45 protein-coding genes and 2 tRNA genes (1 of these 47 running past the window's edge) are annotated in these 57,671 nt (G+C 73.5%); 22 read left to right on the forward strand and 25 right to left on the reverse strand.

The window, feature by feature from the left end; genetic code table 11:
* Positions 1-97: 97 nt before the first annotated feature.
* On the reverse strand, positions 98-1,288 hold the full coding sequence (locus tag ACWDD9_RS24200; RefSeq protein WP_375874705.1) for an MFS transporter: 1,191 nt from the start codon (positions 1,286-1,288) through the stop codon (positions 98-100).
* Between the two features lie 94 nt (positions 1,289-1,382).
* Positions 1,383-3,074, reverse strand: a complete 1,692-nt coding sequence (locus ACWDD9_RS24205; RefSeq protein ID WP_117487880.1) for a chitinase — start codon at positions 3,072-3,074, stop codon at positions 1,383-1,385.
* 244 nt (positions 3,075-3,318) lie between these two features.
* On the opposite strand from ACWDD9_RS24205, the gene ACWDD9_RS24210 reads away from it, so the two are divergent.
* Complete coding sequence (locus ACWDD9_RS24210) at positions 3,319-6,537, forward strand: S41 family peptidase (RefSeq protein WP_449812628.1); 3,219 nt, start codon at positions 3,319-3,321, stop codon at positions 6,535-6,537.
* A 9-nt stretch (positions 6,538-6,546) separates the two neighbouring features.
* Here the strand turns inward: ACWDD9_RS24210 and ACWDD9_RS24215 are convergent, their stop codons facing one another.
* Positions 6,547-6,759 (reverse strand): hypothetical protein, encoded by a 213-nt coding sequence (locus tag ACWDD9_RS24215; RefSeq protein WP_049651940.1) that lies wholly within the window; start codon positions 6,757-6,759, stop codon positions 6,547-6,549.
* A gap of 184 nt (positions 6,760-6,943) precedes the next feature.
* Here ACWDD9_RS24215 and ACWDD9_RS24220 point away from each other — a divergent pair, with 184 nt between their 5' ends.
* Both ACWDD9_RS24220 and ACWDD9_RS24225 read left to right on the forward strand, forming a co-directional pair.
* On the forward strand, positions 6,944-7,750 hold the full coding sequence (locus tag ACWDD9_RS24220; protein ID WP_117487882.1) for a phosphoribosyl-dephospho-CoA transferase MdcG domain-containing protein: 807 nt from the start codon (positions 6,944-6,946) through the stop codon (positions 7,748-7,750).
* Positions 7,751-7,876: 126 nt separating this feature from the next.
* Complete coding sequence (locus ACWDD9_RS24225) at positions 7,877-8,521, forward strand: dihydrofolate reductase family protein (protein WP_449812629.1); 645 nt, start codon at positions 7,877-7,879, stop codon at positions 8,519-8,521.
* Between the two features lie 61 nt (positions 8,522-8,582).
* Here the strand turns inward: ACWDD9_RS24225 and ACWDD9_RS24230 are convergent, their stop codons facing one another.
* From ACWDD9_RS24230 to snpA (ACWDD9_RS24245), 4 genes are all read right to left on the reverse strand, one after another.
* Positions 8,583-10,670 carry a phosphocholine-specific phospholipase C gene (locus ACWDD9_RS24230; protein ID WP_380741402.1) on the reverse strand — a complete coding sequence of 696 codons (2,088 nt, stop codon included), beginning with the start codon at positions 10,668-10,670 and terminating at the stop codon, positions 8,583-8,585.
* Between the two features lie 177 nt (positions 10,671-10,847).
* Positions 10,848-11,507: a pentapeptide repeat-containing protein gene (locus ACWDD9_RS24235; RefSeq protein WP_049652227.1), complete on the reverse strand. Its 660-nt coding sequence runs from the start codon at positions 11,505-11,507 to the stop codon at positions 10,848-10,850.
* A 194-nt stretch (positions 11,508-11,701) separates the two neighbouring features.
* Positions 11,702-12,328, reverse strand: coding sequence for a snapalysin (gene snpA, locus ACWDD9_RS24240; protein ID WP_449812630.1), 627 nt, complete (start codon positions 12,326-12,328; stop codon positions 11,702-11,704).
* Between the two features lie 312 nt (positions 12,329-12,640).
* The gene (gene snpA, locus ACWDD9_RS24245) at positions 12,641-13,291 is read right to left on the reverse strand and encodes a snapalysin (protein WP_449812631.1); all 651 of its coding nucleotides are present in this window, start codon (positions 13,289-13,291) and stop codon (positions 12,641-12,643) included.
* 318 nt (positions 13,292-13,609) lie between these two features.
* Here snpA (ACWDD9_RS24245) and ACWDD9_RS24250 point away from each other — a divergent pair, with 318 nt between their 5' ends.
* Complete coding sequence (locus ACWDD9_RS24250; protein WP_241853111.1) at positions 13,610-14,587, forward strand: LysR family transcriptional regulator; 978 nt, start codon at positions 13,610-13,612, stop codon at positions 14,585-14,587.
* A 76-nt stretch (positions 14,588-14,663) separates the two neighbouring features.
* Here the strand turns inward: ACWDD9_RS24250 and ACWDD9_RS24255 are convergent, their stop codons facing one another.
* Complete coding sequence (locus tag ACWDD9_RS24255) at positions 14,664-15,887, reverse strand: low temperature requirement protein A (RefSeq protein WP_449812632.1); 1,224 nt, start codon at positions 15,885-15,887, stop codon at positions 14,664-14,666.
* A gap of 494 nt (positions 15,888-16,381) precedes the next feature.
* Positions 16,382-18,085 (reverse strand): ABC transporter family substrate-binding protein, encoded by a 1,704-nt coding sequence (locus ACWDD9_RS24260; protein ID WP_449812633.1) that lies wholly within the window; start codon positions 18,083-18,085, stop codon positions 16,382-16,384.
* A 357-nt stretch (positions 18,086-18,442) separates the two neighbouring features.
* Between ACWDD9_RS24260 and ACWDD9_RS24265 the strand changes: the two genes are divergently transcribed.
* The 5 genes from ACWDD9_RS24265 (at position 18,443) to ACWDD9_RS24285 (ending at position 23,419) form a co-directional block, all read left to right on the forward strand.
* The gene (locus ACWDD9_RS24265) at positions 18,443-19,423 is read left to right on the forward strand and encodes an ABC transporter permease (RefSeq protein ID WP_117487891.1); all 981 of its coding nucleotides are present in this window, start codon (positions 18,443-18,445) and stop codon (positions 19,421-19,423) included.
* Positions 19,424-19,438: 15 nt separating this feature from the next.
* Positions 19,439-20,413 carry an ABC transporter permease gene (locus ACWDD9_RS24270; RefSeq protein ID WP_449812634.1) on the forward strand — a complete coding sequence of 325 codons (975 nt, stop codon included), beginning with the start codon at positions 19,439-19,441 and terminating at the stop codon, positions 20,411-20,413.
* Positions 20,410-22,485: an ABC transporter ATP-binding protein gene (locus tag ACWDD9_RS24275; RefSeq protein WP_449812635.1), complete on the forward strand. Its 2,076-nt coding sequence runs from the start codon at positions 20,410-20,412 to the stop codon at positions 22,483-22,485. Before ACWDD9_RS24270 ends, ACWDD9_RS24275 begins: the two co-directional genes overlap by 4 nt.
* Positions 22,486-22,555: 70 nt before the next feature.
* Positions 22,556-22,629: transfer RNA gene (locus tag ACWDD9_RS24280), tRNA-Lys, on the forward strand.
* A gap of 73 nt (positions 22,630-22,702) precedes the next feature.
* Complete coding sequence (locus ACWDD9_RS24285) at positions 22,703-23,419, forward strand: GOLPH3/VPS74 family protein (protein WP_449812636.1); 717 nt, start codon at positions 22,703-22,705, stop codon at positions 23,417-23,419.
* Positions 23,420-23,469: 50 nt separating this feature from the next.
* Here ACWDD9_RS24285 and ACWDD9_RS24290 read toward each other — a convergent pair whose 3' ends face one another.
* Both ACWDD9_RS24290 and ACWDD9_RS24295 read right to left on the reverse strand, forming a co-directional pair.
* A complete protein-coding gene (locus tag ACWDD9_RS24290) occupies positions 23,470-24,354 on the reverse strand; it encodes an alpha/beta fold hydrolase (protein ID WP_449812637.1) in 885 nt (294 codons plus the stop codon).
* A complete protein-coding gene (locus ACWDD9_RS24295; protein ID WP_449812638.1) occupies positions 24,351-25,142 on the reverse strand; it encodes a DUF998 domain-containing protein in 792 nt (263 codons plus the stop codon). The genes ACWDD9_RS24290 and ACWDD9_RS24295 overlap by 4 nt, the downstream gene beginning before the upstream one ends.
* Positions 25,143-25,341: 199 nt before the next feature.
* Here ACWDD9_RS24295 and ACWDD9_RS24300 point away from each other — a divergent pair.
* The 3 genes from ACWDD9_RS24300 (at position 25,342) to ACWDD9_RS24310 (ending at position 29,326) form a co-directional block, all read left to right on the forward strand.
* A tRNA-Lys gene (locus ACWDD9_RS24300) sits at positions 25,342-25,415 on the forward strand.
* Positions 25,416-25,808: 393 nt separating this feature from the next.
* Entirely contained in the window at positions 25,809-28,064 is a 2,256-nt protein-coding gene (locus ACWDD9_RS24305) for a transglycosylase domain-containing protein (RefSeq protein WP_449812639.1), read from the forward strand.
* A 167-nt stretch (positions 28,065-28,231) separates the two neighbouring features.
* Positions 28,232-29,326, forward strand: a complete 1,095-nt coding sequence (locus ACWDD9_RS24310) for an EamA family transporter (RefSeq protein WP_449812640.1) — start codon at positions 28,232-28,234, stop codon at positions 29,324-29,326.
* Here the strand turns inward: ACWDD9_RS24310 and lepB are convergent.
* Together lepB and ACWDD9_RS24320 are read right to left on the reverse strand one after the other, a co-directional pair.
* On the reverse strand, positions 29,289-30,077 hold the full coding sequence (lepB, locus tag ACWDD9_RS24315) for a signal peptidase I (RefSeq protein WP_449812641.1): 789 nt from the start codon (positions 30,075-30,077) through the stop codon (positions 29,289-29,291). The genes ACWDD9_RS24310 and lepB overlap by 38 nt on opposite strands.
* Positions 30,078-30,356: 279 nt before the next feature.
* The gene (locus tag ACWDD9_RS24320) at positions 30,357-30,692 is read right to left on the reverse strand and encodes a chorismate mutase (protein ID WP_049649676.1); all 336 of its coding nucleotides are present in this window, start codon (positions 30,690-30,692) and stop codon (positions 30,357-30,359) included.
* A 276-nt stretch (positions 30,693-30,968) separates the two neighbouring features.
* Here ACWDD9_RS24320 and ACWDD9_RS24325 point away from each other — a divergent pair, with 276 nt between their 5' ends.
* Both ACWDD9_RS24325 and ACWDD9_RS24330 read left to right on the forward strand, forming a co-directional pair.
* Positions 30,969-31,394 carry an OsmC family protein gene (locus tag ACWDD9_RS24325; RefSeq protein WP_049649677.1) on the forward strand — a complete coding sequence of 142 codons (426 nt, stop codon included), beginning with the start codon at positions 30,969-30,971 and terminating at the stop codon, positions 31,392-31,394.
* 423 nt (positions 31,395-31,817) lie between these two features.
* Positions 31,818-33,986 (forward strand): putative bifunctional diguanylate cyclase/phosphodiesterase, encoded by a 2,169-nt coding sequence (locus ACWDD9_RS24330; protein WP_449812642.1) that lies wholly within the window; start codon positions 31,818-31,820, stop codon positions 33,984-33,986.
* A gap of 300 nt (positions 33,987-34,286) precedes the next feature.
* Here the strand turns inward: ACWDD9_RS24330 and ACWDD9_RS24335 are convergent, their stop codons facing one another.
* A complete protein-coding gene (locus ACWDD9_RS24335) occupies positions 34,287-35,378 on the reverse strand; it encodes an LLM class flavin-dependent oxidoreductase (RefSeq protein ID WP_449812643.1) in 1,092 nt (363 codons plus the stop codon).
* 643 nt (positions 35,379-36,021) lie between these two features.
* Between ACWDD9_RS24335 and ACWDD9_RS24340 the strand changes: the two genes are divergently transcribed.
* On the forward strand, positions 36,022-36,609 hold the full coding sequence (locus ACWDD9_RS24340) for a DedA family protein (protein ID WP_234348218.1): 588 nt from the start codon (positions 36,022-36,024) through the stop codon (positions 36,607-36,609).
* Positions 36,610-37,021: 412 nt separating this feature from the next.
* Positions 37,022-38,299: a hypothetical protein gene (locus ACWDD9_RS24345; protein ID WP_449812644.1), complete on the forward strand. Its 1,278-nt coding sequence runs from the start codon at positions 37,022-37,024 to the stop codon at positions 38,297-38,299.
* Positions 38,300-38,422: 123 nt separating this feature from the next.
* Here ACWDD9_RS24345 and ACWDD9_RS24350 read toward each other — a convergent pair whose 3' ends face one another.
* The 6 genes from ACWDD9_RS24350 to ACWDD9_RS24375 all read right to left on the reverse strand — a co-directional run bounded on the left by ACWDD9_RS24350 (position 38,423) and on the right by ACWDD9_RS24375 (position 44,549).
* On the reverse strand, positions 38,423-39,328 hold the full coding sequence (locus ACWDD9_RS24350; RefSeq protein WP_380743834.1) for an alpha/beta fold hydrolase: 906 nt from the start codon (positions 39,326-39,328) through the stop codon (positions 38,423-38,425).
* Positions 39,325-40,563, reverse strand: a complete 1,239-nt coding sequence (locus tag ACWDD9_RS24355) for a branched-chain amino acid ABC transporter permease (protein ID WP_079272676.1) — start codon at positions 40,561-40,563, stop codon at positions 39,325-39,327. The genes ACWDD9_RS24350 and ACWDD9_RS24355 overlap by 4 nt, the downstream gene beginning before the upstream one ends.
* Before the next feature lie 98 nt (positions 40,564-40,661).
* A complete protein-coding gene (locus ACWDD9_RS24360; protein WP_074005092.1) occupies positions 40,662-41,528 on the reverse strand; it encodes a branched-chain amino acid ABC transporter permease in 867 nt (288 codons plus the stop codon).
* Positions 41,528-42,325, reverse strand: a complete 798-nt coding sequence (locus ACWDD9_RS24365; RefSeq protein WP_449812692.1) for an ABC transporter ATP-binding protein — start codon at positions 42,323-42,325, stop codon at positions 41,528-41,530. The genes ACWDD9_RS24360 and ACWDD9_RS24365 overlap by 1 nt, the downstream gene beginning before the upstream one ends.
* 113 nt (positions 42,326-42,438) lie before the next feature.
* Entirely contained in the window at positions 42,439-43,179 is a 741-nt protein-coding gene (locus tag ACWDD9_RS24370) for an ABC transporter ATP-binding protein (RefSeq protein WP_074005091.1), read from the reverse strand.
* A 98-nt stretch (positions 43,180-43,277) separates the two neighbouring features.
* Positions 43,278-44,549 carry a substrate-binding domain-containing protein gene (locus ACWDD9_RS24375; RefSeq protein ID WP_449812645.1) on the reverse strand — a complete coding sequence of 424 codons (1,272 nt, stop codon included), beginning with the start codon at positions 44,547-44,549 and terminating at the stop codon, positions 43,278-43,280.
* Between the two features lie 479 nt (positions 44,550-45,028).
* Here ACWDD9_RS24375 and ACWDD9_RS24380 point away from each other — a divergent pair, with 479 nt between their 5' ends.
* The 4 genes from ACWDD9_RS24380 to ACWDD9_RS24395 all read left to right on the forward strand — a co-directional run bounded on the left by ACWDD9_RS24380 (position 45,029) and on the right by ACWDD9_RS24395 (position 51,342).
* The gene (locus ACWDD9_RS24380; protein WP_449812646.1) at positions 45,029-45,790 is read left to right on the forward strand and encodes a CoA transferase subunit A; all 762 of its coding nucleotides are present in this window, start codon (positions 45,029-45,031) and stop codon (positions 45,788-45,790) included.
* Positions 45,791-45,794: 4 nt separating this feature from the next.
* Positions 45,795-46,511: a 3-oxoacid CoA-transferase subunit B gene (locus ACWDD9_RS24385; RefSeq protein ID WP_449812647.1), complete on the forward strand. Its 717-nt coding sequence runs from the start codon at positions 45,795-45,797 to the stop codon at positions 46,509-46,511.
* A 630-nt stretch (positions 46,512-47,141) separates the two neighbouring features.
* The gene (locus ACWDD9_RS24390; protein ID WP_449812648.1) at positions 47,142-49,268 is read left to right on the forward strand and encodes a glycosyltransferase family 2 protein; all 2,127 of its coding nucleotides are present in this window, start codon (positions 47,142-47,144) and stop codon (positions 49,266-49,268) included.
* 142 nt (positions 49,269-49,410) lie between these two features.
* A complete protein-coding gene (locus ACWDD9_RS24395) occupies positions 49,411-51,342 on the forward strand; it encodes a galactose oxidase-like domain-containing protein (protein ID WP_449812649.1) in 1,932 nt (643 codons plus the stop codon).
* Between the two features lie 57 nt (positions 51,343-51,399).
* Here ACWDD9_RS24395 and ACWDD9_RS24400 read toward each other — a convergent pair whose 3' ends face one another.
* The 4 genes from ACWDD9_RS24400 to ACWDD9_RS24415 all read right to left on the reverse strand — a co-directional run bounded on the left by ACWDD9_RS24400 (position 51,400) and on the right by ACWDD9_RS24415 (position 55,712).
* Positions 51,400-52,500: a glycoside hydrolase family 6 protein gene (locus tag ACWDD9_RS24400; protein ID WP_387827468.1), complete on the reverse strand. Its 1,101-nt coding sequence runs from the start codon at positions 52,498-52,500 to the stop codon at positions 51,400-51,402.
* 160 nt (positions 52,501-52,660) lie between these two features.
* On the reverse strand, positions 52,661-53,389 hold the full coding sequence (locus tag ACWDD9_RS24405; protein WP_234348220.1) for a uracil-DNA glycosylase: 729 nt from the start codon (positions 53,387-53,389) through the stop codon (positions 52,661-52,663).
* A 192-nt stretch (positions 53,390-53,581) separates the two neighbouring features.
* Positions 53,582-54,361, reverse strand: coding sequence for an HAD-IIA family hydrolase (locus ACWDD9_RS24410; protein ID WP_049649696.1), 780 nt, complete (start codon positions 54,359-54,361; stop codon positions 53,582-53,584).
* A 235-nt stretch (positions 54,362-54,596) separates the two neighbouring features.
* The gene (locus tag ACWDD9_RS24415) at positions 54,597-55,712 is read right to left on the reverse strand and encodes an oxygenase MpaB family protein (protein WP_449812650.1); all 1,116 of its coding nucleotides are present in this window, start codon (positions 55,710-55,712) and stop codon (positions 54,597-54,599) included.
* A 172-nt stretch (positions 55,713-55,884) separates the two neighbouring features.
* Here ACWDD9_RS24415 and ACWDD9_RS24420 point away from each other — a divergent pair, with 172 nt between their 5' ends.
* Both ACWDD9_RS24420 and ACWDD9_RS24425 read left to right on the forward strand, forming a co-directional pair.
* Positions 55,885-56,961, forward strand: a complete 1,077-nt coding sequence (locus tag ACWDD9_RS24420) for a Gfo/Idh/MocA family oxidoreductase (protein WP_049649698.1) — start codon at positions 55,885-55,887, stop codon at positions 56,959-56,961.
* A gap of 54 nt (positions 56,962-57,015) precedes the next feature.
* Entirely contained in the window at positions 57,016-57,615 is a 600-nt protein-coding gene (locus ACWDD9_RS24425; RefSeq protein ID WP_117487924.1) for a hypothetical protein, read from the forward strand.
* A 54-nt stretch (positions 57,616-57,669) separates the two neighbouring features.
* On the opposite strand, the gene ACWDD9_RS24430 is transcribed toward ACWDD9_RS24425, so the two are convergent.
* Positions 57,670-57,671: a 2-nt sliver of a PIN domain-containing protein gene (locus ACWDD9_RS24430; RefSeq protein ID WP_449812651.1), read on the reverse strand. Its footprint extends 421 nt past the window's final position; a 2-nt sliver of its 423-nt coding sequence is all that appears in the window; its start codon lies off the right edge, out of view; its stop codon straddles the right edge of the window (only 2 of its three bases are visible, at positions 57,670-57,671).

Consider the following 57,671-nt stretch of genomic DNA (forward strand, 5'->3'; position numbering starts at 1 on the left):
CCCCTCAAACGCGTCCAACACCGCAACTGGCCACCACCAGTCCCCGCAGTCATCGCGATCACCAGAGCAGCCACAACCTAAGTCACTGGCATTGGGCCTAGGGCCGCACCGACGGGAAGGCGTGCCGGCGGGCGGCGGTGGCCACGGCGAGGACGGGGAGCATCAGCGCGAGCACCGTCCAGGGCAGGGCGCCGGTGCCCAGGCCGCTCAGGACCAGGCCGCCGAGCACGCCGCCGCCCGCCATCGCGGCGTTCCACAGGGTCACCAGGACGGCCTGGGCGGCGTCCGCCCGCTCCCCGCCCGCGTCGCCGAGGGCGGTCTGGAGCAGGGTCGGGGCGCCGCCCCAGCCGAGCCCCCAGAACAGCGCCGCGGCGTACACCAGCGGCGTGCTGCCGGACGCCACCGCGAGGACGGCCGCGGTCACGGCGACCAGCAGCGCGCCGCCGATCGTCAGCTGCCGCAGCCGGCGGTGGATGTGGGCGCCGACCAGCCAGACGCTCGCCAGCGAGGCCAGCCCGAAGACCAGCAGCACGGTGCCGGTGGCGCCGCCGAGGCCGGCCCGGTCCAGGAAGGGCGCGATGTAGGTGAACAGGATGGTGTGCGCGAGCACCCAGAGCACCGTCACGGTGAGCACCGGCCGGACGCCGGGCACGGTGAGCGCGTCCCGGACCGGAACGCGCTCACCGGCCGGCTGCCCGGGCTGGTCCGGCAGCAGCGCCGCGATCCAGCCGATCACGGCGACCGCCAGTGCCGTCATGGCCAGGAAGGGCACCCACCAGGCGAGCACCTGCCCGAGGAAGGTGCCGACCGGCACTCCCAGCGACAGCGCGACCGGCACGCCCGCCATCGCCACCGCCATGGCCCGGCCCTGCTGGTCGACCGGCACCAGCCGGCGCGCGTACCCCGCCAGCAGGGCCCAGGCGAGGCCGGCCGCGACGCCCGCGAGGAAGCGGGCGGCGAGCGTGAGCGGGTAGTTGGTGGAGACCGCGGTGACGGTGTTGGCCACCGCGAAGCCCGCCATCGCGGTGAGCAGCAGCCGCTTGCGGCCCCAGCCGGCGGTGGCCGCGCTGAGCGGGATCGCGGTGACGGCGGAGCCGATCGCGTAGACAGTGACGGTCTGCCCGGCCGCGGACTCGCTGACCCCGAGCGCCTCGCTCATCCCGGGCAGCACCCCGGCGGGCAGGTTCTCGGTGAGGCCGGTGACGAAGACGGCGGTGGCCAGGGCGAGCAGGGCGGGGAGCGGGAAGGGCTTGGGGGGTACCGGGGTGGTGAGCTGTGTGGTCGCCATGGGGACCATGCTTGGACCTCACACCGGTGTCAGGTTCAAGCACGGTCCCACGGGCGGCCGGGTCAGCTGATCAGCCGGCCCGGAACTCGGCTGCTCAGCGGCCGAAGTAGCCGTTGAAGTTCTTGGAGAACTCCTGGCCGCCGAACCGGTCCCAGTTGATCGACCAGGTCATCAGCCCGCGCAGGTTCGGCTGCGCGCCCGAACGCGGCACGTAGGTCCCGCAGTTGGCCAGCTTGGTGAGGCAGTCGAGCGCCTTGTTCACCTCGGCCGGGGCGACGTAGCCGTTGCCCGCGTTGGTGGTGGCCGGCATGCCGATGGCGACCTTGGAGGCGGGCAGCGCCGGGAACACGTTGTTCGCGTTGCCCGCCACCGGGAAGCCCTTGAGCAGCATGTCGGTCATCGCGACGTGGAAGTCGGCGCCGCCCATCGAGTGGTACTGGTTGTCCAGGCCCATGATGGAGCCGGAGTTGTAGTCCTGGACGTGCAGCAGGGTGAGGTCGTCGCGCAGCGCGTGGATGACCGGCAGGTACGCCCCGGCGCGCGGGTCCTGGCCGCCCCAGGGGCCGGATCCGTAGTACTGGTAGCCGAGTTGGACGAAGAAGGTCTCCGGCGCCATGGTCAGCACGAAGCCCGGGCCGTACTTGGCCTTGAGGGTCTTCACCGCGGAGATCAGGTTGACGATGACCGGGCTGGTCGGGTTCCTGAAGTCGGTGTCACCGGTGTTGAGGGAGAGCGAGTGGCCCTCGAAGTCGATGTCCAGGCCGTCCAGGCCCCACTTGTCGATGATCGCCGAGACCGAGCTGACGAAGGTGTCCCGGGCGGCGGTGCTGGTCAGCTGGACCTGGCCGTTCTGGCCGCCGATCGAGATCAGCACCTTCTTGCCCTGGGCCCGCTTGGCGGCGATGGCGGCCTTGAACTCGTCGTCCGACTCGACGGTCGGGCACTCGGTGGCCGGGCAGCGGTTGAAGCGGATGTCGCCGGAGGTGACGGAGGTGGGCTCGCCGAAGGACAGGTTGATGAAGTCCCAGGAGTTCGGGACGTCGGCCATCCGGGTGTAGCCGGCGCCGTTGGCGAAGCTCGCGTGCAGGTAGCCGACCAGGGCGTGGCTGCCGGCGGGCGGGCTGGTGGGCGTCCCCGTGGGGGTGCCCGTGGGCGTGCCGGTCGGGGTGCCGGTGGGCGTACCGGTCGGGGTGCCCGTCGGGGTCGCGGTCGGCGAGGCGGTCGGCGAGGCCGTCCCGGTGGGCGTCGGCGTGGGCGTCGGGCTGGGCGCGCCCGGCCCGTCCAGCGAGATGTCGTCCGCGTAGTAGGTGCCCTGGCCGTACCAGCCGTGGGTGTAGACGGTGGCGCTGGTCTGGGTGGCGCCGGTGGTGAAGCTGAGGCTGAGCTTCTGGTACGAGCCGCCGGTGCCCGGGGTCCAGGTGCTCGGGCCGCCGCCGTCCACGCCCAGGTAGACGTACGAGCCGTTGACGTAGGCGCTGAGCGTGTAGGTGGTGTTCGGGGCGACGGTGACGGTCTGGCCGCACTGGGCGGTGTCGCCGGCCGTGGCGGCCGCGGCGAGCGCGCGACTGCCGCCGTGCACCGGGCTGGTGACGACGCTGCCGGAGTTGCCGGAGCAGCTCCAGGGGCCGAGTGAGCCGGACTCGAAGCCGCCGTTGACCAGGAACTCGCCGGCCGAGGCGGTGGGCGCCAGGCCGAGTGTGACGCCGACCAGCGTGGCCGCGGCGACGGCGGAGGCGGTGCCGGCCGCGATGGTGGCGCGGCGTTGTCCGGGAAGGGTTCTGCGCATGCGGGTGCTCCTGCGATGGCGCGGTCGTGGGGGACGTCCGAGGGCACGCCGGAGCACGGGCCAGTGGGGGGAACGGCCCGGCCTGGCACCCAAGTTGGACTAGACCACTGAAGTGGATCCGGCCGGGAGGTGTCAATGGTCCAGACCGGTTCGGACGGCCCCGGCCCACCGGCCCCCGGCCGCCCCCGGCCACCCCCGGTTGCCTCCGGTTGCCGGAGGTGACACCCCGTCGAAGGATGGAGGCGTGACCCCGCCCGGCTACCTCCGCCACCCCCACCTGCACGGCGGCCTGCTCACCTTCACCGCCGAGGACGACGTCTGGATCGCCCCGCTGGACGCCGACGGCGGCGGCACCGGCCGGGCCTGGCGGGTCGGCTGCGACCGCACCCGGGTCAGCCACCCCCGCTTCTCCCCCGACGGCACCACCCTCGCCTGGACCAGCTGGCTCGCCCTGACCCCCGAGGTGTGGACCGCCCCGGTCGAGGGCGGCCCGGCGGACCGGCTCAGCTTCTGGGGCAGCCAGGACACCCGGGTGCGCGGCTGGCTGCCGGACGGCGAGGTGCTGGCCGTCACCTCCTACCACGAGCCCTTCGGCCACTACACCTGGGCACACGCCCTGCCGCCGGACGGCTCCCCCGGCCGCCGGATGCCCTGGGGGCCGGTCGGCGACGCCCAGATGAGCCGCGAGCGGACCGTGCTGCTCACCGGCGCCGCCCCGCACGGGCCGGCCGCCTGGAAGCGCTACCGGGGCGGCGCCACCGGTCGGCTCTGGGTGGACGGCGACCGGATCCTGCCCGGGCACACCGGGCACCTCGCCGCGCCGATGCCGGTCGGCGGCCCGCTCGGCGACCGGATCGCCTTCCTCTCCGACCACGAGGGCATCGGCAACGTCTACTCCTGCCGCCCGGACGGCACCGACCTGCGCCGGCACACCGACCACGCCTCCTACTACGCCCGCGAGGCCGCCACCGACGGCACCCGGATCGTCTACCAGCACGCCGGCGACCTCTGGCTGCTGGACGACCTGGCCGCCCCCGCCCCGCGCCGGCTGCACGTCCCGCTCGGCGGCGCCCGGGCCGGCCGCCGCCCGTACCAGGTCAGCGCCGCCGGCCAGGTCAAGGACCTCGCCTGCGACCAGACCGGCCGGGCCGGGGTGGTCACCGTGCGCGGCAGCCAGTACTGGCTCACCCACAAGGACGGCCCGGCCCGGGCGCTCGCCGACACCCCCGGGGTGCGCACCCGGCTGCCGGTGGTGCTCGGGCACACCGGCGAGGCGGCCTGGGTCACCGACGCCGAGGGCGCCGACGCGATCGAGGTGGTGCCGCTGCCGGGGCACCCCCGCTCGGAGCAGCACCGCCACCGGGTGCTCGCCGCCGGGCGGATCGGCCGCGTCCTGGAGCTCACCGCCTCCCCCGACGGCAGCCGGCTCGCCGCCACCACCTCGGACGGGCGGCTGCTGCTGGTCTCCGCCGCCGACGGCGGGGTGCGCGAACTGGCCGCCTCCGGCTACGGGCCGGTCACCGGCGCCCGCTTCTCCCCCGACTCGCACTGGACCGCCTGGTCCGAGCCGGTCGCCGGGCGCTCGCTGCGCCGCATCCGGCTCACCCGCGCCGACGCCTCCGCGGCGACCACCGACGTCACCGACGGCCGGTTCGAGGACGAGCAGCCGGTGTTCACCCGGGACGGCCGCTACCTGGCCTTCCTGTCCTGGCGCGGCTTCGACCCGGTCCACGACGTGCACACCGGCGACCTCTCCTTCCCGGTCGGCTGCCGCCCGTACCTCGTCCCGCTCGCCGCCGACACCCCCTCACCGTTCACCGCCCCGCCCGAGGACGGCGCCGCACACGGCGACGGCGGCGACGGCACCGTCCGGGTCGACCCGGAGGGCATCGGCGAGCGGCTGCTCCAGTTCCCGGTGATCGCCTCCAAGTACTCGGCCACCGACGCGGTGCGCGGCGGGCTGGTCTGGCTGCGCTGGCCGATCTCCGGCACCCTCGGGCAGACCTTCGCCAGCCCGGAGGACACCTCGGGGCGCCCCTCGCTGGAGCACTTCGACCTGGCCCGGGGCATCCGCAGCACGCTGGTCGAGAAGCTGGACGGCTACGCGGTCTCCGGGGACGGCGGCTCGATCGCGGTGTACTCGGCCGGGACGCTGCGGGTGGTCCCGGTCGCCGCCCCCGCCGCCGGCACCACCGTCGACCTGCGCCGGATCACCCACACCGTGCACCCGGCCGCCGAGTGGCGCCAGGCCTACCACGAGGCGGCCCGGATCGTCCGGGACCAGTTCTGGGACGAGCGGATGTCCGGCCTAGACTGGCCCGCGCTGGTCGCCCAGTACGAGCCGCTGCTGGACCGGGTCTGCTCCCCCGACGACTTCGCCGACCTGCTGCGCGAACTCCTCGGCGAACTCGGCACCTCGCACGCCTACGTCACCCCCTCCCGGCGCGCCGAGGGCCCGGTGCTCGCCCAGCAGCCGCTCGGCCTGCTCGGCGCCAACGCCCACCGCTCCCCCGACGGCCGCTGGCTGGTCGACCGGGTGCTGCCCGGCGAGACCTCCGACCCGCGCGCCCGCGCCCCGCTCGCCGCCCAGGGCGTGCGGGACGGCGACGAGTTCCTGGAGGTCGGCGGCCGCCCGGTGGACCCGCTGCGCGGACCGCTGCCGCTGCTGGCCGGCACCGGCGGCACGACGCTCGAACTGGCCCTGCGCGGCGCCCCGGACGGCCCGGTGCGGCGGATCGTGATCACCCCGCTGGTCGACGAACGGCCCATCCGCTACCAGGACTGGGTGGCCAAACGGCGTTCCCTCGTCCGCGAGTTCAGCGACGGGCGGTGCGGCTACCTGCACATCCCGGACCTCGGCGGCTCCGGCTGGGCGCAGTTCAACCGGGACCTGCGGCGCGAACTGGACAAGCCCGCGCTGGTCCTGGACGTCCGCGGCAACGCCGGCGGCAACGTCTCCGAACTCGTCCTGGAGAAGCTCTCCCGGCACGTCCTGGCCTGGGACTTCACCCGGGACCGCCGCCCGGTCCGCTGGCCCCGGCACGCACCGCGCGGACCGCTGGTGGCGCTGGCCGACGAGGCCACCAGCTCCGACGGCGACGTGATCATCGCGGCGATCAAGCTGCTCGGGCTCGGCCCGGTGATCGGCGCCCGCACCTGGGGCGGGGTGGTCGGGATGAGCGGACGGCACACCCTCGGCGACGGCACCCAGATCTCGGTGCCGAAGAACGCCTCCTGGTTCGGCGGCGGGCTCGGCTGGACGGTGGAGAACCGGGGTGTCGAACCGGACGTGCACGTGCTGCGCACCCCGCGCGACTGGGCCCGGGGACGCCACCCGGAGCTGGTCGCCGCCGTCCAGCTGGCCCTGGAGCTGCTGGAGGACGCCCCCGCCGCCGAGCCGCCGTCCGCCGACACCCCCCGGCCTGACCTGCGCCGCCCGCCGCTGCCGCCGCGTACGGCCTGAGCTCCGGGCTCAGCCCCAGGGGTCGCCCTCGGCGGTCATGTTCTCGGCGGCGCGCCGGTCGGCCTCCTCCTGGGCGAGCCGTTCCTGCTGCTCCCGGGTGCGCTCGATGTCGTCGCCGTACGCGTCGGCGGCCTCGTCGTGGGCGAGGGCGGCCCGCTGGGCGGACTCCTGCCCGACGGACTCGTGCTGCGGCCGGTGGAACAACCTGTCGAAGATGCCCATGGCTCCTCCTCCGGGGGGAACGACGGAATGCCGGGCTGTCCCCCACTCTCACACCGGGCACGGACGGACGCACCTTGAGCCTTTGGTCCCTGGTGAACGCGTCCAAGGGCCGTAGCCGGGAGCCGCCGGACGGGCGGAGGGTGGTGGCCGTCGGCGACATCCACGCCACCCCCTGGAGCCCGCAGTGACCGTCGTACACCCCGGAAGCCCCGCCCGGCGCACCGCCGAGGACCAGCACGACGGACCGCGCCGGCGGGTCGGCCCGCTGGCCGCCCTGGACGGCCGGCTGCCCGGCGCCCACGACCTGCTGCTGATGCAGTGCCCCAGCTCGCTGCGGCCCCTCGCGGGCGGCGAACTGCCGGACTGGGCACGGGCCGTGCTGCGGGCGCACCCCTGGGTGACGGTCGGCCGGGCGCCCGCCGTGGTCGGCAACCCGGTGGACCTGCCGCACCCCCAGCGCTGCACCCGGGACCCGGAGGCCGCGCCCGAGCTGTGGTTCCCGGTGACCGTGCGCGGCCCGCGCCCGGGCCAGCGGCTGGACGCCCTGGCCCCCTGGGCGGCGGTGGCCCGGACCCTGCGGCCCGAACAGCTCCCCGACCGGCGCGGGCACCTGGCCCCCGAACGGCTCGCCGGCATCCCGGCCCTGGCCCTGCTGCCCGAGGTCGGCCGGCTGGTCGCGGACCACCGGCTGCCCTGGGGCCCGATCGGCGCGGTCGGCTACGAGCTGGGCAGCGGCGTGCCGGTGGCCGGGCCGATGAGCCCGCTGCGGCTGGTGCTGCGCGCGCCGCAGCCGATCAGCCGGCGGGACGCCCTGCAGCTGCGGCGGGCCCTGACCAAGCTGCCGGTGCCCGTGCAGGCCGAACTGGAGACCCGGCACGGCTCGGTGCAGCTCGCCGAGTACGCCTCCGGCGCGCTCGGCCTCACCCTGCTGACCCCGGACGGGCCCCGCGAGGTCCACGACCCGTGGTTCCCCCGGGGCCCGTTCGCCTGACGGGCCCGGACCGCCCCCGAAAAAGTCCTCGAAAAATCCCGGGCCCGATGTCAATCCCGCCGGGTCCGCTCCGACGTCTCGGTGTGCGGCACCCCGCCGCACGATCACGGGACAGGAGCCCCAGTCATGAACCAACTGCTCAGAGTCATGAACTTCAATGTCTCCAGCGACGGCGTCGCGGCCGGCGAGCACCAGAGCTTCGAGCTGCCGTTCGGCCTCGACCGCCCCGAGCGGCTCTTCTCCTGGGCCGGGGCCACCGCGAGCTGGCCGATGCGCACCGACCCCGGCGGCAGCCGGGGCCTGGACGACTACTTCACCCGGGACTTCGACCGCAACATCGGCGCCGAGATCATGGGCCGCAACAAGTTCGGCCCCCAGCGCGGGCCGTGGCAGGACCACGAGTGGCTCGGCTGGTGGGGTGCCGAGCCCCCGTTCCGTACGCCGGTGTTCGTCATGACCCACCACACCCGGCCCTCGTTCACGCTCTCCGACACCACCTTCCACTTCGTCGACGGCGATCCGGCCACCGTCCTCAAGCAGGCCCGGGACGCCGCCGGCGGCAAGGACGTCCGCCTCGGCGGCGGGGTCACCACCATCCGCCAGTTCCTCGACGCCGACCTGGTCGACACCCTGCACGTGGCGGTCTCCCCGGTGAAGCTCGGCACCGGGCTGAAGCTCTGGGAGTCCCCCGACGAGCTGCTCGACCGGTTCCACCTGGAGGTCGTGCCCAGCCCGAGCGGTGTGGCGCACCACCTGTTCTGGCGGCGGTGACACGGGGGCCCCACTTCTCGGCGGAGGAGTGGGGCCCCGTTCGGCGCGGTGGGAACGACGGTCAGCCGGTGATGCTCGCCGCACCCGTCTCCAGGTGGCCGGTGAAGCGCTGGGACCAGGTGCTGTCCGCATCCACCGTCACGGTGAAGTCGTACCAGCCGTTGCTGTACGCCACGGCGTTGAAGAAGTCGCTCACGCTGCCGCCGGCCGGGACCTGGTACGTCCAGGGGCCGTCCGTGCGGTAGTTGTTGGACGCGATCGTGAACGTGATCGGGGTGCTGCCGGAGTTGGCGAGCTTGAAGTAGAGCGCGAGCTTGCCGGTGCCCGGCTCGACCGCGTAGGAGGCGGTGACGGCGGCGTTCTTGCCCGCCTTCGTCGCGTCGCCCTTGAAGCGGCGCAGGAAGCGGTTGGGGCCGACCACCGTGAGGTCGTACGGGCCGCCACCGAAGTTGGTGCCGCAGTTGAAGAAGTCGCTGGTGCTGCCGCCCGGGTCCACCGTGTACTGCCAGGGACCGCCGCCGCGGTAGGCGTTGGCGTAGGCCGCGAAGTGCGCGGACTTGGTGGCGGCGGCGCCCCCGTTGTCCATCGCGATCCAGACCTTCATCACCCCGCCGGAGCCGAACTCCAGGTGGTCCAGGTTGGCGTTCGGCTGGTACGGCAGGGCGCGCGCCGGGCGGGTGCCGGACTCCTGCACCGGGAGCTGGTTGTTCACCGGGGCCGGGTTGGGCAGCGGGCCGCAGGCGGACAGGCCGATGGTCTGCGAGGTGTCGGGCAGCGCGGGCAGGCCGTAGACCGGGTTGGCGAAGTCGAACACGCTGGTGAGGTCGCCGCAGACCCGGCGGCGCCAGTCGCTGATGTTCGGGCAGGTGGCGGGCTTGCCGAGGGCGGCGGTCCAGGTCTCCAGGAAGCGCAGCACCGAGGTGTGGTCGAAGGTCTCGGAGTTGACCCAGCCGCCGCGGGTCCACGGTGAGACGGCGATGAGCGGGACGCGGAAGCCGAGGCCGATGTTGGTGCCGTTGTAGAACTCGCCCGGGGTGCCGGCCGGGGCGGCGGGCGGCGGGACGTGGTCGAAGAAGCCGTCGTTCTCGTCGTAGTTGATGAACAGGACGGACGAGTCGAAGACGTTCGGGTCCGCGTTGAGCGCGTCGATCACCATATGGACGAAGTGCGCGCCGTCCACCGGGGTGGCGTACGGGTGCTCGGAGGAGGCCTGGTCGGGGACGATCCAGCTCACCTGCGGCAGCGTCCCGGCCAGCACGTCGGCCTTGATGGCGGCGGCGATGTCGTCCGGGGTCCGCCCGGTGACCTTGGGCACCGAGCCCATGCCCTTGACGGCCAGCGGGCTGCCGGCCTGGGCGCCCGTGAAGTTCGTGAAGTACGCCAGGGCGTTGTCGCCGTAGTTGTCGGCGGCGTTCTGGTAGACCTTCCAGCTGACGCCGGCGCTCTCCAGCGCCTCGGCGTAGGTCTGCCAGCGCAGGCCCTTCTCGTCGCCGCCGTCGTAGGCCGGGCCGCCCGCGGTGCCGGCCGGGTCGATCTGGCCGGACCAGTGGTAGGTGCGGTTGGGGCCGGTCGCGCTGAGCACCGAGCAGTGGTAGGCGTCGCAGATGGTCCAGTTCTCGGCCAGGGCGTAGTGGAACGGGATGTCCTGGCGGGTGAGGAAGCCGAGCGTGCGGACGTTGCCCTTGGCGGCGACCCAGGAGTCCATCTTGCCGCCGTTCCAGGCCTTGTGCTGGTCACCCCATCCGTGGCTGAGGTCCCCGTTGCACTGGGCGAGGCGCTCCGGGTCCGCTCCGCCGGCCGGCTTGGTCTGGCTGAACTGCCACGGGTACTGGCGGGCGAGCAGGCCGTTCGGCTGGTTGAAGACGCTGTAGCCGCCGGAGATCTGGATGGCGCTGCGGTCGGCGAAGCCGCGCACGCCGCGCAGCGTGCCGAAGTAGTGGTCGAAGCTGCGGTTCTCCTGCATCAGGATCACCACGTGCCGGGCGTCGGTGATGGTGCCGGTCGCGCTGAGCGCGGCGGTGGAAGCGGGAGCTGCGCCACTTCCCTGGGCGGCGCCCGCGGGCCCCGCGGCTCCGGTGCCGGCCACGGCGAGGCCTGCCGCGGCGGCGCCGGACAGCGTGACGAACTTCCTACGACTCAACTCGGCCATCAGACCGGTCCGTCCCTTCGCTGGCGATGTTGTGTGCACAAGTCGGGGCCATCGATCGCGGAGAAGTCTCCACCTCGGCCCGACCGGCCCACCAGGTGCCGACGGCAGGTTTGGCGGACTGTTCGCCCGGGCGTCACCGAGCGACGCCCGGCTGAACGCGCGGAGGGGCTCAGGTGCTCAGCGGTCCTTGACCTCGATCCCCAGCGCGTGGGCGAACTGGGGGGCCAGCTCCATCAGTTGGAGCGAGCTGATGACCGCTCCGCGCAGCCCCTGGTGGCCGTCGACCAGGCCGAGCCGGACGGCGCCCCGCAGGTCCGTCCGGCTCAGCGTGGCGCCGCGCAGCCGGACCTCCTCCAGCGTGGAGCCGGGGAAGGACACCCCGGTCAGCTTCGCCTCGCCGAAGTCCACGTCGCGCAGCAGGCAGTCCTCGAAGACGACGTCCCGCAGGACGGCCGAGCGCAGGTTGACCGCCTCCAGCTTGCAGCCCCGGAACACCACCCGGCGCAGCGCCGAGCCGTACCCGGCGACCCCGGCGAGCACGCCGCCGACGAAGGAGCTGTCCTGCCACTCGGAGTCGCTCAGGTCGCAGGCGACCCAGCGGCCGGCCTGCACCCACACCTCGTTGAACCTTGCCTGGCGCAGCTTGACCCCGCTGAGCGCGACACCGGTGAAGGCACACTCCAGAAAGGCCGCCCCGGCGCCCGACTCGTCGGTGTGCTCGCCGCCGTCGAAGTGCGCGGTGTCGTACCGCTCGTCGGCGCGCAGCGGCCCGGTGTGCGGGCGCAGCAGCTCGGCGTACGGGAGGTCGGCGAGCCGGTCGGGGGCGGAACGGGGCATGGCGGTGGCTCCTGGCGGTCGGGGCGTACGGGTCTCGGCCGCATGCTCGCACGCGGCACCGACAACGCCGGGGAGCGACGAGGCCCCGGACCGGATCGCACCCGGGAAGCGCCGAGGCCCCGGACCGGCCGCGCCGAGGCGGCCGGTCCGGGGTTCACCGTCCGGGGTTCACTGCCCGGGGTTCAGCGCCCGGGTCAGCCGCGCGCCCAGAGCGAGTTGACGCGGCTGCGCTCGGTGCTGTTCGGGTACGGGTTGGTGCAGGAGGTGCCGGGGCCGCCGCCCGACATCAGCTCGCTGCACGGGCCGGAGTAGTGGTCCGGCAGGCCGAGCACGTGGCCGGTCTCGTGCGCCACCACGCGCACCGAGCTGTACTGCTGGTTCTGCTGGTAGTCGAGGAAGACGTAGCCGCGCCCGTGGCCGTCGGTGCTGGCGTAGGAGCCACGGCTGTCGTTGCCCTCGTAGTAGCGGAAGTCGGCGGCCGAACCGGACTGCAGCTTGACGTTGGCGACCGAGCCGTTCCAGATCTGCGCGGCCTGGGATATCTGGTTGCGGAAGGAGGGGGCGGAGCTGGCGTCGTAGGTGACGGTGACGCTCGCCAGGCCCGGGTTGGCGGCCTGCTTGGCCTTGGCCGAGGCCATCACGGCCTGGAAGAAGGCCTGGTTGTTCGCCGCCTCCGCGGCCGAACCGGCGTACGTCGAGGCGGTGTAGCCCTGCACGGCCGGGGCGGTCGGCGTCGCGGCCGCGGCGGCGGTGGTGGGCAGCACGGCGAGGCCGGCCGCGAGGGCGAGGCCGAGGGTGGCGGACAGCACGGATCGCTTCATGTGGGGGCTCCGATTCCTGAGGTGACGTGGCCGGTTGGGGGCCGGCCGGGGGGAACACCTGGTCAACGGGTGGTGTCCCCAGAGCTTCGGGCAACCCGGCGCGTGCGCGGATGATGCCAACCCGCGATAGCACCGTTCAATACCCCTGCTATGGAGTCGATTTGAGCTGTCTTTTCCTCGCCTTGACTCAATCGTGCCCCTGGCATTCCGTTCCGGCGGCGGCTAGGCTCCGGTCCGGGGAAGTACCCGGGGTGGCGGGCCGCTCGATTCCGGCCGAGCGGCCCGCCATCCCGAACCCGCTTGCCGCTCGCGTCAGTTCCGCGCCGCGAGACCGTTCGCCCAGAGGTAGTCGACCTGGCTGCGCTCGTTGCCGTCGGGGTACGGGTTGGTGCAGGACGGGCCGGGGCCGCCGCCGGACATCAGCTCGCTGCACGGGCCGGAGTAGTCGTCGGGCAGGCCGAGCACGTGGCCGGTCTCGTGCGCCACCACGCGGAGCGAGCTGTACTGCTGGTTCTGCTGGTAGTCGAGGAAGACGTAGCCGTGGCCGTGGCCGTCGGTGCTGGCGTAGGAGCCGCGGCTGTCGTTGCCCTCGTAGTACGAGAAGTCGCCGCTGCCGCTCGCCGCCTGGAGCTGGACGTTGGTCTCCGAGCTGTTCCAGATCTGCGCGGCCTGGGATATCTGGCTGGTGAAGGAGGGCGCGTTCGCGGTGTCGTAGGTGACGGTGACGGTCGCCAGGCCCGGGTTGGCGGCCTGCTTGGCCTTGGCCGAGGCCATCACGGCCTGGAAGAAGGCCTGGTTGTTCGCCGCCTCCGCGGCCGAACCCGCGTACGTCGAGGGGGTGTAGCCCTGGACGGCCGGGGCGGCGGGAGCGGCCGGCGCGGCGTTCGCGGCGGTGGCGGGCAGGACCGTCAGGCCGGCCGCGAGGGCCAGGCCCAGGGCTGCGGACAGCACGGATCGCTTCATGTGGGGACTCCGGTTTCGCGGTGCGCCGGCTCGCCGGGGCCCGATGGGGGCCGGGCCCGGCCGAGGCGCACGGTGGGGGCCGCCCCGGGCGGTGGCCGAGGGGCGGGTTGCTGCCCCCGAGCTTCGACCCGGGCGGGGCCGTCGCGGATGATGCCAACCGGCGATAGCACCACCGCATAGCGGCCCGGTGCCGCCGTGCGGCGCACCGGTCGATCCGTCGGCCGTTCAGCCGGTCGGTCCGTCGGCCGGCCCTTCGGCATGCCTTGAATGCCTGTCATGTCCTTGGCGAAGGGGTGCGACGGCGTCTATGCTCCCGACGTGGAGCTCGACGTGAGACACCTCCGGGTGCTGTGCGCGATCGCCGACAGCGGCAGCCTCCGCAAGGCCGCGCTCCAGCTCGGCATGACCCAGCCCTCCCTCACCACCCAGCTGCACCGCATCGAACGGGCCATCGGCGGCACCCTGTTCACCCGCGAGCAGACCGGCAGCCGGCCCACCGCGCTCGGCCACTCGGTGCTCTCCCGGGCCCGGCCGGTGATCACCGAGATGGCCGCCCTGGTGGCCGCCGCCCGCCAGGAGGCGCGGGACTCGGCCGGCCCCGGCCGGCAGCGGCGGCTGCGGATCGGCAGCGTCGGAAGCCGGGCGGTCGCGGCCTGGCTGCGCCGGGTGCACGAGCGGCTGCCGGACACCGACACCACCATCCACGTCGACATCTCGGCCAGCGCGCTGCTGCGGATGGTCGCCGCCGACCAGCTGGACGTGGCCTTCGTGCACGAGTGCGAGGGCTTCCCGCTGCGGGTACCGCCGGACGCCGAGCACCGGGTGCTGATGGCCCGGGAGCCGCAGTTCGTCGCGCTCGCCGCCGGGCACCCGGCCGCCGCCCGCGACGTCGTCCACCTGGCCGACCTCGCCGAGGACACCTGGATGGTCGACCCGACCGCCGACCACGAGTACGCGGCGATGCGCCGGGTGTTCACCGAGGCCGGGCTCAACCCCCGGGTGGTCCAGGTGCGGGACAACGCCACCGCCGCCGAGCTGGTCGCCTCCGGCGAGGCCGTCCGCCCCTGCCAGCCCACCTCACTGCCCGGTCCCGGCACGGTGGTCCGCCCGGTGCACGGGGACCCGCTGGCCGTCCGGCTGCTGTTCACCTGGCGTCCGCGCGTGCTCAGCCCGCCCGCGCTGGACGCGCTGTACGGCGAACTGCGGGCCGCCTACCTGGATCTGGCCAAGGTCAACCCGGCCTACCTGGACTGGCTGGCGCGGCACGAGCCGGTGCTGCTGGGCCGGGTCGGCTGACGGGCAGGTCGGACAGGGCGGTTCGGACAGGGCGGTTCGGACTGGGCGTGCCCCGTGGATCGGTACGCCCCGCGGATCAGTAGGCCCGGCGGGCGCCCGCCCGCCGGCTCTCCCGGCCGTGGACCAGCACGCCCACCGCCACCATCAGCGCGCAGACCAGGCCCGCCGCGAGCACCCCGGAGCCGCCGAGCGCGGTGCAGGCCAGCACCAGCGCGGCCCCCGCCGGCGCCACCGCCTGGGCCGCCGCGCCCCGCTTGGTGTGCCGGGAGTGCAGGAACCAGACCGTGACCAGGTAGAGCGCGGTGGGCACGGTGACCGTCGCGGTGGCGGCGGTCTCGGAGATGTGCGCCTGGTGCACCGCCGACTCCACCGCCACCTCCAGCCCGGTGCCGATCGCCGCCGCCGAGGCGAACACCAGGTAGTGCCCGTACCCCCAGACCAGCGCCTGCCGGTTGGAACGAAGGTGCTCGTGGACGGACCGGGCGAAGTAGATCCACCAGGCCGCGAAGCAGATCAGCAGCCCGCCGGCGGCCACCGGCACCAGCCGGGCCAGTTCCTCGTGCTCGTCCACCGCCGACTGCACCGCGACGGTCGCCGCCGCCACCGTCTCGCCGAGCACGATCAGGGTGAACAGCCCGTACCGTTCGGCGATGTGGTGCGGGTGCCAGGAGGTCCGCGCCCGCAGTTCGGCGACCACCGGTACGGCCAGCTCGCACAGCACCCCGACCGGGATGACGTACAGCCGGACGTCCTGCGGCAGGAACAGCACCACCACCCAGCCGGCCTGGCAGAGCGTGATCCCCGCCGCGTAGCCCAGCGCGACCCGGCGCGCCGGGCCCTGCTCGCCGGCGGCCGCGCGCAGCCACTGGGTGACCATCGCCAGGCGCATCACCAGGTAGCCGACGATCCCCAGCGTCAGGTCCTGGGTGGCGAAGATCCGCGGCACGCCGGCGGCGAGGATCAGCACCCCGGCGATCTGCACCAGCGTGGTGATCCGGTACGGCACGTCGTCGACGTCGTACGCGGAGGCGAACCAGGTGAAGTTCATCCAGGCCCACCAGATCGCGAAGAAGGCCAGCACGTAGCCGCGCAGGCCGTCGCCGTAGTGCCCGGCCGCCAGCGAGCCCGCCAGTTCGCGCCCGGCCTGGCCGACCGCGACCACGAAGCAGAGGTCGAAGAAGAGCTCCAGCGGGGTGGCGACCCGGTGCGGCTCGTTCCGGTCGCGCGGGACCATCCGGCGCACCGGCGGCGGATCGACGGGGTGGCTGGGGCGTGCCGTCGCGGCGGGGTCACTGGCCATCGGAGCTGCTCCGGGGAGTCGGGAGGAGGGCGGGGGGACCGTCCCGCGCATCCTGGCAGCGGCCCCGGCCCGGCGCACGCACCGGCGCGACGGCTCTGCACGCGGGCGTGACGGCCGTGCACGCACCGGCGCGGCCCGGAAAGGCCGCGCGCCCCCGGGCACGATGGCCCCGTATGTCCCCTTTTTTCCTTGCCGTCAGCCGTAGTTGACGCTCCGGTGCGCGAACCGGGTGACAGCGCGGCGGGTTTCCGGGCGCGCCCCGCGCGCTGCGTCGCGAGCGACCGGAGCGCCGCTAGATTCTTCCCCGGTTGGAAGAGCGCGGGCCCTGCCGGGCCCCACGACACGGGTGGCGTGCGGGCAACGCGGAAGGTCAAGGCGGGTGGCGGGATTGCGGGGGCGGCGGAGCCGATCCCCCCGCGTCCGCGCCACCGGCCTCGTGATCACCGCGCTGCTCGCCAGCGCCTGCCGTGCGGCCCGCCCCGCCCCGGCGGCGGCTACTTCTCCCAGCCGAGCTTGCTGTAGTCCTCCCCCGCCAGACCGAAGGCCCCGTAGTTGGCCAGGCCCTTGCGGGTCGCCACCACCTCCGGCCGCTGGTAGAGCTCGACGGTGTGGCCGAGCTCCCAGATCTTCGCGTCCGCCTGGTTGTAGAGCTTCGCGGCCTCCGCCGGGTCGACCGTCCCGGCGGCCTTCTTCAGCAGCTCGTCGATCTCCTGGCTGCCCAGGCGCGAGGGGTTGCTGAAGCTGTTGTCGCCCACCGGCAGCCGGAAGTTGGTCAGGCTCTTGGAGAGCGGGAAGGAGTCGGTGTTGCGCCAGCTCGCGATCTCGAACTTGCCCGGGTTCACGTACTTGGTGAAGAAGTCGTTGGCGGGCACCTTGTCCAGGCTGACCTTGGCCCCGGCCGCCTGCCACATCGCCACCGCCGCGGTGGCCAGGTCGATCTGGGCCTGCGGGGTGGAGTCGTTGAGCACCCAGTGCAGTTCCAGCGGCCGGCCGTCCTTGGTGCGCGGCTGACCGCCGCCGGCCTCCTTCCAGCCCGCCTCGTCCAGGAGTTTCTTGGCGGCGGCCAGGTCGAACCTGGCCCAGTCGCCGGAGGTGTCCTGGTAGCCGGTCTGGTTGGGCATGAAGATGTGGTTGCCGAGCGGCTTGAACTCCACCGGCACGCCGTTGTTGGCGATCTTGATCAGTGCGGAGCGGTCCAGCGCCTTGCCGAGCGCCTGCCGGACCTTCCCGTCGCTCAGCGCACCCGAGCCGCCGAAGGAGATGTGCACCTCGTCCCACGGACTGGCGCTGCGGATCACGGTGTCCTTGGCGTCCTTGAGCTGCCCGTACGCGGTGGCGGTGCCGGCCGCGGCGTAGTCGATCTCGTTGTTGAGGTACGCCTGGGTCGTCGCCGACTGGGACATCACCCGGAAGGTGACCTTGTCGACCTTGGCCCTGGTGCCCCACCAGGCCGGGTCGGGGACGAGGGTCAGGGTCTGCGCGGTCTTGTCCGCCGTGCCGACCTTCAGCGCGCCCGCGGTGATCGGGATCTTCTCCACCCAGCCCTTGTTGAAGTCGTCCGGGGTGGAGATCCCGGCCGCCGGGATCAGCGGGCGGAACAGGTTCTGCCAGTCGGCGTACGGCTCGGCGAAGGTGACCTTCACCTCGGTCGGATCGGCGCCCTGCTCGACCGCGGAGATCTGCTCGTAGCCGGACGGGTCGGAGACGTTGTACGCCGGGTCCTTGCCACCGGCGGCCTGCCAGTCGGTCTTGAAGTCCAGGTAGCCGAGCGGCTTGCCGTCCGACCACTTGGCCTTGGGGTTGAGCCGGTAGGTGACCACCTGCGGCGAGGTCGAGGTGACCTTGGCGTCCACCAGGTAGTCCGGGTCGGGCAGGAAGCTGCCGGCGGCGTCCGTGGTGAAGAGCGAGGGCTCCAGGTTGCGCATGATCGAGACCGCGGAACCGTAGTAGCCGTCCACCTGTAGCGGGTTCCACTGGGTGATCCACTGGTAGAGCGGGAAGCGCACCTCCCCGCCGTCCTTGACCTGGTCCAGCGGCTTGGGGTTGAGGTCGTTGGCGCCCGGGCCCGGCGGCTCGCTCTTCGCCGCGTTGTCGGCGGAGCCGCCCCCGCCCGAGGTGCACGCGGTGACCGCGAGCGCGACGGCGACGGCGAGCGCGGCGGCCCGGCCGAGGCGGCGGGCCGTGGTGGAAGCGTCCATGAGGGTCCCCCTGGGATCGATGACGGGAGTTGGGGCGCGAGAGGTGTGACGGGGCTTGAGCGTGGGCAGCCAATTCGGCACCGGGCGAGCAGAAGGTAACAGCGGATCAGATCCGCCACCAGGGGGAGGAGGGCACACCTGATCGAAAAGTCACACGCGGCAACACGGGCGCAACACCGCCTCAGCGCCCGGGTGCTTCACTCTGACCTGCGCTTTCCCAACTCACCGACTAGTCACGCCATCTGACGATCCGCCGAACCCTGCCAACCGACGCCCCGAACGGGCCCGGACCGGAGGCCCCCACCCGATGCCCACCAGACGCGTCGGCCCCACCCGCACCGTGACGGGCGGCCGTTGATGCTCCGCTTCCTGACGAAGCGGCTGAGCTACTACGCGGTGCTGCTGATCGCCGCCGTCTTCCTGGCGTACGCGATCTCCGCGACCGCCCTGCAGCCGCGCACCTACTTCGACGCCAAGGTCCCCCGCCCGGCCGTCGAATCGGTCGAACGCCAGCTCACGGCGCTCAACCTGAACGACCACACCCCGGTCGTCGAACGCTTCGGCCACTGGGCCGGCGGGCTGCTCCACGGCGACCTCGGCCGGACCATCCACGACACCCCGGTCACCGACGACTTCGGCCGCCGGGTCTGGGTCTCGCTGCGGCTACTGCTGCTCGGCAGCCTGCTGGGCATGGTCCTCGGCGTCGCGGCCGGGGCCTGGAGCGCGGTGCGCCAGTACCGGATCTCCGACCGGCTGCTCACCGTGCTGTCCTTCGTGCTGCTCTCCACCCCGGTCTTCCTGGTCGCGCTGTTCCTCAAGAACGGCGCCATCGCCGCCAAGGACGCGGCCGGCCACGACGTCATCCCGTTCACCGGCTACGAGACCCCCGGGCTCGCCGGCGGCCTCGGCGCCCACCTCGCCGACTGGGCGCTGCACCTGCTGCTGCCCACCATCTCGCTGGCCCTCGGCGGCCTCGCCACCTACAGCCGCTACCAGCGCGGCACCATGCTCGACGTGCTCGGCTCCGACTACCTGCGCACCGCCGAGGCCAAGGGCCTGACCCGCGGCCGGGCGCTGCTCAAGCACGGGCTGCGGACCGCGGTGATCCCGATGTCGACGATGTTCGCCTACAGCTTCCTGGGCATCTTCACCGGCGCGATCTTCACCGAGACGATCTTCGGCTGGCACGGCATGGGCGAGTGGCTGATCCAGTCGATCAACGAACAGGACGTCAACTCGGTGGTGGCGATCAACCTGTTCACCGCCGTCGTCGTGCTCGTCTCCGGCTTCCTCGCGGACACCCTGCACGCCGCCCTCGACCCGCGCGTGCGGTCCTGACCGGAGGAGAGCCGAATGACCACCACCGTCGCCGAGCCCTCCGCCGCGACCACCGCCCCCCGGGGCACCGGCCGCGGACGGCTCGTCCTCAGCCGGCTGCTCGCCGCCCGCGGCGCCGTCGCCGGGGCCGTCATCGTCCTGCTGCTGTTCCTGCTCGCCTTCGGCGGCGCGTACCTCACACCCTGGGACTACGCCGCCCCGGACTTCTCCGCGCTGCACCAACCCGCGTCCGCCGAACACTGGTTCGGCACCAACGGGGTCGGCCAGGACGTCTTCGCGCAGACCGTCCGCGGCCTGCAGAAGTCGCTGGTCATCGGTCTGCTGGTGGCGCTGTTCTCCACCGTGCTGGCCTCCGTCGTCGGCGCCTGCGCCGGCTACTTCGGCGGCTGGACCGACCGGGCGCTGATGTTCCTGGTGGACCTGATGCTGGTCTTCCCGGCCTTCCTGATCATCACCATCGTCTCGTCCCGGCTGAAGAGCGCCGGCTGGATCGCCTTCGTCCTGCTGCTCGCCCTGTTCAACTGGATGATCACCGCCCGGGTGGTCCGCTCGATGACCATCTCCCTGCGCGAGCGCGAATTCGTCCTCGCCGCACGGTTCATGGGCGTGCGGCCGCTGCGGATCATCAGCCGGCACATCCTGCCGAACGTCGCCTCCTTCCTCATCATCGACGCCACCATCGCGGTCGGCGGCGCCGTGATGAGCGAGACCGCGCTCTCCTACTTCGGCTTCGGGGTCAAGCCGCCGGACGTCTCGCTCGGCACCCTGCTCGCCGCCGGGACCGGCGAGGCCCCGGTGTTCCCCTGGCTGTTCTACTTCGCCGCGGCGCTGCTGGTGCTGTTCGTGCTCGCCGTCAACCTGATCGGGGACGGGCTGCGCGACGCCCTCGACCCCACCTCCGGGGCCGCGCCCCGCCGTTCCCGGTCCGCCCGCCGCTCCCGGTCCACCCGCCGTTCCCACCGCCCTGCCAGCCGTAGGAAGCTCCCGTGACCACCACCGTCGAAACCCCGCTGCTCGCCGTCCGGGACCTGCGGGTCGACTTCGCCGGGCCCGACGGCCCGGTCCCCGCCGTCCGCGGGGTGGACCTCACCCTGCGGCGCGGCGAGACCCTCGGCATCGTCGGCGAGTCCGGCTCCGGGAAGTCCGTGACCGCGCTGTCCGTGCTCGGGCTGCTGCCCGGCACGGCGCGGGTCAGCGGCTCGGTGCGGCTGGACGGGCGGGAACTGGTCGGGCTGCCGGGCCGGGAGCTCGCCGCGATCCGCGGCCGCCGGATCGCCATGGTCTTCCAGGACCCGCTGTCCGCCTTCACCCCGGTCTACCGGATCGGCGACCAGATCGCCGAGGCGGTCCGCGTCCACCAGCGGGTGGACCGGGCCGCCGCGCGCCGCCGGGCCGCCGAACTCCTCGACCTGGTCGGCATCCCGGCGCCCGACCGGGCCCTGGACAGCTTCCCGCACGAGTTCTCCGGCGGCATGCGGCAGCGCGCGATGATCGCCATGGCGGTCGCCAACGATCCCGACATCCTGCTCGCCGACGAGCCCACCACCGCCCTCGACGTCACCATCCAGGCCCAGGTGCTGGACGTGCTGCGCACCGCCCAGCGGGAGACCGGCGCGGCGCTCGTCCTGGTCAGCCACGACCTCGGGGTGATCGCCGGGGCGGCCGACCGGGTCGCGGTGATGTACGCCGGACGGGTGGTCGAGACGGCCGGGGTGGACGAGCTCTTCGCGGCCCCGCACCACCCGTACTCGCTCGGCCTGATCGGCGCGCTGCCCCGGCTGGACGGGCGCGGCGGTCCGCTCGTACCGATCCCCGGCACCCCGGCGCCGATGGCCGAACTGCCCCCGGGCTGCCCCTTCGCGGCGCGCTGCCCGCTCGCGGAGGAGCGCTGCACGACGGCCGAGCCCGCCCTGGAGGGTACGGAGGAGCACCTTTCGGCCTGCGTACGGTCGGCGGAGCTCGCCGAGCGACGGCCCGCGCCGGCCGAGGTCTACCCCGTTCCGGAGCTGCCGACGGCCGCCGCCGGCCCCGTCGACCGCTCCTCCCGGACGCCGGTGCTGTCGGTGAGCGGCCTGGAAAAAACGTTCCCCCTCCTCAAGGGCACGGTGTTCAAGCGCAAGGTCGGCGAGGTGTACGCGGTGGACGGCGTCGACCTGGACCTGCGGGAGGGCGAGACCCTCGGCCTGGTCGGGGAGTCCGGCTCCGGCAAGTCCACCACCCTGTTCGAACTGCTGCGGCTCGGCGCCCCGGAGACCGGCCGGATCGAACTGCTCGGCCACGACACCGCGACGCTCACCCGGGCCGAGGCCCACCGGCTCCGCGCCCGGGTGCAGATCGTCTTCCAGGACCCGATGGCCAGCCTCGACCCCCGGATGCCGATCGGCGACATCGTCGCCGAACCGCTGCTCGCCCAGCGCGCCCCGCGCGAGGAGATCGCCCGCCGGGTGCCCGAGCTGCTGCGCCAGGTCGGCCTCGACCCGGAGCACGCCGTCCGCTACCCGCACCAGTTCTCCGGCGGCCAGCGCCAGCGCGTCTCGATCGCCCGGGCCCTCGCCGTCCGGCCCGGGCTGCTGGTGCTGGACGAGCCGGTCTCCGCCCTGGACGTCTCCATCCAGGCCGGGGTGCTCAACCTGCTCCAGGCCCTCAAGGCCGAACTGGGCCTCTCCTACCTGTTCGTCTCGCACGACCTCTCGGTGATCCGGCACCTCGCCGACCGGGTCAGCGTGATGTACCTCGGCCGGACGGTCGAGCAGGGCGAGGTCTCCGCCGTCTTCGACCGCCCCCGCCACCCGTACACCCGCGCCCTGCTCTCCGCCGTCCCGCTGCCCGACCCCGCCGCCGAGCGCGCCCGCGACCGCGTCCTGCTGGCCGGCGACCCGCCCCCGCCCACCGAGCGCCGCACCGGCTGCGTCTTCCGCACCCGCTGCCCGCGCTACGCCGCGCTCACCGCCCCGGCGGACCGGGCCCGCTGCGAACAGGAGCGGCCGGCCCTGCTCGGCGCCCCCGGGGCGGACCACCAGGCGGCCTGCCACCACCCGGAGCCGGCAACCCAGGGGCAGTGACAATCGGTGATCACTCGAACACGATTCGGTGGATCCGGTCGGCGGCGTGTAAAGTCTTCGACGTCAGCAAGCGCCGCTAGCTCAGTTGGTTAGAGCAGCTGACTCTTAATCAGCGGGTCCGGGGTTCGAGTCCCTGGCGGCGCACATGGCAAGGTCTCAGGCCGTCCACTCCGGTGGGCGGCCTGAGGCGTTTCCGGGCCGGGTAGGCCTTCTCCCCATGAACTCCCCCGACACCGGCACCCGGCCCCTGGCCGAGGAACTGCTGCTGCTCTGCGCCGACCCGGCGGACGGACGCCTTCGGATCCCCGCCCTCACCCTCTCGACGGCGGTCGCGGGCGCCGTCCTCGCCGAGCTCCAGCTGGCCGGCACGATCACCGTCGACGGGCGCCGGATCACCGCCCACCGGCCGCCGGGCGACCAGGACGAACTCGCCGCCGCCGTCCTGGCCGACCTCGGGCAGGCGGGCGAGGGCCGGCCCCGGACCCTCGAACACGCGCTGCGCGCGCTGACCCACCCGCACGGCCGGGCGACCCACCACCACCTGGACCGGATGGTCGGGCAGGGCGTGCTGACCGTCCGGAGCCACCGCTTCCTCGGGCTGCCCTACCGCCGCTGGACGGCCGTGCGGCCGGACGCCGGAGCGCTGATCGCCGCCCGGACGGCGGCCACGCTGGCGCGCGCCGGGCTCTCCGGGCTCTCCGGGCTCTCTGGTCTCTCTGGTCCGACCGGTGCGGCTGATCCGACCGATCCGGCCGACGAGCGCGACCGGCAGCTGGCCGGCCTGATCGGGGCGGCCGGGCTGGAGCGCCGGCTCTACCGGGGTCCGGACGGCGCCGAGACCCGGCACGCCGTCCGGCAGCTGGCCCGCGACCTGCCGGTCCCCCGGGCCGTGAAGCGGGAGATCACCCGGCGGAGGTCCCAGTCCGGGGGCTGATCCGTGCCCCGGCACCCGCCCTCGCGGCCCCCGGCACCCGGGCCGACCGCTCAGCGGGTGTCGAGCACCGCCGAGGCCACCGCGTCCGGGCGGTCGAACATCACCAGGTGCCCGGCCGGGGCGGTGGTGCGGAAGTCCGCCCCGAGCAGTGCCGCCAGCTCCCGCTGCCGGGCCAGCCAGTCCTCGGTGCGGCGGGTCCGGCAGCCGTCGTCGGCGGCCAGCACGGTCACCGGCAGGTCCTCGGCCAGCGGCCGGGTGCGCCGCAGCTCGTCCAGTTCGGCGGCCGTGTCGAGGTAGCGGCCGTTCTCCCGCAGCAGCGCGCGCAGCGCCCGCCCGGTGCGGTAGCAGTGCCGGACCAGCGGCGCCGGGGCGAGATCCTCGCGGCGGACGGTGGACAGCCGGGCCATGGCCCGGCGGGCGGTCGGGCCCAGCAGGTAGGGCACGGCGAGGGCGGTGGCGGCGCCGGCCACCGCCCGGGCCGCCAGGTCGCGCGCGGCGGGCGCCAGGTAGGGCCGGGCCGCCGCCTCCACGCTGCCGTCGACCAGCACCAGCCCGGCGGTCCGCTCGGGGTGCAGCCGGGCGAAGGCCTCGACGTGGAAGCCCGCGAGCGAGTGCCCGACCACGGTGCAGGGCTCCCGCAGCCCGAGGCCGTCCAGCACCGCCCGGATCCGCCCGGCCTCGCCGGCCGCCGTCGGCGCGGGCCGCCCGGTGGCGGGCTCCCCGGCGCTCAGCCCGTAACCGGGCCGGTCGAAGCGGACCACGGTGCGGTACGGGGTGAGGAAGGGGACGACCAGGTCCCAGTCGAACCAGCTGCTGCCGAGGCCGCCGGAGAGCAGGCAGACCGGGCCACTGCCCTCGGTGCGGACGTGCAGCGGGACGCCGTCGACGCGCAGGAAGCGCGCCCGGTCGACGGCCTCCGGTCCGGCGGTGCTCATGTCGGCCTCCGTCCCGGGGACGGTTCGGTCGGTCGGCGCCGCCCCTCGTCCCCCTGGTTCACCTCGGCGGCCTCGGCGTCCTCGTCCGTACCGTCCGAGCGGGCGACGCCCAGGGCCAGCAGGCCGAGCCAGAGCGCGACCAGCAGCACCTGGAGCCGCTGCCCGGCCCCGAGCGCCCAGGTGCCGTGCCCGGCCTGGAAGGCGGCGATCGAGGCGAGGCTCCAGCCGGTGGCGAGCAGCTCGGCGCCCAGCAGCCAGGGCCCGAACCGGCGCACCGGCGGCCACCAGTGGTAGCGCCGGGCGGCCACGGTGAGCGAGACCAGCGCGGTGAGCGCCCCGGCCATGGCGAGGCTGCTGGTGACCGCGTGCGCGGTGTGGGTGGCGGGGACGAGCCCGGCGGTCTCCCGGGCGGCGCACATCTCGTCGCTGGTGGGGGCGCAGCTGAGCGGCAGCCGGGAGTCGGCGGCGGTCGCGGCGCCGAACAGGGCGAGCGCGGACCAGCCGGCCAGCGCCCAGCGCCGCCGCCGCGAGGCCCCGACCCGCCCGGTGGCGAGGGCGGTGCCGGCGGCGGCGAGCAGGCAGAGTCCGGCGGCCAGGTCGGTGGCCCGGAACAGGCCGCCCAGCGGCTGGTCCTCGGCGGCGAGTTCGCTGATGTACGCCTGCACCGGGTCGAGTCCGGTGCTCAGCACGACCTCCAGCACCCAGGCGGTGTACGCCACGGCGCTGAGCAGCAGCAGGGTGGCGACCGTCGTCCGCGCGGCGCGGTGGCCTGGCTGGGGGCGGGGCACCGTTCCACCCTAACCAGCGGCGAACTCCGGACCAACCGGAAGGAAAGGGGCGGATCGATCGGCCGCCGCCCGGGTCGTTCGCGGGTGCCCCGAGCACGACCCGGGGGCGACCCGGGGGCGGCTCGGCGACGGTTCGGTGATGGCTCGGTGATGGTTCGAGGCACCCCTCGGAACCGTGTATTGTTTTCCAGGTCAGCAGGCGCCGCTAGCTCAGTTGGTTAGAGCAGCTGACTCTTAATCAGCGGGTCCGGGGTTCGAGTCCCTGGCGGCGCACAGACATTTGGGGAGCCTCTCGCAGCAGCGAGGGGCTCCCCGATTTTTTGGCCTCCGACGTCCGTTTTGCGTGTGATGTCGGTCTCGATTGGCGATCCGCCGGAGCTATCCGGCCCGTTCTGCTCGTCCAGGGCAGTAAAACCGGAATCGGGACAAAGGTCCCCAACCGCCGATGTCCCCGTCCGTGCCGGGCTGCCTCGATGCGCCCGCAGGAAAGGCCGCGCTTTGTCCAGAAACGCCCAGGGCGGCCGTCGCACGCCGTCGATCAGTCTCCGGCCGGTCAAACGGCTCAAGCGCTCCGCCGGCCCGGCCGGCGGGTCCGGCGGATCCGCCGGCAGGAAGCCGCGACGTCCGAAGCGCACCGGCTGGCGCCGGCTGATACCCACCTGGCGGATGACCCTGCTGGGCTTCGGCTCCGCACTGCTGCTCGGCATCGGTCTGTTCGCCCTCGGGATCGCCCTGGTGAAGGTGCCGGACGCGCACGCCGCCGCCACCGCCCAGAGCAACACCTGGCTCTACGCGGACGGTTCGGTGCTCACCCGCACCGGCCAGACCAACCGGCAGAACGTCTCCCTGGACAAGGTCTCCCCCGCCGCCCAGCACGCCGCGCTGGCCGCCGAGGACCGGAACTTCTACAACGAGGGCGCGATCAACGTCCAGGGCCTGGCCCGGGCCGCGGTCAACACCGCCAAGGGCCAGGGCACCCAGGGCGGCTCCACCATCACCCAGCAGTACGTGAAGAACACGTACCTGAACCAGAAGCAGTCGGTCACCCGCAAGGTGAAGGAACTGTTCATCGCCATCAAGGTGGACGCCACCGAGAGCAAGAACGACATCCTCTCCGGCTACCTGAACACCTCGTACTACGGCCGCGGCGCCTACGGCATCCAGGCCGCCTCCCAGGCGTACTTCGGCATCGACGCGTCCGCCCTCGATCCCGCCCAGGGCGCCTACCTGGCCACCCTGCTGAACGCCCCGAGCGCCTACGACGTCGCCACCGCGACCGCGGCGGGCAAGCAGAACGCCGTCAACCGCTGGAACTACGTGCTCGACGGCATGGTCAAGGAGGGCTGGCTCTCCGCGGACGAGCGGGCCAGGACCGCCTTCCCGGAGGTCCGGGACCCCCAGCCCAACCCGGGCCTGTCCGGCCAGGCCGGCTACCTGGTCGACGCGGCCACCCAGTACCTCACCTCCAGCGGCGTGATCAACGAGACCGAGCTGGCCAAGGGCGGCTACACGATCAAGCTGAGCATCGACCCGGCCCGCCAGCAGGCCCTCCAGGACTCCGTCCAGGCCCAGCTGCACGACAGCCTGAACCCGGACAAGCGGAAGAAGGACGCGGCCGCCCAGGCCGGCGCCGCCTCGGTGGACCCGAAGACCGGCGCGGTCGTCGCCCTGTACGGCGGCGTCGACTACGTGAAGCACTACGTCGACAACGCCACCCGGCGCGACTACCAGGCCGGCTCGACCTTCAAGGCGATCGCGCTGGCCGCCGCCTTCGAGAACAACGCCAAGACCCAGGAGGGTCGCACCGTCACCCCGCGCACGGTGTACGACGGCACCAGCGGCCGGAAGGTCCGCGGCGGCAAGGGCACCCCGTACGCGCCGCCGAACGAGGGCGACAAGAGCTACGGCCAGATCACCCTCCAGCAGGCCACCGACTGGTCGGTCAACTCGGCGTTCGCGCAGCTCGCGCAGGACACCGGGCTCCAGAAGGTCAAGGACACCGCCGTCGCGATGGGCCTGCCCGGCAACACCCCGGGCCTCGACCCGGTGCCGTCCATCCCGCTGGGCGCGGCCACCCCGAGCGTGCTCGACATGGCGGGCGTGTACGCCACGCTGGACAACGGCGGCAAGCAGATCACCCCGTGGCTGGTGCAGTCGGTGGACCGCGAGGGCGAGAACGTCGCGCTGCCCGCGCACAAGACCACCCAGGCGATCAGCGAGGACACCGCCAACCAGGTCACCTCGATGCTCCAGGGCGTGGTGAGCGACCCGGGCGGCACCGGCTGGCGAGCCAAGGGCCTCGGCCGCCCGGTGGCGGGCAAGACCGGCACCACCGACGACCAGAAGTCGGTCTGGTTCGTGGGCTACACCCCCGAGCTGGTCACCTCGGTCGCCCTGTTCGGCCAGGACCCGGGCAACGGCTCCCAGGTCAGCCTGAGCGGCGTCGGCGGCATCGACGGCGCGGCCGGCGGCCAGTTCCCGGCCCAGATCTGGACCAGCTACATGAAGTCCGCGCTCAAGGGCCAGCCGGTCAGCGACTTCGCCACTCCGGCCGGCGGCGACTCCTCGGGCGCCACCGACCTGCCGACCGCCCCGAGCACGCCGAGCAGCGCCCCGTCGACGGGCGCCCCCAGCGGCGCTCCGAGCACCGGCCCCACCACGGCGCCGGGCGACGGCTCGGGCTCGACCCCGTCGGGCGGCACCGACGGCGGCGCGACCACCGCGCCGACGGCCCCGCCGACCAGCCAGCCCACCACCCAGCCCACCCGGCCGCCCCGGCCCACCTCGAAGCCGACGCAGACCACCCAGCCGACCGCGCCCCCGACCAGCCAGCCGACCGGCCAGCCCACGGGCGGGACGGGCGGGACGGGCGGGACGGACGCGCTCACGGGGGCGGGCGCCTCGTCCCGGTCCGGGGGCTGACGGGGGTCCGTTCACCCCGGCCCGTTCACTCGGCCCCGGCCGCCCGCTCTCAGCTGAGACCGGGCGGCCGGGGCCGAGTGATTTCGCCGCCGCGTACGGTGAAGGGCAGGACCGAATGACGGAATGGCGCCTTACCCGATCATTGGTATGACTGTCACAATGCGGCCGTGCACAGATCAACGGCCTCGCCCACCCTCCCTTCGGGCAGAACCCTCGGCCTCGGCCTCGCGCTCGTCTCCGCCTTCGCCTTCGGCGGCTCCGGCACCGCGGCCAAGCCGCTGATAGAGGCCGGACTCTCCCCCCTGCACGTGGTGTGGCTCCGCGTCACCGGGGCGGCGGTGGCACTCCTCCCGATCGCCTACCGGCACCGGGCCGCCGTCCTGCGCCGCCCCGGCCTGCTGCTCGGCTTCGGCCTGCTCGCCGTGGCGGGCGTCCAGGCGTGCTACTTCGCGGCGATCTCCCGCATCCCGGTCGGCGTCGCCCTGCTCATCGAGTACCTCGGCCCGCCGCTGCTGATCGGCTACGTCAAGTTCGTCCAGCGCAAGCCGATCACCCGCGGCGCGGCCATCGGCGCCGGCGTCGCGGTGGCCGGGCTGGCCTGCGTGGTCGAGGTCTGGAACGGTCTGAGCTTCGACGCGCTGGGCGTGCTGTTCGCCCTCGGCGCGGCCTTCTGCCAGGTCGGCTACTTCGTGCTCGCCGACGCCGGCCGGCACGGCGACCGCCCGGTCGACCCGCTCGCCGTCAGCGCGTTCGGGCTGCTCGTCGGCGCGGTGCTGCTCACCGTCCTCACCCGGCCGTGGCAGGCCGACTGGAGCCGGCTCGGCGGGTCGGTGGTGATGAACGGGCACACCCTGCCCGCGTTCGTCCCGGCCGCGTGGATGGTCCTGATCGCGACCGTGCTCGCCTACCTGACCGGGGTGATCTCGGTCGGCTACCTCTCGCCGCCGATCGCCGGGGTGGTCGCCAACCTGGAGGCCGTGGTCGCCACCGTGACGGCCTGGGTGCTGCTCGGCGAGCACCTCGGGGTGCCGCAGATCGCGGGCGGCCTGCTGGTGCTGACCGGCGCCTTCGCGGCGCAGGCGAGCAAGCCCGCGGAGGCGGGTTCGGGGACGGGCTCGGGAACGGGTTCGGGAACGGGTTCGGGCTCGGGTTCAGACGCGGGGGCCGACGGCCCTGGAGCCGCCGGGCCCGGGGCCCCCGACCGGGTGGCCGCCGAGCGCGGGATCAGCGGCCGGTCCAGCCGAACCAGTCGAGGTGACTGAGCGGCCACACGACGGCCGACACCGGGCCGACCACGTTGTCCACCGGCACGGCGCCGCCGCCCGGGCCGTGCTGGTGGTACCGGGAGTCCGCGGAGTCGCTGCGGTGGTCGCCCTCGACCCAGACGTAGCCCGAGGGCACCTTCACCGGCCCGAAGTCCAGCCCGGCGCAGGAGTCGTCCCCGGGGTGCAGGTACGGCTCGTCGACCTTCCGCCCGTCGACGGTCAGTGTGGTGCCCTCGCACTGCACGGTCTGGCCGCCGGTCGCGATGACCCGCTTGACCAGGTAGTTGTCGTCCTTCGGCGGCACCAGGCCGACGAAGCTGAGCACCGAGCTCACGGCGTTGGTGACCGGGTTCGGGTCGGTCGGCTGCGGCGGCAGCCAGCCCCCAGGGTCCTTGAACACCACCGGCTGCCCCGGCTCCGGCTCCCAGCCGGTCAGCGGCGCCAGCTTGTTCACGCCGACCCGGTCGCCGATCCGCAGGGTGTTCTCCATCGAGCCGGACGGGATGGTGAACACCTGGAACAGGCAGGTCTTGATCAGCAGCGCGACCACCAGGCCGACCGCCGCCATCACCGGCAGCTCGATCCACCACGGCCGGGGACGCCGGCCCGCGCGGCGGTCCGTACGGCCGCGCGAACCGCGCGTCCGACGGCGGGCCTCGGCGCGGCCACCGGACACCTCGTGGACGTTCGACGCGGAGCCGCTGGGGGCTCCGGCCCCGCTGGGCGTTTCGGGCAGGTTCACCGCCATCGTCGCTGCTCCACCTCTCCGGCTGGGGAAACCTGCACGCTACGCCAACCGTGGAGCCTGACGAAATCGGTCATTTAGCCGCCGCCGACATCGCCGGGTGTCCCGGAGGAGCCCCGGGGGGCACACCGGGGATCACCGGGGGTCACCTGGGAACGGCCGGGAGGGGCCGGGAACGACCGGGGCCCGCTGCCGGCGGTCCGCTCCGTCTCCGTCTCCGGGTGGGGTGCGGGCTCCGGGCGCGGGGGCCTCCGGCCTCCGGGCGTGCGGGCTCCGGCCCGGTCAGGCGCGGGCGATGGCCTCGTGGTGGCGGATGACCTCGGCGATGATGAAGTTCAGGAACTTCTCCGCGAAGACCGGGTCCAGCTTCGCCCCCGCCGCCAGCTCCCGCAGCCGCTTGATCTGGTCCCGCTCGCGCGCCGGGTCGGCCGGCGGCAGCTTGTGCTCGGCCTTGAGCCGGCCGACCCGCTGGGTCGCCTTGAAGCGCTCGGCCAGCATGTGGACCACCGCGGCGTCGATGTTGTCGATGCTCTCGCGCAGGCTGGTCAGCTCGGCCCGTACGGCGTCGTCGATCCCCTGGGGCAGAGCGGCGTCGGGGGTCGTGGAGTGGTCCGTCATCGGGGCGGCTCCCGGTGTCTGGAGTGGGCGCCCGACCGTACGCCGGCCGGGCTCGGGCCCGGGCAAATCTAACAGGGCCCCCGCTCCGGCCCCGCACCGTCGGACGGAACCGTCCACGATCCGGACAGTGCCCCGGAGCCGCCCGCCGGCACCGCGCACCGCCTCCCCGCTGCGGCGTGACACGCCGGAGCGGGGAGGCCCCTGCCCGTAGGCTGGGGCACGCATGACCGGAAGTGACCGTTCGAACACTCTCCCTCAGCACTGGAGGAACCGATCGTGGCAACCACCCGCACCGCCCGTACGGCCTGGGAGGGCAACCTCGTCGCCGGCCAGGGCCAGGTGACCTTCGAATCGTCCGGCATCGGCACGTACCCGGTGTCCTGGCCGTCCCGCGCCGAGCAGGCCAACGGCAAGACCAGCCCGGAGGAGCTCATCGCCGGCGCCCACTCGGCGTGCTTCTCGATGGCCCTCTCCCACGGCCTCACCGGCGCCGGCACCCCGCCCACCACGCTGGAGACCCAGGCCGACGTCACCTTCCAGCCGGGCGAGGGCATCACCGGCATCCACCTGACCGTCACCGGCACGGTGCCGGGCCTGGACGAGGCGGGCTTCGTCAAGGCCGCCGAGGACGCCAAGGCCAACTGCCCGGTCAGCCAGGCCCTGACCGGCACCACCATCACCCTCACCGCCAAGCTGGCCTGAACCGCACCCCTCTTCTCCTCTTCTTCTTCACCGCGCCCCTCAGGGACCGGCCGGCGTCCGGCCCGCGGTCGGCGCGCGACCGGTCCGCGTCCGGCGCACGGTCGGCGCCCAGGGGCGCGGCTTCAGCGCACGCGCCCCTGGCGCACATCATGTGATGTGCACCGGGGGCGTCTGCACGTACCGCCATTCATGATCACAAAGCGGGCGAATCACCCTGGCGGCGGTCACCGCGTGTTGCCGTCGCGGCCTATGATCGGCCGCAGCGCCCTGTCCTTCAGGCGGGTCCCCGCGCACCGGCGCCCCACGACGGGCGGCCCCGCAGCGGACCGACTCCGAGGACCACGACAGAGTGCGGAGCCGACCGCCGGGTCCCGACTGGCCGGCCGGACATCGTCAAGCGTCAGCAGCGGACGGGAGCATGCCGTGCCGGGCCAGAACGAGGGGGCCGACGCACACCACCCGGGCGGGCGGCACGAGGAGTCACCGTGCCACCGCCACCTCGCCTCTCCGGTCCTGGAACCGGTCCTCGATCCGGCCCTTGAACCGACCCTGGGACCCACCGCCGGATCAGCCGCCGGATCAGCCGTCGGACCTGTCGTCGGATCGACCGGCGGAACGGGCGGCGGGCCCGTCTCCGGATCCGTCACCGGGCCGGCCGCGGGGCCCGTCACCTCCTTCACCGCCCTCGGGACGCTGACCGAGCCGGAGCCGCTGCTCTGCCCCACCTGCGCGGCCCCGCTCAGCGGCGACGCCCGCCGGGAGCGGGGGCTCACCCGCGGCAGCGGCCGGGAGAGCATCGACACCGACCGGCTGCTGGCGGCGCTGCGGGCCAGCGAGTCCCGGTTCCGGGCCGCCTTCTGCGACGCCGTCATCGGCATGGCCCTGATCGATGCCGAGGACCGGATCATCGAGGTCAACCCCGCCTTCGCCGCCCTGATCGGACAGGGCGTCGGCGACCTGGTCCGCACCCACCTGCACGAGATCATCGACCCGGAGGGCATGCCGGACCGGCTCTTCTCCGAACTCGTCCGCGGCGAGCGGGAACGGTTCCGCGTGGAGAAGCAGCTCAAGCACCGCGAGGGCCACACGGTCTGGAGCAAGGTCACCGTCTCGCTGATCCGGGACGGCGCCGGGGACCCCCTCTACACCCTCGCGCTGGTCGAGGACATCACCGAGCAGCGCCGGCTCGGCGACCGGCTGGAGTACCAGGCCCTGCACGACCCACTGACCCGGCTGCCCAACCGGACCTACTTCTTCGAGCGGCTCGACGCCGCCTGCCTCGCGCCGACCGACCAGCCGGGCCCGGTCGGCGCCCCGGACGAACGCCGGGTCGGGGTCTGCTACCTGGACCTCGACGGCTTCGCGGCGATCAACGAGGCGCTCGGCCACCACATCGGCGACCAGCTGCTGATCGCCGTCGCCACCCGGCTGCGGCGCGGGTTCGACGGGCGCGACACCCACCTGGTGGCCCGGATGGGCGGCGACGAGTTCGCCGTACTGGTCACCGACAGCCTGGGCAGCGAGCAGCTGACCGAACTGGCCGCCCGGATCCTGGAGGTGCTGGAACGTCCCTTCGACGTGGCCGGGCACCGGCTGGTGGTCACCGCCAGCGTCGGCGTGGTCGAGCGGTCCGTGCACGAGACCACCTCGACCGACCTGGTCAAGGACGCCGACGCCACGCTCTACTGGTCCAAGGCCGACGGCCGCGCCCGCTGGACCCTCTACGACCCGGACCGCGGCGCCCACCAGCTCACCCGGCAGCTGCTCGCCACCGCGCTCCGCCCGGCCCTGGAACGCGGCGAGTTCGCGATCGAGTACCAGCCGCTGGTCGGCCTGGCCGACGGCACCGTGCACGGCGCGGAGGCGCTGGTCCGCTGGCGCCACCCCCGCTACGGGACACTCTCCCCGGACCGCTTCATCCCGCTCGCCGAGGAGACCGGCGCGATCGTGCCGCTCGGGACCTGGGTACTGGAGGAGTCCTGCCGCCAGGCCCGGCAGTGGCTCGCCGAGTTCCCCGAGACCGAGACCTTCGTGAGCGTCAACCTCGCCGCCCGCCAGATCTGGGACTCCGACATCGTCGCCGACGTCGCCCGGGCCCTCGAACGCACCGGCCTGCCGGCCCGACTGCTCCAACTGGAGATCACCGAGAGCGCCCTGCTCGGCCCCGGCGGCCGGCCCCTCCAGGCCCTCCAGGCGCTCGCCGACATGGGCGTGCGGATCGCGATCGACGACTTCGGCACCGGCTACTCCAACCTGGCCTACCTCTCCAGGCTGCCGGTGCACGTGCTCAAACTCGACGGCACCTTCATCGAGGGCTTCCGCGAGCCCTCCCCGACGGACCGGCCCGGCCGCCCGGAACTCGGCTCCCGCCGCAGCGACGCGGACGAGCAGATCGTCGGCGCGATGGTGCAGCTCGCCCACACCCTCGGCCTGACCGTCACCGCCGAGGGCATCGAGAGCGCCGCCCAGGCCGAACGCCTGCGGCTGACCGGCTGCGACACCGCCCAGGGCTGGTACTTCGCCCGCCCCGGCGAGGCCGAACTCGTCGCGGCCATACTCCGCGACGGCCGTCCCGCCCTACAGGGCCGCTAGCCGCAGGGGCGGGCCGGAACGAGACGGGGCCTCGGCCGGTGCCCGCCCGGAGCCGGCACTTCGCCCGCCCCCGGCGAAGCCGAACCGGCCGCAGCGAGCAACAGCCGAGGGCCGGGCGGGCCGACGGGTCGGTCCGCCCGGCCCGCGGTGGTGTGGCCCACCGCCGCGTGGCGCTCGGCCCGCGCCCCGGGCCGGCCCGGGGCGCGGCGTCGGGCCTCCCGGCGGCGGTCACGGCCGTGGCAGGACCGCGGGCCGCCAGTCCCGGCGGCCGGTCTCGCCACAGCCGTCAGGCCGCAGCCGTCACACCGTCGCCGTCAGGCCGTACGCCTCGGCGATCAGGCCGTACGAGCGGAGCCGGGCCTCGTGGCCGTGGATGTGGGAGGTGACCATCAGCTCGTCCACGCCGGTCCGCTTGCGCAGGGCCTCCAGCCCGTCGGCGACCCGACCCGGGTCGCCGAGCACGACGTTGTCGAGCCAGCTGTCGATGAAGTCGGCCTCGACCGGGCTGTACGGGTACTCCTCGGCCTCCTGCGGGGTGGGGATCGGGCCGGGGTTGCCGCGCCGCAGGCGGAGCATGCCGAGGGCCGCGGAACGGGCGAGGCGCCGGGCCGAGGGCTCGTCGTCTGCGGCGACCGCGCTCACGCCGATCAGCGCGTACGGCTCGGCGAGCACGGCGGAGGGGCGGAAGGACGAGCGGTAGAGGTCCAGCGCCGGGACGGTGTTGGCGCTGCTGAAGTGGTGGGCGAAGGCGAACGGGAGGCCGAGGCGGCCCGCCAGCTGGGCGCTGAAGCCGGAGGAGCCGAGCAGCCAGACCGGCGGGCGGCCCTCGCCCTTGGGGACGGCCGTCAGCCGGGCGTACGGGTGGCCGTCCGGGAAGTCGCCGTCGAGAAAGTGGGTCAGCTCGGCGAGTTGCTGCGGGAAGTCGTCCGCGCCTTCGGCGAGGCCGCGGCGCAGCGCCCGGGCGGTGGCCTGGTCGGTGCCGGGGGCGCGGCCGAGTCCGAGGTCGATCCGCCCGGGGTGCAGGGCTTCCAGCAGGCCGAACTGCTCGGCGATGGCCAGCGGGGCGTGGTTGGGGAGCATGACGCCGCCGGAGCCGAGCCGCAGCGTGGTGGTGTTGGCCCCGAGGTGGGCGAGCAGGACGGCGGGGGTGGAGCTGGCCACTCCGGGCATGCCGTGGTGCTCGGCCACCCAGAAGCGGTGGTAGCCCCACTGTTCGGCCCGGCGGGCCAGTTCGGTGGTGGCGGCGAGGGCCTCGGCGGGCGTGTGGCCGACGCCGACCGTGGCGAGGTCGAGGATGGAGAGCGGGGCGGGTGCCGTTCCCCGGGCGGTGCCCCGGATCGCCGTGTCGGCCGCCGGTTCGGCTCCGTGCTCCTGCTGGTCCTCGGTGGTCATCCCGTCCGCCCTCCTGGCTGCCGTCCTTGAGCCGGCCGTCGTGGCCGGCCGCGCGGGCCCGGGTGGTCCGCCGGTCGCTGTCGCCGACCGGGGTCAACCACGGCCGGGGGCTCGCTGTTCCCGCCTCGGGGATGTCGTCCGGCCACGGTCCGAGTGGGTTTCGGCCATTTCGCACGGGCGTCCGACCGACCGTTCGGCTGACGGAGAGCCAGTGGGCGAACACGGCTGGCGACTTCCCGCCAGCGCCGGAAGTCGCCAGCCCGGGCCCTCGCGACCGGGGGCCGGCGTCCGGCAGGCTTGGGCCCAGAGGCGGACCGCCGGAGCGGGATCCGCACTCCACCAGCAAGATCGTCGGGCTGGACCAGCACCGGACGATCACTGCGAGCCCTCGGCGCGGCACCCCGCCCCGGGGGCTCGTTCGGTTTCGGCGGCCCTCCGCCGCCCGGGCACCCCTCACCCCGGCCGACCCGGACATACGGCCCGGACGCACGGCCCGCAGCCTCGGGGCACGGCCGGAATCAGCACTCGTGATCCATGCCATACCGGGGTGCTTCATGGCATGAAAAGTCGAGGCGCTAGCGTTGACCCCTGCAGCCACCTGCTCCCCCGGGAGGCACGGAGGGAGTAAAGGGTCTTGAACTTCGTGGCCGCGATCGGATCCTCGTGGATCTGCGCGCTGGCGCTCGTCGCCGTGCTCGGGGACGCCCTCCTGCCGTTCATCCCCAGCGGGACGCTGGTCATCCTGGCCGTGCTCAAGACCTCGCAGATCAACGGCGCGCCCCTGATGCTCGGACTGGGCGTGGCGGTGGCCTCCTTCCTGGGCGACCTCCTGCTGCTGAACCTGGCCCGGCGCGGCGCCCCGGTGCTGCACCGCCGACTCGCCCGGCGCCCGAAACTGGCGGCCAGCGTGACCCGGGTCCAGGAGGCCCTGATCGAACGCCCCCACGGAGCGGCCGCCGCGATGGTGGTGGTCGCCCGGTTCGTCCCGGCCGGCCGGACCGTCCTCGACCTGGCCATCGGCCACTCCCCCGCCCATCCGCACCGGTTCCTGCACTGGTCGGCACTGGCGGCACTGGTCTGGGCCGCCTACATCGTGACGCTGGGCTGGCTGAACAGCCACTGGTTCAACACCGCCTGGCTGAGCCTCGTGGTCTCCTGCGCGGCGGCCACCGCCATCAGCACCGCGATCGCGCGCATGGTGCGCCGCACCCGGCGACTCGCCGCGCTCTGACGGCCCGCCCGGCCGCCCCCCTTCTCTCCCTCCTTTCCCCTCCCGCCCGGCCCACCCGGAGCGGCCCCATAGCGGGCTTCGGGCCGCCCGGCCCAGCAAGGGGCAAAAGTTTTCCCAAAAGGGCGACCAACCGGGCCGAACGCTGACGAACTCCGGCGGGGAGCGGACCGACCGGCGGTAGCGTACTGACCGGACCGCACGGGGCGGGAAGCGTCACAGGACGGCAACAGTCGAGGCATCCCCGCAGCCCAGCCGTACGCGCCCGGCGTGTTGAGAGTCGTCAGCGCTCGGCGACCTTGGTGGCCGCTGCGGCGACATGACATGCTAACGGCGGAATATTCATCAATTGCCCGATTTGACCGGTGCGGCCGCGGGCCGCCCTCACCACCGGTATCGGCACCCAGGGGAGACCATGACCAGCATCTCGCGCAGGACGGTGCTCAGCGCAACCGCCGCGACCGCGGCCCTCGGCGCGGTCGCGGCCTGCTCCAGCGGCGGGTCCGGCTCGGGCCAGGGCTCCCCCTCCCCCGGCCCCGGCGGCGCGAGCACCACCCAGGGCGGCAGCGGCGACCCCACCCAGGCGGTGGTGCCCAAGGGCACCCCGATCGGCGACGGTTCCAACGCGGACACCGGCCCGCAGCCGAACCAGCCCAAGCCCGAGAAGCTCAAGCCGGGCGAGCGGCCGCCCCAGTTCGTGGTCTTCTCCTGGGACGGCGCCGGCGGCACCGAGGACGGCCAGTTCCCCCGCTTCCTGAAGCTGGCGGAGCAGCACAAGGCCACGATGACCTTCTTCCTCTCGGGCATCTACGCCCTGCCCAAGGGCAAGGCGGACCTCTACCACCCGCCGAAGCACTCGGTCGGCGCCTCCGACATCCCGTACCTGTCGGACGGCGCGGTGAAGAGCACGCTCAAGCTCGTCAGCCAGGCCTGGCTGGCCGGGCACGAGATCGGCACCCACTTCAACGGGCACTTCTGCTCCAGCCGTCCGGACAAGAACGGGGTCAACGTGTGGACCCCGGAGGACTGGCAGAGCGAGATCGACCAGGCGATCGGCTTCGTCACCCAGTGGCGGACCAACACCGGTTTCACCGATGTCGACCCGCTCCCCTTCGACTACAAGAAGGAGCTGATCGGCGGCCGCACCCCGTGCCTGGAGGGCCAGAAGGCGCTGCTGCCGACCATCGCCAAGCTGGGCTGGAAGTACGACGCCAGTTCCTCGGGCGGCCTGCAGATATGGCCGCAGAAGGTGCAGGACGGCAAGGTCTGGGACTTCCCGCTGCAGTCCATCCCGTTCCCCGGGCACACCTTCCAGGTCCTGTCGATGGACTACAACATCCTGGCCAACCAGTCCGCCGGCAGTACCAAGGGCGACCCGGCCAAGTACGGCGACTGGCGCACCCAGGCCACCAACTCCTACCTGGCGGGCTTCGAGCGCGCGTACAACGGCAACCGCGCGCCGTTCTTCGTCGGCAACCACTTCGAGCAGTGGAACGGCGGCATCTACATGGACGCCGTCGAGGAGACCCTCAAGACCATCGCGGACAAGCCCGACGTCCGGCTGGTCTCCTTCAAGCAGCTCGTCGAGTGGCTGGAGGTGCAGGACCAGTCCACCCTGCGCAAGCTGCGCTCGCTCAACGTCGGCCAGGCGCCGGCGGGCGGCTGGGAGAGCTTCCTCGGCACGGCGGGCTGACCCGCCGGGGAGCGGCGGGACGGGGCACCGGCGGCGGCCGGCGGGGGTGCGGGCCCCCGCCGGCCGTCGGCGTTCCGGTCTGCGTCCTGATCGGTTCCCGGTCGGCGTTCCGGGGCGGACCGGCTACCCGGCGGTGAGGGCGTCCGCGAGCAGGATGCGGACGATGCGGTCCGCCCCGGCCTCGCCCCAGAGGATCGAGTAGTGGTTGGTGTCCGGCACCGGCGAGGCGGGCACCCGCTCCCGGTCCAGCCCGGCCAGCCCGATCCGCTCGTGGTCGTAGAGGCCCTGCGGCTCGTCGAACAGGCCGCGCTCGGCCCAGATCAGGTCGGCCGGGCAGGGCAGCCGGTGCACGGCGGCGGCCGCGTCCTCGTCCAGCAGGACCTGGGCGCCGTCGGCCTGCACGGCCTCCAGCACGCAGGAGGAGCGCAGTTCGGGCTCAGCGCCGACCAGGTCGCGCTGGGTGTAGGCGTCGATCCCTTCGGTCCACTCACCGGCGAAGGCGGGGTGCCCGCGCCAGAACTCCCGGTAGGCCTCCCGGTCCGGGAAGGTCGTGGACAGCCGGGCCAGCGCGGGGCCGAGCACCGCGGCCAGGGCGTCCTCTTCGCGGACGCCCTGCGGCAGCGGGAAGGTCACCGCCCCGTCGACCAGCAGGACGCGGCGGACCAGGTCGGGGTGCCGGACGGCGGCCAGGGCGGTGACCCAGGCCCCCATCGAGTGGCCGACCACCGTGACGGGCCCCGAGCCGAGCGCGCCGATCAGCGCGGCCACGTCGTCGGCGTGCCGGGCCAGGCCGTACGGTCCGGTGACCGAGCGGCTGGCGCCGCGGCCCCGCAGGTCGGGCGCGAGCAGGGTGACCCGGCCGGCGAGCCGGCGGGCGACCTCGTACCAGGCGAGGCCGTTGGCGGTGATGCCGTGCACCGCCACGACCGTCGGGGCCTGCGGGTCCTCGGCGGGCCAGCGCAGGACGGCCAGGTCCCCACCGGGCACGGGGACGGTCAACTCCTCGGGCTTCAGCGGCGACTGGCTCACGCGGGGGTACCTCCGGTGGGGTGGGCGGTTCCGGGGCCGGCCGGCGCCGGGGCGGAACGGCCGGTGCGGGCGGATCGGATGCGGGCAGGCAGTCTAGCCAGGCCGCCGGGCAGCAGGTAGACCACGGCGACGAACAGGGCGCCCAGCAGGAACAGGGGTTGGGAGAGCGGCACGCGCAGCACCGCCGGAAGGTCGGCGACGGCCGACGAGTTGGCGAGATCGCCGAGCCGGTGGCTCGCCCAGGTGTAGAGGACACCGCCGAGCAGCGGCCCCCAGCGGGTGCCGGAGCCGCCGAGGACGACCATGACCAGGAGCGCGAGCGTGGCGTCCGAGGTGGCGGCCTGCGGAGTGGCGCCACCGGTCAGCAGCAGGTAGACCACCCCGCCCAGCCCGGCGAGCCCGCCGGCCAGCACGAAGGCGACCAACTTGTAGCCGTACGGCCGCAGTCCGAGCACCTCGACCCGGCGTTCGTTCTCCTTGATGCCCTCCCAGACCCGGCCGATCGGGGACTTGACGGCCCAGTGGACCGCGGCGACGGTCAGCACCAGGTAGCCGACGGCGATCCAGTAGAGGTTGGCGGTGTTCTCGATCCCGAGCAGGCCGGAGGGCAGCAGGTCGGCCGGGGCGGACCGGCCCTCCTCGCCACCGGTGGCGCCACCGGGGTTGCGCTGGACGAGGATCGAGCCGGCCTGGGCGAAGGCGAGGGTGACCATGGAGAAGCCGATGCCGGTGACCCGCAGGCTGACCGAGCCGAGCAGCAGGGCCAGCAGGACGGAGCAGGAGACGCCGAACACCGCGGCGGCGGCGAACGGCAGTCGCAGCTCCAGCATGCCGAGGTCGGTGGCGTAGAGGCCGGTCGCGAAGTAGAGCGCGTGGCCGAAGGAGAGCAGTCCGGTCCGACCGAGCAGGAGGTCGTAACCGGTGGCGAGCCCGCCGTAGAGGAGGCACAGGGCGAGCAGTTGGAGGCTTCCGGGGCTGCCGAGCGGGCCGTCGAGCAGTCCCGGGACGGGAAGCGCACTGTATGGGGCGACAAGGAGCGTGATCAGCAGAGCGATCGGCCACCAGCGTAGCGCTCTGTGCGCGCCAGTCCAGCGATTAGTGACTGGATCACCCGTTCGAGGGATGGCGCCGGACTCGGCCCTGTGTTCACAATGGGTCTCGGCAAGGCCGGTGTCAGTCCCCCTTGCCACAGTGGCGGTGTCGGTGGAGCTGGTGTCAGTCCCCTCTGCTGACATGGTGGTCACGGCAGGGCTGGTGTCAGTCCCCCCTGCCGGAGCGGCGGCGCTGCGGCCGGCCGCGGGGCCACCGGTGCTCGTGATCGGTGTTTCGGCGCTCACGCGAGCCTCCCGGTGAGTCCACGGGGTCGGACGAGAAGCAGCACGGCGAGCAGGACGACGACCGAGAGGTCGCCGAGCCCGGCGCCGGTGTAGTAGTTGGCGAACTGCTGGACGAGGCCGACGCCCACCGAGGCGACGGCGGCTCCGGTCACGGAGCCCATGCCGCCCATCACCACGACGACGAAGGCGAAGATGAGCAGGCCGGTCCCCTGGCCGGGATTGACCGAACCGAAGTAGAGGCCGCCGAGGGCGCCACCGAGGGCGGCGGCCGCCCCGCCGAGGGCGAAGACGAGGGTGAACGCCTTCCGGACGTCGATGCCGAGCGCCGTGACCATCGCCCGGTCCTCGACGCCGGCCCGGACGATCAGCCCGTAGCGGGTGCGGGCGAGGAACAACCGAAGAGCGAGCAGCAGCAGGGCGGCGGCGGCCACCAGCACGAAGCGGTTGACCGGGACGGTCGCCCCGAGCACGTGCCAGGTGCCGGACAGCAGCTCCGGCTGCGGGAAGGGGCGGGAGTCCGCGCCCCAGATCCCCATCAGCAGGGCGGGTACGGCGAGCCCGACCCCGACGGTGGCAAGGATCTGGTCGCGCGGCCGGCTGTAGAGCGGCCGGATCAGGAAGAGCTCCAGCAGGACGGCGGCGGCCGTTCCGACCAGGGTGCCGAACGGCACCGCGAGCCAGAAGGAGAGACCAGCCTCGGCACCGGCCCACCAGGTGGCGTAGGCGCCGATCGAGAGCAGGGCGCCGTGCGCGAAGTTGAGCACGTCCATCAGACCGAAGATCAGCGACAGACCGGAGGCGACCAGGAAGTACAGCGCACCGAGACCGAGTCCGGTACAGAAAAGGAGGACGACAGTGTCCATCAGGGCTTCACCTCGGCGGTGACGACAGGGGCGGCCGGGGCGGCCGGGGCGGCGGCGGGCCGGGGCCCGCCGGCGAGCGGGTGACGGGAGCCGACGCCGAGCAGGCGGCGGGCGGCCTCCTCGTCGGCCAACAGCTCGGCGGTGTCTCCGCGGTGGGCGGTACGGCCGTCGGCCAGGACGGCGCAGGTGCCGGCCAGCCGGCGGACGAGGGCGAGGTTCTGCTCGACCAGGAGGACGGGCACGGCCTCGGCCGCACGCGCCAGCACCTCGGCCACCTCGGCGACGATCTTCGGGGCCAGGCCCTTGGTGGGCTCGTCGGCGATGATCAACCGGTTGCGGTTGAGCAGCGTCCGGCCGATCGCCACCATCTGCTGCTGGCCGCCGGAGAGCGTCCCGGCCAATTGCCCGGCCCGCTGCTTGAGTTCGGGGAAGAGCTCGTGGACGAGTGCGTAGTTGGGCTCACCGGCCTCGCCGCCACTCCCACTCCCGCTCCCGCTCCCGCTCCCGGCAGCGCGCTCGGCGAGGCGGAGGTTCTCGGCGACCGTGAGGCCGGCGAAGATCCCCCGGTCCTCGGGCGCGTAGCCGATGCCATGACGAACGACCAGATGCGTGGGAAGGGAGGAGAGTTCGGAGCCGGAGAGCCGGATGCTTCCGGTGCGCGGCACCAGGCCCATGACGGCCTTGACGGTGGTGGTCTTCCCGGCGCCGTTGCGGCCGAGGAGCGCGGTCACCCCGACGGGGGCCACGTCGAAGTCGACGCCGTGCAGGATGTGCAGCCCGTCGATGACCACCCGCAGATCGCGGACGGAGAGGAGGGGTTCGGCAGCGGACGACGGCGAGGACGCGGACGACGGAGAGGAGGCGGAGTGCGCCGAAGGAGCGGGGCGCTGAGCGGAGAACGGAGAGGAGGTCACAACGCCTCACCCAGGTAGGCCTGTTGCACGGTCGGGTCGGCCATCACGGCCTCGGGGGTGTCCAGGGCGAGCAGCGTGCCGTGGTGCATCACCGCGAGCCGGTCGGCGAGGCCGAGCAGGACGTCCATGTGGTGCTCGACCATCAGGACGGTCCGGCCCAGGTCACGGTGCACGGAACGGATCAGCTCGGTGAGGGCGGGCACCTCCTCCGCGCTGACTCCGGCCATCGGCTCGTCCAGCAGGATCAGCCGGGGCTCCGAGACCAGCAGGACGGCCAGCTCCAGCTTGCGCTTCTCCCCGTGCGAGAGCGCACTGGCCAGGGTGTCCGCGCGGTGGGTGAGATCGGTGCGTTCCAGGGTGTCGGCCAGCTGCTGCTCGTAGCGGTCGGCGCGGCGCCAGAGCCGGTACGAGGCACCCGGTCCGGCTGCCGCCTGAGCGGCCAGGCGGACGTGGTCGGCGACGGTCATCCCCGGCCAGAGCGAGGAGGTCTGGAAGGTGCGGCCGAGCCCGCGGCGGGCCCTGGCGTGCACCGTCTCGGCGGTGATGTCCGCGCCGTCGAGGTGGAGGCTGCCGTGGGTCGCCGGGTAGATGCCCGAGATCAGGTTGAAGAGGGAGGTCTTGCCGGCGCCGTTGGGCCCGATGAAGGCGATGAACTCGCCTTCGCCGACCGAGAAGGAGACGTCCTCGACGATCGGCACGCCGCGGACGGCCCAGCCGAGCCCGTCCAGACGCAGCACCGGAGAGGAGGACACGGAGGACCGCGCGGACGAGGTGGACGCGGCGGAGGCAGCCGAGGAGGCGGAAGGAGTCGACGTGGTGCGGGCGGGCATCGGGATCAGCCCGCCATCGGGGTGACCGGGGGTGCAGCCTCGTCCGCGGTCAGGGTCTTCTCCACCGAGGGCTTGGCGGCGGCACCGCTGCCGGTCAGCCGCACCTGGAACATCGGCTGGAGCAGGGCGTGGTCCTCGGCGCGGACCGTGGTCTTCCCCTTCACCCCGTCGAAGCTCCAGCCCTCCAGGGCCTTGACCAGGGCCGAGGTGTCGTCGGCGGAGCCGTGGTTGGACTCGACGGCGTGCACGATCATCTGGGCGGCGGTGAAGCCGTCCGGGGTGAAGATGTCCGTCTTCCCTCCGGCAGCGGTGACGGCATCGGTCATGGCCTTCTCCACCGGGGTGCCGGCGGCGCCGTCGAAGTAGTGGTTCAGGAAGGAGATCTTCTCGGCGGCCGGGCCGAACAGCGGGTAGGAGGCGGCCAGGTCGAGGCCGGTCACGACCTTGGTGTCGGCGAACACGTCCTGCTGGTTGAGCGCCGTCCACAGGGCCGAGGCGGTGTCGCCGGCCCAGGCGACGAACAGCAGGTCGGGCTTGGCGGTCTTGGCCTGGGTGGCGAAGGGGGTGAGGTCGGTGGCGCTCGGCGGGGCGAGCACCTGGTCGACCGTCGCGCCCTCGGCGCCGAGCAGTGCCTTCACGGCGGCCACGTTGGCCTGGCCGAAGGCGTTGTCCTGGGCGAGCACGGTGACCTTCTTGCCCTTGGCGTCACCGATGAACGAGGCCGCGGTCTTGATGTCCTGGTAGGACTGGCGGCCGGAACGGAAGGTGTACTTGTTCAGACCGGTGGCCTTGTCGGCGGCGGCCGGGCCGCTGATGAAGAGCACCTTGTTCTGGGCGGCGATCGGACCGATCTGGAGGGCCACACCGGAGGCGGTGGAACCGGCCAGCACCTTGTAGCCCTTGCCGATCAGGTCCTTGGCGGCGGACACCGCCTTGGCCGGGTCGCCGGCGTCGTCCTGCTCCTCGAACTCGATCTTGTGCCCGTCGACCGCGCCGGTGCCCTTGGTCGCGTAGCTCAGGCCGGCCTTGAAGCCCTCCAGGTACTGCTTGCCGTAGGCGGCCAGCGGCCCGGTCTTGGAGTACACCAGGCCGACCTTGATCGGGCCCTTCGATCCACCGTCCGCCGCGGTCGTCCCGGCCGTGCCGGCCTTGGCGCAGCCCGAGGCCAGCAGGACGCAGGCCGCGAGGGCGGCGAGCTTCCGGGCCGGGCCGCCGGTCAGGGAGTCGCCCAGGCGAACGCCGGAGGCGGTCCTGGAGGGGTTTGTCGAGCTGCGCATGGTGACCGACTCCTGAAGTGCGGCGGGTGGATGCGGGAACCGTAGGTGTGCGGTGGGAACGGCGACATGTGGCCGGTCGACGTATCAGCCGGTCGGGATGTGGCTCCGGTCGACATACCGTCGGCCCGCCGCCGTCCCCCGGGCGCCCGGGTGTGGCCCGCCGACACGGCTCAGCGCCCACCCATAGGGGTGGCCGCCATGGCTGCGCCCACCCCTGCCCGGTGACGGTGGAGGGGCGCGGAGCCCGTCCGACGGCAGCCAACCCCAGCGGCGTGCCCGACCCCGGTCCGGCCCAGGCAGGACCCCAGCCCGGCCTGGTACGGCCACGGGCTCCGCGCGGCGGCCGAGCCCGCCGGCCGCCCCTCCCACAAGCCCGTCCCACCTGCCCGTCCCACCTGCCCCGTCCGCTGCACCACCCCGGCCGCGCTCCGCCCCTTCCTCTTCCACCCCCTCCGCCCACTCCCTCACGAGGTGACCCCTTGGACAAGGTCCTGGACTCCCCCGCCGACGCCGTCGGGGACGTTCCCGACGGCGCGGTGCTGGCCATCGGCGGCTTCGGCCTCTGCGGCATCCCCAGCACGCTGATCGGCGCCCTGGTGGACTCCGGCGCCACCGGACTGCGGGTGGTCTCGAACAACTGCGGGGTGGACGACTGGGGGCTGGGCCTGCTGCTGCGGGCGGGCCGGATCGCCCGGATGACTTCCTCGTACGTCGGGGAGAACAAGGAGTTCGCCCGGCAGTACCTCTCCGGCGAGCTGGAGGTGGAGCTGACCCCGCAGGGCACGCTGGCCGAGCGGCTCCGGGCGGGCGGCGCCGGCATCCCGGCGTTCTTCACCCCGGCCGGGGTCGGCACCCAGGTCGAGGAGGGCGGGCTGCCCTGGCGCTACGCGGCCGACGGCTCGGTGGCCCTGGCCTCCCCGCCGAAGGAGGTCCGGGAGTTCGGCGGCCGTCGCTACCTGCTGGAGGAGGCGATCACGGCGGACTTCGCGCTGGTCCGGGCCGAGGTGGCGGACCGGCACGGCAACTGCGTGTTCCACGCCGCCGCCCGGAACTTCAACCCGCTCTGCGCGGCGGCGGGCCGGATCACCCTGGTCGAGGCGGACCGGATCGTCGAACCGGGCGAGCTCCCTCCGGACGCGGTGCACCTGCCCGGGGTGTACGTCGACCGGGTGGTGGCCGCCGACCCCGAGGACCGCCGCATCGAGCGCCGGACCGTCCGCCCCGCACTCCAGGAGGCCTGAGCCGATGCCCACCGAGACCGCAGTCCGCGCCACCACCACCGCCGCCACCGCCCTCGGCACCCCTGCCGCCCCCGCCGCCGCCACCGCTCTCGACCCCCGCAACGCCCTGGCCGCCCGCGCCGCCCGCGAGTTGCGCGACGGCCAGTACGTGAACCTGGGCATCGGTCTGCCGACCCTGATCCCCAACCACCTCCCGCCGGGCGTCGAGGTGGTGCTCCACTCGGAGAACGGCATCCTCGGCGTCGGCCCGTACCCGGAGGAGGGCGCCGAGCACGCCGACCTGATCAACGCCGGGAAGGAGACGGTGACGGTCGCCGCCGGCGCCTCGTACTTCGACTCCGCCTTCTCCTTCGGCATGATCCGGGCCGGGCGGATCGACGTCTCGGTGCTCGGCGCGATGCAGGTGTCGGCCGCCGGGGACCTCGCCAACTGGATGATCCCCGGCAAGATGGTCAAGGGCATGGGCGGCGCGATGGACCTGGTGCACGGGGCCCGTCGGCTGATCGTGGTGATGGAGCACACCGCCCGGGACGGCTCGCCGAAGATCGTCGAGTGGCTGTCACTTCCCGCGACCGGCCGGGGAGTTGTGGACCGAATCGTCACCGACCTCGCGGTGGTCGACGTGACCCCGGAGGGGCTGCGGGTGGTGGAGACGGCGCCGGGCGTGGACTTCGCCGAGGTCCAGGCCGCGACCGGCGCGCCCCTGCTGCCCCCGCTCTGACCAGCCCGGCCGACCAGCCTGCCTGACCAGCCCGGCCCCGTACGGACGGCCGGATCGCCCCGAGGGGCGGTCCGGCCGTTCCGCTGCCCCCGCCGGCACACGACAGCGACCCCGCGAACGGCTCCACGGGCAACTCCGCAACAGCCCTCCACCGCAGCCGAGTTCCGCGGATCGCCCGGGCCGGAGCGAATTCACCGCATTAGCACCAACGCCCGCCGGATCGGCCGGAAACCGTGGCATCTTCATGCCTGGGCGACGGCGATCTCCCGGACTGGTTGCGATCACCGTTGCGCTCAGGGAGAGTTGAGGCGGCCAAGGATCCCGACGTACCCGGAGGGGAAGCTGGAAAGTGCATCGGGATCCCGGATTCGAGGCCGCCGTACCGACGCACAACCGAACCGGTCGCACACGCCGAATCTGCCGGACGGCCCGGGAACTGCCCGAGAACCGCAGTTCGCCGGGTCTCGTTCCAGCCGGTTCCGGCTGTTCCCAGCTGTTTCCAGCTGATTCCGGCCGGTTCCACCCTGTTCCACCCGGACGGCTCCGAGTCGAGGCAGACCCACGCAAGAGCCGAGCGAGCCGAGTGAACCGAGCGAGCCGCGCAAGGCGCGAACTCCGGGGGGAGCAGCTATGACCACGCCGCCGTTCTCACGACGCAAGGGCGTCGGAACGGCCCACGGGCGAGGTGCCGGGGAGTTGGACGAGGCCGCCCTGCGCGCCCTTCCCATACCCGAAGCCCCTTACGACTACGGCCACTTCAGCCGTCTCGCGGGCCCGGCGTACGACCCGGACGAGGACGACGACCTCGGCGGCGGCGTCTACTGGCCCGAACCGGTCGCACCGCACCCGCCCTCCCCCGGCGGACCGCACGACCCCACCGCATACAGCCCCACCCCGTACGGCCCCGCCCCGACAGCCGCCCCGTACGAGCCGCCCCCCGCGGCCCCCTACCGCGTCCGGTACCGCAGCCTGCTGCGCCGCGAGCCGCACCGGATCCGCGCCGCGCTGCTGCTGATGGCCGCCCCCGTGGTGGAGGCGGTGCTGCTGGTCTGGCTGCTGCTGCCGGAGCACTGGCCCGAGCGGCTGGACGAGACGAACTCCCTGGTGCTGCTCGGCGACAAGGTGATGATCGGCATCATCGCCGTCGTCGAGGTGTTCCGGCTGGTCAACGTCGTCTCCAACACCCACGCCACGCTGGTCGCCCGCGACCCGGTCCCGGTGACGCCGGAGCCCGGCACCCGGGTCGCCTTCCTCACCACCTGCGTGCCGGGCAAGGAGCCGCCGGAGATGGTCCGGGCCACGCTGACGGCGGCGCGGGCCGTCCGGCACAACGGACCGTACGACGTCTGGTTGTTGGACGAGGGAAACGATCCTGCAATGCGGGAGCTCTGCGCCGAGCTGGGCGTGCGCCACTTCACCCGCGCCGGCCGGCCGCACTGGAACCGGCCGAAGGGCCGGTTCCGCGCCGGGACCAAGCACGGCAACTACAACGCCTGGCTCCAGGCCCACGGCGACGACTACGAGTTCTGGGTGTCCGTGGACACCGACCACGTTCCGCTGCCGGACTTCTGCGAGCGGATGCTCGGCTACTTCCGCGACCCCGACGTGGCATTCGTGGTCGGCCCCCAGGTGTACGGGAACTACCGCAGCTCGGGATCGGCCGTCACCAAATTCTCCGAGAGCCAGCAGTACCTCTTCCACGCCCTCATCCAACGCGCCGGAAACCGTTACGGCGCGCCCATGTTCGTGGGCACCAACAACGCCGTCAGAATCAGCGCGCTCCAGTCGATCGGCGGGTTGTACGACTCCATCACCGAGGACATGGCGACCGGTCTGGAGTTCCACCGGAGCCGGAACCCGGAGACCGGAGAACGCTGGAAGTCCGTGTACACCCCGGACGTGCTCGCGGTCGGCGAAGGCCCGTCCTCCTGGACCGACTTCTTCTCCCAGCAACTGCGCTGGAGCCGCGGCACCTACGAGACCCTGTTCACCCAGTACTGGCGGGTGCTGTGGCGGCTGTCGCCCGGCCGACTGCTCAACTACTCGCTGATGGTGGGCTTCTACCCGATGGCGGCGCTCACCTGGCTGCTCGGCGGCCTGTCCAGCGTGCTCTACCTGGGCTTCGGCGCCTCCGGCGTGCACGTCTCCTCGGAGATCTGGATGATGCTCTACAGCGACGCCGCCGCGCTCCAGCTCCTGCTCTACACCTGGAACCGCAAGCACAACGTGAGCCCGCACGAGCCGGCCGGCTCCTCCGGGGTCGCGGGCATGGTGATGTCGGCGCTCTGCGGTCCGGTCTACGCGGCCTCGCTGCTCCAGGCGCTGGTCCGCCGCCGCAGCCGCTTCGTGGTGACGCCCAAGGGCAGTTCGGCCAGCACCGACCGGCTCGGCACCTTCCGCTTCCACCTGTTCTGGACGCTGGTGTTCGGCGGCGCGATCGCCGCCTCCTACGTCACCGGCTACGACCACGTCGCGATGCGCACCTGGGCCTGGATCGCCCTGCTGCTCACCCTCCTGCCGGTCCTGATCAGCGCCGGCGACGCCGTACGCCGCCGCCGGACCCGCCCCACCGCCACCCTCACCGTCACCGGCGACCCGACGGCGGCCCCGCAGGTCGTCCTGGAGAAGCGCCGCCCGCGCCACGCCCGCGACCCCCGAGCCGCCCGGACCGCCGGACCGGCGCAGCCCGCACCTCCCGCCCCCCGACCCGGACGAACCTCACCCGACCACGCCGACAGCGGCAGACCCTCCCACTGACCGGCACCCTCCCACTGACCAGCACCGCCGCCTGACCAGCACCACCCACCGACCAGAGCCGCCCCGCCGACCAGCACCACCCACCGAACAGAGCCGCCCACCGACCAGAGCCCCCGACCGCCTCCCGAGGGGAGCACCCACCGTGAAGATCCACAAGGCCGGCCGCACCAAGCGCCTCGCCCTCGGCAGCACCGTCGCGCTGACCGTGGCCGGGATGAACGCGCCGGCCGTCCTCGGCTTCGCCTCCCAGCAGTACCACCACTACGTGATCAACCGCCCCGAGTACAAGGCGCAGTACGGCCACTGGCAGACCCTGTCGCTGCCCACCGAGTTCCGGGTCAACGCCGTGCACGCGACCGTGCTGCGCACGGGCAAGGTCCTGATCGTGGCCGGTTCCGGCAACGACGAGAAGCAGTTCAACGCGGGCACCTTCAAGAGCCTGCTCTGGGACCCGGCCCGGAACACCTACAAGCTGGTCCCCACCCCGGCCGACATGTTCTGCGGCGGCCACACCTCGCTGCCGGACGGCCGCGTCCTGGTGGCCGGCGGCACCCAGCGCTACGAGAAGCTGGCCGGCGCCGTGAAGAAGGCCGCCGGCATCATGCGGGTGCGCAACGAGAGCCCGGAGCGCGACCGGACCTTCCCCAAGGGCACCGTCTTCGTCTCCCCGAACGGCCACGAGTACGCCAGCACCGCCGCCGCGACGGTCCCGGCCGCGACCAAGACCGGCTCCGGCAAGCAGACCGTGGTCACCGCCGGTGAGCAGCACGTGTACGTGGAGGCGGTCGGCCCGGGCCAGGACTTCGTCTCCGACTCCCCCGCCCAGTACCGGATCAAGGGCCTGAGCGGCACCGACGCCCACAACCTGTACGGGCAGAGCGAGAAGCTGACCCTGGACAAGCAGGAGTACCAGGGCATCCGCTCCGCCTTCGAGTTCAACCCGGACACCGAGCTGTACGAGCCGGTCACCGACATGGCCCACGCCCGCTGGTACCCGACGCTGACCGGGCTGGGCGACGGCCGGGTGGTCACCGTCTCCGGGCTGGACGACACCGGGGAGATCCTCAGCGGCAACGACAACGAGATCTACGACCCGAGGACCAAGTCCTGGTCCAAGGGCCCCGACCACTACTTCCCGACCTACCCGGCGGTCTTCCTGACCGCCTCCGGCAAGCTCTTCTACTCCGGCTCCAACGGCGGCTACGGCCCCGGCGACAAGGGCCGCGAGCCGGGCGTGTGGGACCTGTCGAGCGGGGCCTTCCAGCCCGTCCCCGGCCTGCGCGACCCCGGCCTCGCCGAGACCTCCTCCTCGGTGCTGCTGCCGCCCGCGCAGGCGCAGAAGGTGATGGTGCTCGGCGGCGGCGGTGTCGGGGAGTCGCCGCTGTCCACGGCCCGCACCGACATCGCGGACCTCTCCTCCGCCGCTCCCGCCTTCACCCCGGGCCCGGACCTGCCGGCCGGCGGCACCCGCTACCTCAACAGCGTGATCCTGCCGGACGACACCGTCTTCACCACCGGCGGCTCCAGCGGCTACCGCGGCCGCGGCGACAGCGACCTGCTCAAGGCGCAGGTGTACCACCCGGACACCAACGGCTTCACCACCGCCGCCGAGCCGACCGTCGGCCGCAACTACCACTCCGAGGCGCTGCTGCTGCCGGACGGACGGGTGGCCGTGCTGGGCTCCAACCCGCTCTTCGCGGACAAGGCCGAGACCCAGCCGGGCGGCTTCGAGCAGCGCATCGAGATCTACACCCCGCCGTACCTGTACCACGGCGACCGTCCGGAGGTCGGCGCCGTTCCGCAGGCGGCCCGGCTCGGCGGCACCCTCGCCGTCGGGACGGCGCGCCCGGAGGCGGTGGCCACCGCCAAGCTGATCCGGCCGAGTTCGGTCACCCACGTGACGGACGTCGAGCAGCGCTCGGTGGCCCTGGACGTCGCCGGACGGACGGCGGACGGCGTCTCGCTCACCCTGCCCGGCAATCCCAACCTGCTGCCGCCGGGCTGGTACATGCTGTTCCTGACGGACGCCGCCGGCACCCCGTCGGTCGCCCGCTGGATCCAGATCACCGCGTAGACCGCGCGCCGTGTGAACCGCACGACGCGCAGGGCCCGAGGTCAGGCGCAGGCGGCCTCAGCGCGCCGCCTGCGCCAGCCCGAGCGCGTACGGCAGCCAGAACTCGCCCGCCCGGGGCTCGCCCCGGCCGCAGTCGCCGTCCGACTCCCCCGGGTTCTTGATCCACAGGTAGGCGTCCACCCCGGGCCGGCCGGTCTCGGTGGTCGGCCGCTCGCCGAGCGCGCGCCCGGGCGGGTTGCACCAGGCGGCGCCGCCCAGCGCCCCGTTGCCGCTGCGGCTGGTGTCGATGACGTAGTTCTTCCCGCCGAGGGCCGCGGAGAGCCTGGCGCCGTAGGCCGCGTTCCGTTCGGTGTCGTAGAAGTTGGCGACGTTCACGGCGAAGCCGTCGGCCGCCGCGATGCCCGACTTGCGCAGGGCGGTGGCCATCTCCTCCGGGTCCTGTGCCCAGCCGGGGTTGCCCGCGTCCAGGTAGACCCGCGCGTTGGGGTTCTTCTTCAACTCCTGGACGGCGAAGGCCAGCAGGCCGTACCGCTCGGCGGCCAGGTCGCCCTTGATCCCGCAGGTGTCCAGGGTGTGCGCGACGGCGTCCGGTTCCAGCACCACCCAGGCCCTGCGGTCGCCGAGGGCCTGGGCGACGCCGGTGATCCAGGCCCGGTAGGCGGCCGCGTCGGGGGCGCCGCCGGCCGAGTACTGGCCGCAGTCGCGGTGCGGGATGTCGTACGCGACGAAGACCGCCGTGCGGCCGGCCTCGGCGGCCCGTCGGCTCACCTGCTCGGCGATCGTCTGGGCGCCCTGCTCGCCGAGCCACTGCGAGGAGGGCTGGCCGGCGATCCGCAGCAGCGCGTCGGCCTCCGCCGTCCGGCCCTGGCCGCGCAGCGCGGTCACCTGCTGGGCGGCGTTGGTGCGGTCGGAGACGTAGAAGGCCTGCCCGGGCAGTTGGGCGAAGCCCGCACCGGCACCCGCCCCCGCGCCCGCCCCGGCGGCGGAGGACACGGACCCGGCTCCCGGCTTCCCGCCGTCCGAACCGGTGCAGCCGGACCCGGCCGCCAGCACCACCCCGGCCAGCAGCGCCCCGACGGCGCCCCGCAACGTCCCTGTCCGCCCCAGCCCGTGCACGTACCGCCCCTCCCCGGCCCCGGTCCGGCGACCGGTCGGCACCAGCTAAGCACACCCGGCACCGGCCGACGGCCACCGGTGGTGAACGCCAAGTGGCCGTGGGCGGACGGGACATCGAACCCGTCCGAACCACGGCCACCACCGGCTGCCGGCGCCCGCCGACCGGTACCCCGGAGCGCCCGCGGGCGCTCCGGGCGGAGGCTCAGGCCTCCTTCAGGTTCGGCACCTGCCAGTCGATCGCCTCGGCGCCGAAGGAGTCCAGCGCGGCGTTGATCTGCGAGAACGGACGGCTGCCGAAGAACAGCTTCGCCGACAGCGGCGACGGGTGCGCACCCTGCACCACCACGTGCTTGGCGGTGTCGATCAGCGGCAGCTTCTTCTTCGCGTAGTTGCCCCACAGCACGAAGACCACCGGCTCGTCGCGGTCGCTCACCGCCTTGATCACCGCGTCGGTGAACTTCTCCCAGCCCTTCGCCTTGTGCGAGTTGGCCTCGTGCGCGCGGACCGTGAGCACCGCGTTGAGCAGCAGCACGCCCTGCTCGGCCCAGTGCATCAGGTAGCCGTTGTCCGGGGCGGGGACGCCCAGGTCGGCGTCCAGCTCCTTGAAGATGTTGCGCAGCGACGGCGGCGTCTTGGTGCCCGGCAGCACCGAGAAGCTCATGCCGTGGGCCTGGCCGTTGTCGTGGTACGGGTCCTGGCCGAGCACGAGCACCCGGACCTTGTCGTACGGGGTGGCCTCCAGTGCGGCGAACTCCTGGCCGCTCGGCGGGAACACCTCGTGCTCCGCGCGCTGGGCCGCCACGAAGGCCGCCAGCTCGGCGAAGTACGGCTTCTCCGTCTCGGCGCCCAGCACCCCGCGCCAGGACTCGGGCAGTTCCAGCCCGCCGCCCTCGCCGGCCTCGACCACGCCCGCCTCGACCGTGTCCGTCACGACATCTACCTCCCACACCGCGGCTGTTGCGCCGCACGCCCTCTTTCACCCCGAACGCTACACAGCCCCACCGACAACGGCCGCCTCCCCGCGGGCACCAGGCGGCCCCGCACCCCGGGCACGGAGCGGCCCCGCCCCGGCGACCTGCCGGAACGGGGCCCACGACGAGAACGCGGGGGGAGAACGCGGACGTCAGACCAGCTCGACCAGGTCCGCGATCGACTGGACCACGCGGGTCGGCCGGTACGGGAAGCGCTCCACGTCGGAGGCGGAGGTCAGGCCGGTGAGCACCAGGATGGTCTCCATGCCGGCCTCCATGCCCGCGACGATGTCGGTGTCCATCCGGTCGCCGATCATCACCGCCGTCTCGGAGTGGGCGCCGGCGGTGTTCAGCGCCTCGCGCATCATCAGCGGGTTGGGCTTGCCGACGAAGTACGGCTCGACCCCGGTCGCCTTGGTGATCAAGGCCGCGACCGAGCCGGTGGCCGGCAGCACGCCCTCGGTGGAGGGGCCGGTCTCGTCCGGGTTGGTGCAGATGAACCGGGCGCCCTGGTTGATCAGGCGGATCGCCTTGGTGAGCGCCTCGAAGGAGTAGGTGCGGGTCTCGCCGAGCACCACGTAGTCGGGGTTGTTGTCGGTCAGCACGTAACCGGCCTGGTACAGCGCGGTGGTGAGGCCGGCCTCGCCGATCACGTACGCGGTGCCCCCGGGGCGCTGGCCCGCGAGGAACTTGGCCGTCGCCAGGGCGGAGGTCCAGATGCACTCCTCCGGCACCTCCAGGCCCATGCCGGCCAGCCGGGCGCTGAGGTCGCGCGGGGTGTAGATGGAGTTGTTGGTGAGGACCAGGAAGGGCTTGCCGGACTCCCGCAGCTTGCGCAGGAACTCCTCCGCCCCGGGGATCGGCGTGCCCTCGTGGATGAGGACCCCGTCCATGTCGGTCAGCCAGGACTCGATGGGCTTGCGCTCTGCCACGTAGGTGTCTCCTCGGTCTTGCACAGGTCTGAACGTTCTCGCACATGCCCAGACCGGACACCCTCGGCCGGTCGGGCGCCACAGGCTGCCCCAACTCCGACCAGCGTAGTCGCCCGCACCGCCACCGCGCGGCCCCCGTCCGGCCGGTGGCCGCACGCCCCGGGGCCGGTAGCCGCACGGGCCGAGCCCGGTGACCGTACGGGCCGGGCCCGGTGACCGTACGGTGGCGCCCCGGTCAGGACGACGAGTCGGTCAGGCCGGTCGGGACCTGCCACTCCCGGCGGCGGCCCTTGTTGGTGAGCAGCAGCCCCTCCTTGAAGACCAGCAGCCCCAGTTGGCTCGCCAGTTCGGCGAGCGGCGGCAGGGTGTCGCCCGTCCTGCCGTACCCGAAGTTCGGCAGGGCGGCGGCGCTCAGCCCGAGCTTGGTGAGGCTGTCCGCCGGGGGCACCGCGATGACGTCGGCGGACCTGTCGCCGATCAGGCGCCGGATCAGGGTGGGGCCCGCTCCCGACGGGACCGGCAGCACCTCCCGGATGAAGTCCAGGACGCCCTTCGTCAGCACCCGTCCGGCTTCCGAGGGCCGCTGCTGGTGGCGGATGATGGCGTCCTTCAGGGCCGCGCCGTCGCCGAACTTGGCCGGGTTGAGCTGCTCGTCGACGCCCAGGACGTGGCCGACCACCCGCCAGATGTGGAAGTAGGCTTCCCGGTCCTCGGGCAGCAGGTCGACGCCCAGTTCGGCGAGGCCGAGCGGGATCAGCACCGAGAAGCTCATCAGCGTGCCGGCCAGGTCCTCCTGGTTGACCGGCACCCCCAGGGCGGCGGCGTCCCAGTCGCCCAGCTGGGAGACGTGGTAGCGCATGGTGGCGTGCAGCAGGCGGACCTTCTGGGCCGACCGGAGTCCGCGGCCGCCCGGCCCCAGGCCGTCGTTGTCGAGGACGTCGACGACGAACTGCGAGGTCTCCATCAGGCGCCGGTACACCCCGGAGGTCAGGCGCTGGGAGCGGACGAGCACCTCGGCGCCGTTGCCGCAGGTGTAGCAGAGCGGGAGCGAGCCGCAGAGCAGGATCGAGGCGATCAGCGGCTGGTAGCGGCCGAGCAGCTCGTGGCCGCGCGCCATCTGCGCCCGGTCCGCCCAGGACGGCAGGACGGCGGACTCCTCGAAGTACGCCTGGAGCCTGGGCGGCAGCCCGGCCGGGACGGCGTCGCTGTTGCGGCCGAAGCCGAGCAGGGTCTGCCGTACCTGGTCCTGCTGTCCGAGCTCGTACGTCTCGGCGATGGCGGCGTCCCCGAGCGGGTCGCCGACGGTGCGCATCCGGTCGAGCAGGTCGTCGGTCCAGCCGTTGGCGGCCATGTGATCCTCCGTCGCAGTCCGTGGGGTGATACGTGCACGTATCGCCGCGTACACGTATCACCGCGCTCCGGGCCGCGGCGGCAGCCTCACCCGTACGAGGGCGCGGCGGCGGGCCCGCCGTCCCGTCCGCCGAAACCGGGAGCAACCGGGCGCCTCGTGATTGAGTGGGCGCATGAACCCGCAGACGACTCCCGGTCCGTTCCGCGTCGGCCTGATCGGCTACGGCCTGGCCGGCTCCGCGTTCCACGCGCCGCTGATCGCCACCACGCCGGGGCTGCGGCTGGACGCCGTGGTCACCGCCAACCCCGACCGGCGCGCCCAGCTGGCGCGCGAGCACCCCGGTGCCCGCGCCGTGGACACGCCCGAGCAGCTGCTCGCCGACCCGGACGCGCTGGACCTGGTCGTCATCGCCTCGCCCAACCGCACCCACGCCCCGCTCGCCCGCGCCGCCCTGCGGGCCGGCCTGGCCACCGTGGTGGACAAGCCGCTGGCCGGCACCGCCGCCCAGGCGCTGGAGCTGTGCCGGCTCGCCGAGGAGCAGGGCGTGCTGCTCTCGGTCTTCCACAACCGGCGCTGGGACGGCGACTTCCTCACCGCGAGCCGGCTGGTGCGCGGCGGCGCGCTCGGCCGGGTGCACCGCTTCGAGTCCCGCTTCGAGCGCTTCCGCCCCAAGCCCAAGCCGGGCTGGCGGGAGCTGGCCGACCCGGCCGAGGTCGGCGGCACCCTGTACGACCTGGGCAGCCACCTCGTCGACCAGGCGCTCACCCTGTTCGGGCCGGTCGAGACGGTGTACGCGGAGATCGACGTGCGGCGCGACGGCGCGGTGGTGGACGACGACGCCTTCCTCGCCCTCACCCACACCAGCGGCACCCGCTCGCACCTGTGGACCAGCGCCATCACCCCGCTGATCGGCCCCCGGCTGCGGGTGCTCGGCGACACCGCCGGCTACGTCAAGTCCGGCATGGACCCGCAGGAGGCCGACCTGCGGGCGGGCCTGCGCCCGGACGGCACCCGCCCCTGGGGCGCCGACCAGCCCGCGCACTACGGCACCCTCGGCACCGACGAGTCGGCGATCCGGCTGCCGACCGACCCGGGCGACTACCCCGCCTTCTACGCGGGCATCGCCGCCGCCCTGGCCACCCCGGGCACCCCGCCCCCGGTCGACCCGCGCGACGCGGTGGCCGCCCTGGCCGTCCTGGAGGCCGCCCGCACCTCCGCCGCCACCGGGACGGCGGTCCGCCCGGGCTGACGGCCGTGCGGCCCGCTTTACCCTCCCTTGACCTAGCCTCCTACGATGGCCGCCATGAGCAACCGGGGGGAACGGCGGGTCACCGCCGACGAGCGGCGTGAGCGCGAACAGGCGTGGTCCACCGAGCAGAAGAAGCGCGAGAAGGCCTGGTCGGAGGAGTTCGAGCAGCGCCGGAAGGCCCGGGAGGCCGAGGACCGCGAGCTCCAGGAGAGCCTGTCGACCACGAGGGAGCGGACGGCCTGGGCCCGCGGCGAGCGGGACGGGTCGATCGGCTACGTCGACGTGACCGGGCCCGACCGCCGCCCCGTACGGATCGCGGTGGTGTGGCTCGGCCGCCTCGGGGCCACGCACAGGCCCCTGCACGCCTACGACCCCATGCGGCACGTCGGCGGCGAAGCCGGCGGCGAGGGGGTCCTCCTGCTCGTCCCCATCGCCGCCGTCCTGGGGCTGAACTTCGGACTCCGCTGGCTGGTCCTCGCCCTGCTCCGCCGACCGCGCTGGGCCGTCGCCGCCAAGGCGGGCGGCGACCGGGGCAAGCGCGGGGGCAACACCGTCCTGCTGCGCACCCGGAACCGGGCGGAGGCCCTGAAGGCCGCGGCCGCCCTGGCCGACCGGGTCGAGCGGGACGGGGCCGCCGCCCTCGGGGCCTCCTGACCGCCGCTCCCGCCCGGCCCTCGGGACCCCCCGACCATCGCCCCCGCCCGGACCTC

Source organism: Kitasatospora sp. NPDC001119 (genome assembly GCF_053598475.1).

Bases quoted from the DNA above. Each gene is read 5' to 3' on its own strand.
- snpA (WP_449812631.1), bottom strand. From the start codon at position 13,291: ATGAAGCGATCCGTGCTGTCCGCAGCCCTGGGCCTGGCCCTCGCGGCC.
- ACWDD9_RS24290 (WP_449812637.1), bottom strand. From the start codon at position 24,354: ATGAGCACCGCCGGACCGGAGGCCGTCGACCGGGCGCGCTTCCTGCGC.
- ACWDD9_RS24335 (WP_449812643.1), bottom strand. From the start codon at position 35,378: ATGACCACCGAGGACCAGCAGGAGCACGGAGCCGAACCGGCGGCCGAC.
- ACWDD9_RS24425 (WP_117487924.1), top strand. From the start codon at position 57,016: ATGAGCAACCGGGGGGAACGGCGGGTCACCGCCGACGAGCGGCGTGAG.
- ACWDD9_RS24320 (WP_049649676.1), bottom strand. From the start codon at position 30,692: ATGACGGACCACTCCACGACCCCCGACGCCGCTCTGCCCCAGGGGATC.
- ACWDD9_RS24360 (WP_074005092.1), bottom strand. From the start codon at position 41,528: ATGGACACTGTCGTCCTCCTTTTCTGTACCGGACTCGGTCTCGGTGCG.
- lepB (WP_449812641.1), bottom strand. From the start codon at position 30,077: ATGGCGGTGAACCTGCCCGAAACGCCCAGCGGGGCCGGAGCCCCCAGC.
- ACWDD9_RS24420 (WP_049649698.1), top strand. From the start codon at position 55,885: ATGAACCCGCAGACGACTCCCGGTCCGTTCCGCGTCGGCCTGATCGGC.
- ACWDD9_RS24355 (WP_079272676.1), bottom strand. From the start codon at position 40,563: ATGTCAGCAGAGGGGACTGACACCAGCTCCACCGACACCGCCACTGTG.
- ACWDD9_RS24270 (WP_449812634.1), top strand. From the start codon at position 19,439: ATGACCACCACCGTCGCCGAGCCCTCCGCCGCGACCACCGCCCCCCGG.
- ACWDD9_RS24200 (WP_375874705.1), bottom strand. From the start codon at position 1,288: ATGGCGACCACACAGCTCACCACCCCGGTACCCCCCAAGCCCTTCCCG.
- ACWDD9_RS24305 (WP_449812639.1), top strand. From the start codon at position 25,809: ATGACCCTGCTGGGCTTCGGCTCCGCACTGCTGCTCGGCATCGGTCTG.
- ACWDD9_RS24205 (WP_117487880.1), bottom strand. From the start codon at position 3,074: ATGCGCAGAACCCTTCCCGGACAACGCCGCGCCACCATCGCGGCCGGC.
- ACWDD9_RS24225 (WP_449812629.1), top strand. From the start codon at position 7,877: ATGAACCAACTGCTCAGAGTCATGAACTTCAATGTCTCCAGCGACGGC.
- ACWDD9_RS24235 (WP_049652227.1), bottom strand. From the start codon at position 11,507: ATGCCCCGTTCCGCCCCCGACCGGCTCGCCGACCTCCCGTACGCCGAG.
- ACWDD9_RS24230 (WP_380741402.1), bottom strand. From the start codon at position 10,670: ATGGCCGAGTTGAGTCGTAGGAAGTTCGTCACGCTGTCCGGCGCCGCC.
- ACWDD9_RS24260 (WP_449812633.1), bottom strand. From the start codon at position 18,085: ATGGACGCTTCCACCACGGCCCGCCGCCTCGGCCGGGCCGCCGCGCTC.
- snpA (WP_449812630.1), bottom strand. From the start codon at position 12,328: ATGAAGCGATCCGTGCTGTCCGCCACCCTCGGCCTCGCCCTCGCGGCC.
- ACWDD9_RS24255 (WP_449812632.1), bottom strand. From the start codon at position 15,887: ATGGCCAGTGACCCCGCCGCGACGGCACGCCCCAGCCACCCCGTCGAT.
- ACWDD9_RS24215 (WP_049651940.1), bottom strand. From the start codon at position 6,759: ATGGGCATCTTCGACAGGTTGTTCCACCGGCCGCAGCACGAGTCCGTC.
- ACWDD9_RS24415 (WP_449812650.1), bottom strand. From the start codon at position 55,712: ATGGCCGCCAACGGCTGGACCGACGACCTGCTCGACCGGATGCGCACC.
- ACWDD9_RS24390 (WP_449812648.1), top strand. From the start codon at position 47,142: ATGACCACGCCGCCGTTCTCACGACGCAAGGGCGTCGGAACGGCCCAC.
- ACWDD9_RS24265 (WP_117487891.1), top strand. From the start codon at position 18,443: ATGCTCCGCTTCCTGACGAAGCGGCTGAGCTACTACGCGGTGCTGCTG.
- ACWDD9_RS24345 (WP_449812644.1), top strand. From the start codon at position 37,022: ATGACCAGCATCTCGCGCAGGACGGTGCTCAGCGCAACCGCCGCGACC.
- ACWDD9_RS24285 (WP_449812636.1), top strand. From the start codon at position 22,703: ATGAACTCCCCCGACACCGGCACCCGGCCCCTGGCCGAGGAACTGCTG.
- ACWDD9_RS24375 (WP_449812645.1), bottom strand. From the start codon at position 44,549: ATGCGCAGCTCGACAAACCCCTCCAGGACCGCCTCCGGCGTTCGCCTG.
- ACWDD9_RS24385 (WP_449812647.1), top strand. From the start codon at position 45,795: ATGCCCACCGAGACCGCAGTCCGCGCCACCACCACCGCCGCCACCGCC.